The 56,265-nt window shown below is 73.0% G+C and carries 52 protein-coding genes, 1 tRNA gene and 2 rRNA genes (1 of these 55 only partly in view); 20 read left to right on the top strand and 35 right to left on the bottom strand.

From position 1 onward, the window contains the following. Positions 1-340: the 5' portion of a hypothetical protein gene (locus ABEA53_RS04205; RefSeq protein ID WP_345479746.1), read on the bottom strand. 23 nt of this gene lie to the left of the window's left edge; only the first 340 of its 363 coding nucleotides appear in the window; the start codon lies at positions 338-340; the stop codon falls past the left edge of the window. A 609-nt stretch (positions 341-949) separates the two neighbouring features. Continuing rightward, positions 950-1,026, bottom strand: a tRNA-Pro gene (locus tag ABEA53_RS04200). Between the two features lie 141 nt (positions 1,027-1,167). Here ABEA53_RS04200 and ABEA53_RS04195 point away from each other — a divergent pair. Both ABEA53_RS04195 and ABEA53_RS04190 read left to right on the top strand, forming a co-directional pair. Continuing rightward, on the top strand, positions 1,168-2,409 hold the full coding sequence (locus ABEA53_RS04195; protein ID WP_345479744.1) for an FAD-dependent oxidoreductase: 1,242 nt from the start codon (positions 1,168-1,170) through the stop codon (positions 2,407-2,409). 68 nt (positions 2,410-2,477) lie between these two features. Beyond that, positions 2,478-3,722 (top strand): FAD-dependent oxidoreductase, encoded by a 1,245-nt coding sequence (locus ABEA53_RS04190; protein WP_345479743.1) that lies wholly within the window; start codon positions 2,478-2,480, stop codon positions 3,720-3,722. 58 nt (positions 3,723-3,780) lie between these two features. On the opposite strand, the gene ABEA53_RS04185 is transcribed toward ABEA53_RS04190, so the two are convergent. Beyond that, on the bottom strand, positions 3,781-4,638 hold the full coding sequence (locus tag ABEA53_RS04185; protein WP_345479742.1) for an aldo/keto reductase: 858 nt from the start codon (positions 4,636-4,638) through the stop codon (positions 3,781-3,783). Between the two features lie 106 nt (positions 4,639-4,744). Continuing rightward, the gene (trxA, locus tag ABEA53_RS04180) at positions 4,745-5,125 is read right to left on the bottom strand and encodes a thioredoxin (protein ID WP_345479741.1); all 381 of its coding nucleotides are present in this window, start codon (positions 5,123-5,125) and stop codon (positions 4,745-4,747) included. A gap of 57 nt (positions 5,126-5,182) precedes the next feature. Between trxA and ABEA53_RS04175 the strand changes: the two genes are divergently transcribed. After that, positions 5,183-5,839 carry an SDR family oxidoreductase gene (locus ABEA53_RS04175; RefSeq protein WP_345479740.1) on the top strand — a complete coding sequence of 219 codons (657 nt, stop codon included), beginning with the start codon at positions 5,183-5,185 and terminating at the stop codon, positions 5,837-5,839. Positions 5,840-5,972: 133 nt separating this feature from the next. Here the strand turns inward: ABEA53_RS04175 and ABEA53_RS04170 are convergent, their stop codons facing one another. Then, on the bottom strand, positions 5,973-7,025 hold the full coding sequence (locus ABEA53_RS04170; RefSeq protein WP_345479739.1) for a sodium:calcium antiporter: 1,053 nt from the start codon (positions 7,023-7,025) through the stop codon (positions 5,973-5,975). 80 nt (positions 7,026-7,105) lie between these two features. Further along, positions 7,106-7,990, bottom strand: coding sequence for a manganese catalase (locus ABEA53_RS04165; protein ID WP_345479738.1), 885 nt, complete (start codon positions 7,988-7,990; stop codon positions 7,106-7,108). A gap of 194 nt (positions 7,991-8,184) precedes the next feature. Here ABEA53_RS04165 and ABEA53_RS04160 point away from each other — a divergent pair, with 194 nt between their 5' ends. Continuing rightward, positions 8,185-8,841, top strand: coding sequence for a peroxiredoxin-like family protein (locus tag ABEA53_RS04160; RefSeq protein ID WP_345479737.1), 657 nt, complete (start codon positions 8,185-8,187; stop codon positions 8,839-8,841). Positions 8,842-8,905: 64 nt separating this feature from the next. Here the strand turns inward: ABEA53_RS04160 and ABEA53_RS04155 are convergent, their stop codons facing one another. Further along, positions 8,906-9,802, bottom strand: coding sequence for an SDR family oxidoreductase (locus ABEA53_RS04155; protein ID WP_345479736.1), 897 nt, complete (start codon positions 9,800-9,802; stop codon positions 8,906-8,908). A 10-nt stretch (positions 9,803-9,812) separates the two neighbouring features. Then, complete coding sequence (locus ABEA53_RS04150) at positions 9,813-10,823, bottom strand: DMT family transporter (protein ID WP_345479735.1); 1,011 nt, start codon at positions 10,821-10,823, stop codon at positions 9,813-9,815. An 82-nt stretch (positions 10,824-10,905) separates the two neighbouring features. Here ABEA53_RS04150 and ABEA53_RS04145 point away from each other — a divergent pair, with 82 nt between their 5' ends. The 3 genes from ABEA53_RS04145 to ABEA53_RS04135 all read left to right on the top strand — a co-directional run bounded on the left by ABEA53_RS04145 (position 10,906) and on the right by ABEA53_RS04135 (position 14,096). After that, on the top strand, positions 10,906-11,463 hold the full coding sequence (locus ABEA53_RS04145; protein ID WP_345479734.1) for a CGNR zinc finger domain-containing protein: 558 nt from the start codon (positions 10,906-10,908) through the stop codon (positions 11,461-11,463). Positions 11,464-11,508: 45 nt separating this feature from the next. Next, on the top strand, positions 11,509-12,573 hold the full coding sequence (locus ABEA53_RS04140) for an epoxide hydrolase family protein (protein ID WP_345479733.1): 1,065 nt from the start codon (positions 11,509-11,511) through the stop codon (positions 12,571-12,573). 113 nt (positions 12,574-12,686) lie between these two features. Then, positions 12,687-14,096, top strand: coding sequence for a dihydrolipoyl dehydrogenase family protein (locus ABEA53_RS04135; RefSeq protein ID WP_345479732.1), 1,410 nt, complete (start codon positions 12,687-12,689; stop codon positions 14,094-14,096). Positions 14,097-14,100: 4 nt separating this feature from the next. Here ABEA53_RS04135 and ABEA53_RS04130 read toward each other — a convergent pair whose 3' ends face one another. Next, a complete protein-coding gene (locus ABEA53_RS04130; RefSeq protein WP_345479731.1) occupies positions 14,101-15,786 on the bottom strand; it encodes an alpha-glucosidase in 1,686 nt (561 codons plus the stop codon). 131 nt (positions 15,787-15,917) lie between these two features. Between ABEA53_RS04130 and ABEA53_RS04125 the strand changes: the two genes are divergently transcribed. Continuing rightward, entirely contained in the window at positions 15,918-18,041 is a 2,124-nt protein-coding gene (locus ABEA53_RS04125) for a glycoside hydrolase family 36 protein (protein WP_345479730.1), read from the top strand. Between the two features lie 12 nt (positions 18,042-18,053). Here ABEA53_RS04125 and ABEA53_RS04120 read toward each other — a convergent pair whose 3' ends face one another. Beyond that, the gene (locus tag ABEA53_RS04120; protein ID WP_345479728.1) at positions 18,054-18,584 is read right to left on the bottom strand and encodes a GNAT family N-acetyltransferase; all 531 of its coding nucleotides are present in this window, start codon (positions 18,582-18,584) and stop codon (positions 18,054-18,056) included. After that, positions 18,581-19,189, bottom strand: a complete 609-nt coding sequence (locus ABEA53_RS04115; protein ID WP_345479727.1) for a GNAT family N-acetyltransferase — start codon at positions 19,187-19,189, stop codon at positions 18,581-18,583. The genes ABEA53_RS04120 and ABEA53_RS04115 overlap by 4 nt, the downstream gene beginning before the upstream one ends. Before the next feature lie 94 nt (positions 19,190-19,283). On the opposite strand from ABEA53_RS04115, the gene ABEA53_RS04110 reads away from it, so the two are divergent. Then, positions 19,284-20,042, top strand: coding sequence for a hypothetical protein (locus tag ABEA53_RS04110; protein ID WP_345479726.1), 759 nt, complete (start codon positions 19,284-19,286; stop codon positions 20,040-20,042). Positions 20,043-20,058: 16 nt separating this feature from the next. Here the strand turns inward: ABEA53_RS04110 and ABEA53_RS04105 are convergent, their stop codons facing one another. Then, complete coding sequence (locus tag ABEA53_RS04105) at positions 20,059-21,564, bottom strand: aspartate ammonia-lyase (protein ID WP_345479725.1); 1,506 nt, start codon at positions 21,562-21,564, stop codon at positions 20,059-20,061. Positions 21,565-21,726: 162 nt separating this feature from the next. Here ABEA53_RS04105 and ABEA53_RS04100 point away from each other — a divergent pair, with 162 nt between their 5' ends. The 4 genes from ABEA53_RS04100 (at position 21,727) to ABEA53_RS04085 (ending at position 25,026) form a co-directional block, all read left to right on the top strand. Then, complete coding sequence (locus tag ABEA53_RS04100; RefSeq protein WP_345479724.1) at positions 21,727-22,596, top strand: LLM class F420-dependent oxidoreductase; 870 nt, start codon at positions 21,727-21,729, stop codon at positions 22,594-22,596. A 98-nt stretch (positions 22,597-22,694) separates the two neighbouring features. Continuing rightward, entirely contained in the window at positions 22,695-23,819 is a 1,125-nt protein-coding gene (locus ABEA53_RS04095) for an alcohol dehydrogenase catalytic domain-containing protein (protein WP_345479723.1), read from the top strand. Then, positions 23,816-24,571 (top strand): 3-oxoacyl-ACP reductase FabG, encoded by a 756-nt coding sequence (gene fabG, locus ABEA53_RS04090; RefSeq protein WP_345479721.1) that lies wholly within the window; start codon positions 23,816-23,818, stop codon positions 24,569-24,571. The genes ABEA53_RS04095 and fabG overlap by 4 nt, the downstream gene beginning before the upstream one ends. After that, the gene (locus ABEA53_RS04085) at positions 24,568-25,026 is read left to right on the top strand and encodes a MaoC family dehydratase (protein ID WP_345479720.1); all 459 of its coding nucleotides are present in this window, start codon (positions 24,568-24,570) and stop codon (positions 25,024-25,026) included. The genes fabG and ABEA53_RS04085 overlap by 4 nt, the downstream gene beginning before the upstream one ends. A 40-nt stretch (positions 25,027-25,066) precedes the next feature. On the opposite strand, the gene ABEA53_RS04080 is transcribed toward ABEA53_RS04085, so the two are convergent. The 4 genes from ABEA53_RS04080 to ABEA53_RS04065 all read right to left on the bottom strand — a co-directional run bounded on the left by ABEA53_RS04080 (position 25,067) and on the right by ABEA53_RS04065 (position 29,161). After that, a complete protein-coding gene (locus ABEA53_RS04080) occupies positions 25,067-25,558 on the bottom strand; it encodes a hypothetical protein (protein WP_345479718.1) in 492 nt (163 codons plus the stop codon). Positions 25,559-25,567: 9 nt separating this feature from the next. Continuing rightward, positions 25,568-26,497 (bottom strand): NADP-dependent oxidoreductase, encoded by a 930-nt coding sequence (locus ABEA53_RS04075; protein ID WP_345479717.1) that lies wholly within the window; start codon positions 26,495-26,497, stop codon positions 25,568-25,570. A 152-nt stretch (positions 26,498-26,649) separates the two neighbouring features. Next, positions 26,650-27,882, bottom strand: coding sequence for an acetyl-CoA C-acetyltransferase (locus ABEA53_RS04070; RefSeq protein ID WP_345479716.1), 1,233 nt, complete (start codon positions 27,880-27,882; stop codon positions 26,650-26,652). A gap of 61 nt (positions 27,883-27,943) precedes the next feature. Continuing rightward, the gene (locus tag ABEA53_RS04065; protein ID WP_345479715.1) at positions 27,944-29,161 is read right to left on the bottom strand and encodes an acyl-CoA dehydrogenase family protein; all 1,218 of its coding nucleotides are present in this window, start codon (positions 29,159-29,161) and stop codon (positions 27,944-27,946) included. A gap of 84 nt (positions 29,162-29,245) precedes the next feature. On the opposite strand from ABEA53_RS04065, the gene ABEA53_RS04060 reads away from it, so the two are divergent. From ABEA53_RS04060 to ABEA53_RS04050, 3 genes are read left to right on the top strand one after another with little or no spacing between them, the layout of a single operon-like run. Continuing rightward, on the top strand, positions 29,246-29,899 hold the full coding sequence (locus ABEA53_RS04060) for a QsdR family transcriptional regulator (protein WP_345479714.1): 654 nt from the start codon (positions 29,246-29,248) through the stop codon (positions 29,897-29,899). After that, complete coding sequence (locus tag ABEA53_RS04055) at positions 29,896-30,354, top strand: acyl-CoA thioesterase (RefSeq protein WP_345479713.1); 459 nt, start codon at positions 29,896-29,898, stop codon at positions 30,352-30,354. The genes ABEA53_RS04060 and ABEA53_RS04055 overlap by 4 nt, the downstream gene beginning before the upstream one ends. Positions 30,355-30,410: 56 nt before the next feature. Beyond that, positions 30,411-32,015: a long-chain-fatty-acid--CoA ligase gene (locus ABEA53_RS04050; protein WP_345479712.1), complete on the top strand. Its 1,605-nt coding sequence runs from the start codon at positions 30,411-30,413 to the stop codon at positions 32,013-32,015. Positions 32,016-32,092: 77 nt separating this feature from the next. On the opposite strand, the gene ABEA53_RS04045 is transcribed toward ABEA53_RS04050, so the two are convergent. After that, entirely contained in the window at positions 32,093-32,719 is a 627-nt protein-coding gene (locus tag ABEA53_RS04045; protein WP_345479711.1) for a TetR/AcrR family transcriptional regulator, read from the bottom strand. An 86-nt stretch (positions 32,720-32,805) separates the two neighbouring features. Here ABEA53_RS04045 and ABEA53_RS04040 point away from each other — a divergent pair, with 86 nt between their 5' ends. The 4 genes from ABEA53_RS04040 (at position 32,806) to ABEA53_RS04025 (ending at position 37,145) form a co-directional block, all read left to right on the top strand. After that, positions 32,806-34,302, top strand: coding sequence for a flavin-containing monooxygenase (locus ABEA53_RS04040; protein WP_345479710.1), 1,497 nt, complete (start codon positions 32,806-32,808; stop codon positions 34,300-34,302). Positions 34,303-34,316: 14 nt separating this feature from the next. Beyond that, positions 34,317-35,192: a 3-hydroxyacyl-CoA dehydrogenase gene (locus ABEA53_RS04035; RefSeq protein ID WP_345479709.1), complete on the top strand. Its 876-nt coding sequence runs from the start codon at positions 34,317-34,319 to the stop codon at positions 35,190-35,192. A 30-nt stretch (positions 35,193-35,222) separates the two neighbouring features. Continuing rightward, positions 35,223-36,164 carry an alpha/beta hydrolase gene (locus ABEA53_RS04030; RefSeq protein WP_345479708.1) on the top strand — a complete coding sequence of 314 codons (942 nt, stop codon included), beginning with the start codon at positions 35,223-35,225 and terminating at the stop codon, positions 36,162-36,164. Positions 36,165-36,272: 108 nt separating this feature from the next. Continuing rightward, complete coding sequence (locus ABEA53_RS04025) at positions 36,273-37,145, top strand: Rieske (2Fe-2S) protein (RefSeq protein WP_345479707.1); 873 nt, start codon at positions 36,273-36,275, stop codon at positions 37,143-37,145. 104 nt (positions 37,146-37,249) lie between these two features. Here the strand turns inward: ABEA53_RS04025 and ABEA53_RS04020 are convergent, their stop codons facing one another. The 18 genes from ABEA53_RS04020 to ABEA53_RS03935 form a co-directional block, all read right to left on the bottom strand. After that, positions 37,250-38,065 carry a phosphotransferase gene (locus ABEA53_RS04020; protein ID WP_345479706.1) on the bottom strand — a complete coding sequence of 272 codons (816 nt, stop codon included), beginning with the start codon at positions 38,063-38,065 and terminating at the stop codon, positions 37,250-37,252. A gap of 58 nt (positions 38,066-38,123) precedes the next feature. Next, entirely contained in the window at positions 38,124-39,632 is a 1,509-nt protein-coding gene (der, locus tag ABEA53_RS04015; protein WP_345479705.1) for a ribosome biogenesis GTPase Der, read from the bottom strand. Next, complete coding sequence (gene cmk / locus ABEA53_RS04010) at positions 39,629-40,321, bottom strand: (d)CMP kinase (RefSeq protein WP_345479703.1); 693 nt, start codon at positions 40,319-40,321, stop codon at positions 39,629-39,631. Before cmk ends, der begins: the two co-directional genes overlap by 4 nt. Beyond that, entirely contained in the window at positions 40,318-41,394 is a 1,077-nt protein-coding gene (locus ABEA53_RS04005) for a prephenate dehydrogenase (RefSeq protein WP_345479702.1), read from the bottom strand. Before ABEA53_RS04005 ends, cmk begins: the two co-directional genes overlap by 4 nt. A gap of 11 nt (positions 41,395-41,405) precedes the next feature. Further along, positions 41,406-42,176, bottom strand: a complete 771-nt coding sequence (locus ABEA53_RS04000) for a pseudouridine synthase (protein WP_345479700.1) — start codon at positions 42,174-42,176, stop codon at positions 41,406-41,408. Next, positions 42,160-42,903, bottom strand: a complete 744-nt coding sequence (scpB, locus tag ABEA53_RS03995; RefSeq protein WP_345479699.1) for an SMC-Scp complex subunit ScpB — start codon at positions 42,901-42,903, stop codon at positions 42,160-42,162. Before scpB ends, ABEA53_RS04000 begins: the two co-directional genes overlap by 17 nt. After that, complete coding sequence (locus ABEA53_RS03990) at positions 42,896-43,720, bottom strand: segregation and condensation protein A (protein ID WP_345479698.1); 825 nt, start codon at positions 43,718-43,720, stop codon at positions 42,896-42,898. The genes scpB and ABEA53_RS03990 overlap by 8 nt, the downstream gene beginning before the upstream one ends. Beyond that, the gene (locus ABEA53_RS03985; RefSeq protein ID WP_345479697.1) at positions 43,707-44,597 is read right to left on the bottom strand and encodes a ParA family protein; all 891 of its coding nucleotides are present in this window, start codon (positions 44,595-44,597) and stop codon (positions 43,707-43,709) included. Before ABEA53_RS03985 ends, ABEA53_RS03990 begins: the two co-directional genes overlap by 14 nt. Before the next feature lie 242 nt (positions 44,598-44,839). Next, complete coding sequence (xerD, locus tag ABEA53_RS03980; protein ID WP_345479696.1) at positions 44,840-45,748, bottom strand: site-specific tyrosine recombinase XerD; 909 nt, start codon at positions 45,746-45,748, stop codon at positions 44,840-44,842. A gap of 55 nt (positions 45,749-45,803) precedes the next feature. Then, positions 45,804-46,460 carry an NUDIX domain-containing protein gene (locus tag ABEA53_RS03975; protein ID WP_425550593.1) on the bottom strand — a complete coding sequence of 219 codons (657 nt, stop codon included), beginning with the start codon at positions 46,458-46,460 and terminating at the stop codon, positions 45,804-45,806. Then, a complete protein-coding gene (gene pyrG / locus ABEA53_RS03970) occupies positions 46,453-48,171 on the bottom strand; it encodes a CTP synthase (RefSeq protein ID WP_345480567.1) in 1,719 nt (572 codons plus the stop codon). The genes ABEA53_RS03975 and pyrG overlap by 8 nt, the downstream gene beginning before the upstream one ends. Positions 48,172-48,281: 110 nt before the next feature. Continuing rightward, positions 48,282-50,006 carry a DNA repair protein RecN gene (recN, locus tag ABEA53_RS03965; RefSeq protein WP_345479694.1) on the bottom strand — a complete coding sequence of 575 codons (1,725 nt, stop codon included), beginning with the start codon at positions 50,004-50,006 and terminating at the stop codon, positions 48,282-48,284. Beyond that, positions 50,003-50,914 carry an NAD kinase gene (locus ABEA53_RS03960; RefSeq protein ID WP_345479693.1) on the bottom strand — a complete coding sequence of 304 codons (912 nt, stop codon included), beginning with the start codon at positions 50,912-50,914 and terminating at the stop codon, positions 50,003-50,005. The genes recN and ABEA53_RS03960 overlap by 4 nt, the downstream gene beginning before the upstream one ends. After that, positions 50,911-51,729 (bottom strand): TlyA family RNA methyltransferase, encoded by an 819-nt coding sequence (locus tag ABEA53_RS03955; RefSeq protein WP_345479692.1) that lies wholly within the window; start codon positions 51,727-51,729, stop codon positions 50,911-50,913. The genes ABEA53_RS03960 and ABEA53_RS03955 overlap by 4 nt, the downstream gene beginning before the upstream one ends. Before the next feature lie 121 nt (positions 51,730-51,850). Beyond that, positions 51,851-52,855: an HAD-IIA family hydrolase gene (locus ABEA53_RS03950; RefSeq protein ID WP_345479691.1), complete on the bottom strand. Its 1,005-nt coding sequence runs from the start codon at positions 52,853-52,855 to the stop codon at positions 51,851-51,853. Positions 52,856-52,859: 4 nt separating this feature from the next. Then, the gene (locus ABEA53_RS03945) at positions 52,860-53,948 is read right to left on the bottom strand and encodes a hypothetical protein (RefSeq protein WP_345479689.1); all 1,089 of its coding nucleotides are present in this window, start codon (positions 53,946-53,948) and stop codon (positions 52,860-52,862) included. 85 nt (positions 53,949-54,033) lie between these two features. Beyond that, positions 54,034-54,150, bottom strand: a 5S ribosomal RNA gene (rrf, locus tag ABEA53_RS03940). Positions 54,151-54,308: 158 nt separating this feature from the next. Continuing rightward, positions 54,309-56,265, bottom strand: a 23S ribosomal RNA gene (locus ABEA53_RS03935); the annotation flags it as partial.

Here is a 56,265-nt window from a genome sequence, read left to right as displayed (position 1 = left end):
GCAGCAGGAAGGTCAGAAGCCCGGCGAGCAGGACAGTGACCCACCCGGACGCGATCGACCTCCCCTGTCGGCCGCGGACGAACACGAAGCCCAGCAGCAGAGCCGTAGTCGCGCCCGCGACGCCGCGCGACGCCCACAGGCATCGGGCGGCCTGCGCATCCTCGCCAGGACTCGCGGCGACTCCGAAGAGCGGAGCAGCCGACACCAGCGCGACGAACAGCAGCAGGAGCGGTAGGAGCACGCCGCCCAGCGCGAGCAGGGTCCAGCACAGAGCAACGTCCCCGAACCCGCGCGGCTCGCGGACGTCGATCTCCTCGAACGGGTGGTGCGAGTAGCCCATGCGGCTTCGGTCCTCTCCTGCGCGGTGCTCTCGACGCAGTATCGCGGGGGCCGCCACTTGCAGCGAGTACCCACTCCCGACGCTGAGGGCAGCCGGGCAGGACGTCGTCCGGACCCAGACGGGCGGGCGAGAACCTCTGGGGCGGGGTGACGGATGCCGTCTCACCGTCCTGCCCGCGAGACGCCGTCCGACCTGCTCATGCGGCGCGGCCGGCCGCCGAAGAACCAGCTGATGTCCGAGGCATGGCCGCGGACGGGCTCGCGCTGATCATCTGCGCGGCGGTGCGCTCATGTCGCTCGTCGGTGTGCTCGTGATCGTTGCCGCGTTCGACGCGGGGCGATGAGGTGCCAGTGGCAGGTCACCGATCGTCGTGCGCGCTGTGATCACGATGATCCCGGTCGGGTCGGCTGCTTCGGCGCTCGTGGCGCGTCGGTCGATGTGCATCCGACCGGGCTCCGTGGCCGGCCGCCGCGGCCGCCTCATGGACCTCACCAGGACACATCCGTCTACGACGTCGACTGCAGCACGCACATCGCACACGCACGAGGGGCAGTGACCGAGAAAGGGCCTGACCAGAGTGACGAACGTCACCCTGGTCAGGCCCTTCGCTGGTCGGGCTGACAGGATTTGAACCTGCGACCCCTTGACCCCCAGTCAAGTGCGCTACCAAGCTGCGCCACAGCCCGTGGCGACCCGCAGGGAGTGGAGTCCCTGCGAGCCTCGGACAGTGTAGCGGGGCCGGGAGGGCCTCATCGATCCATCGGCGGCGCTCCGAGCGGAACACGTCGCAGGTGGCGGGTTCAGGGTCGCGAGCGGACGATGGGGTCATGACGGAGCAGCGCACGACGGTCGCGATCTCCGGAGGCGGGCCCGCCGGGGTGATGCTCGGGCTGCTGCTCGCGCGGCAGGGCGTCGAGGTCACGGTGCTCGAGAAGCACGCGGACTTCCTCCGCGACTTCCGGGGCGACACGGTGCACCCGATGACGCTCGACATCCTCGACGAGCTCGGGCTGATCGACGAGTTCGACGCCCTCGTGCGCGGAAGGATGGAGGCGGTCGACTTCGCCACCACGGACGGGGTGCTGGTCCATCAGGACCTCGCGTCCGTCGCACCGCGCGGTGCGCGCTTCACCGACATCGCGCTCGCGCCGCAATGGGACCTGCTCGACCTGCTCGTGCGGAAGGCCGCCGAGTTCCCCTCCTTCACCCTGGTGATGGAGGCGCAGACGCTCGGGGTGGTGCGGGAGGCGCGGGGCGTGCGAGGGCTGCGCTATCGCAAGGACGGCCGGGAGCACGTGCTGCGCGCCGTGGTGACGGTGGCGGCCGACGGGCGGCACTCCGTGCTGCGGGAGGACATCGGCACCGGGCTCGTCGTGCTCGGCTCCCCCATCGACGTGCTGTGGTTCCGCATCGACCGCGAGGCGGACGAGCCGACGGAGCTGCGCGGGGTCATCGGCCGGGGCGGCGCAGCCGTCGCCATCAACCGCAGCGACTACTGGCAGGTCGCCTTCCTCGTGCCGAAGGGCACCGACGAGGAGATCCGGACGGCGGGGCTACCCGCCTTCCGCGACCGCGTGCGCGGGGTGGCGGCCTGGATGGGCGACCGGCTCGAACAGGTGCGCACCTGGGACGACGTGAAGCTGCTCTCGGTGTGGGTCGAGCGGCTGCGGCAGTGGTCCGCGCCCGGGATCGTCGCGATCGGCGACGCGGCGCACACCATGTCGCCGCTCGGCGGTGTGGGTGTGAACCTCGCGATCGGCGACGCCGTCGCGGCCGCGAACCTGCTCGGCCCCGACCTGCTGCGCGCGCAGCAGGACCCGCGGCGGTTCGAGAAGCTGCTGAACCCCGCGATCCTCGACCGCGTGCAGCAGCGCCGCCAGCTCACGACGATGGTGACGCAGCGCATCCAGGTGCTCGGGCAGAACCGGGTGAACGCGATCACGCGGACGCCGGAGGGCGCCTCGCTGATGCCGCCGAAGGTCGCGCTCGCGGTCATGCGGGGGCCGGTCGCCCGCCTCCTCCCCCGCGTCTTCGTCTACGGCATCCGGTCAGAGCGCATCGCGGGCTGACGCGCGCCCGCACCCCCGTTCCCTGCGGACCCGGACGACACGGAGGCTGGCCCTGTCAGGTTGCGTGCATGACGCCGGCCCGGACCACCGTCGTGATCTCGGGCGGAGGGCCGGCCGGTGTGGTCCTCGGACTGCTGCTGGCCCGCCAGGGCGTCGAGGTGACGGTGCTGGAGAAGCACGACGACTTCCTGCGCGACTTCCGCGGCGACACCGTGCACCCGATGACGCAGCAGGTGCTCGACGAGCTCGGGCTGATGGCGGAGTTCGACGCGATCGTGCGCGGGCGGATGACGTCGGTCGAGTTCGCGACGACGGACGGGCTGCTCGTGCGGCAGGACCTCCCCTCCGTCGCCCCGCGCCGGGCCCGCTTCCGCGACATCGCGCTCGTGCCGCAGTGGGACTTCCTCGACCTGCTCGCGCGGGCCGGGCGGATGCACCCCGGCTTCACCCTCCTGCTCGGCGCGGAGGTGACGGGCGTGCTCCGCGACGAGCAGGGCGTGCGCGGCGTGCGCTACCGGAGGGAGGGCGTCGAGCACGAGGTGCGGGCCGCCCTCACCGTGGCCGCCGACGGGCGCCGCTCGGTGCTGCGGGCGGCGCTCGGCTCGGCGGTGCGGACGCTGTCGGCGCCGGTCGACGTGCTCTGGTTCCGGATGGATCGGCACGCGCACGAGCCGGCGGGCCTGCTCGGGACGATCGGGCGCAGCGGCGGGCTGGTCTCGGTGAACCGCGGCGACTCGTGGCAGGTCGCGCTGCTGGTGCCGGAGGGGCACGACGCCCGCATCCGCGCCGCGGGCCTGCCCGCGTTCCGCGAGCGCCTGCGTGCGACGGCGCCGTGGATGGCGGACCGTGTGCACGCGATCGACGACTGGGAGGCGGTCAAGCTGCTGACGGTGACGGTCGAGCGGCTGCGCAGCTGGTCCGCGCCGGGCCTGCTGGCGATCGGCGACGCCGCGCACACGATGTCGCCGATCGGCGGGGTGGGCGTCGAGCTCGCCGTCGCCGACGCGGTGACCGCGGCGAACGTGCTCGGCCCGGCGCTGCGGAAGGCGCAGCGCGGCAGCGGCGCCGATGCGGTGCTGCCGGCCCGGCTGCTGCGGCGCGTGGAGCGGCGGCGGCTGCCGGCGACGGCCCTGACGCAGCGGATCCAGGTGGTCGCCCAGCGGTACGTCCTCGCCGCCGGTGCCGCGGCACCCGGCGTGCGGCTGATGCCGTCCCGCCCGGTGCTCGCCGCTCTGCGGGGGCCGGTCGCGAGGTGGCTGCCGCGAGTCTTCGTCTACGGGATCCGCCGCGAGCGCGTCGCCTCGGCGCGCTGATGCGGAAGGGCCGCCTCCCGGTGAGGGGAGGCGGCCCTTCGCGAGGGTCGAGCGGCGGTCAGACGGCCTGCTCGAGCTCCTGGACCTCGTCCGGGCTCAGCTCGATCTCGCGGGCCTTCATGTTGTCCTCGAGGTGCGCGACGGACGACGTGCCGGGGATCGGCAGCATCACCGGCGAGCGGTGCAGCAGCCAGGCCAGCGCCAGCTGCGAGGGCGTCGCGTAGTGCTTCTTGGCGAGCTGGTCGAGCTTGCCGCCCTCCTTCGCCAGGCCGCCGGTCGCGAGCGGGAACCACGGGATGAACGCGATGCCGTGCTGCTCGGAGTGCTCGAGCAGGGGCTCGGCGTCGCGCTTGGCGAGGTTGTAGAGGTTCTGGACGGAGACGATCGTCGCGACCTTCTGCGCCTCCTGCAGCTGCTCGACCGACACCTCGGACAGGCCGATGTGCCGGATCTTGCCCTCGTCCTGCAGCTTCTTCAGCTCGCCGACCTGGTCCTCCAGCGGCACCTTCTCGTCGATGCGGTGCAGCTGGAACAGGTCGATGGCGTCGAGCTTCAGGCGGCGGAGGCTCTGGATGGCCTCCTGGCGCAGGTACTCGGGGCGTCCGACGGGCGGCCAGACGTTCGGGCCGGTGCGCGTGAGGCCGGCCTTCGTCGCGATGACGACGCCGTCCTTGTACGGGTGCAGCGCCTCCGCGATCAGCTCCTCGGCCACGTAGGGGCCGTAGGAGTCGGCGGTGTCGATGAAGTCGACGCCGAGCTCGACCGAGCGCTTCAGCACCCGGATCGCCTCGTCGTGGTCCTTCGGCGGACCCCAGACCCCGGGACCCGTCAGCTGCATGCTGCCGAAGCCGAGGCGGTGGACCGTGAGGTCGCCGCCGATGGTGAACGTGTCACTGATGGTTGTCGTGTCACTCATAGGACCCCAGCTTGCGCCTCGAATCTGAGCGCGAGTCGAACCCCGGCTGAGGACGACGAAGGCCCCGCCGGTCTCGGCGGGGCCTTCGTCGGAACGGGAGCGCGGCTCAGGCCTGCGCGCCCTCCTGCTGCTTCTGCTGCTCCGCCCACTGCTTGCGGACGTCGTCCATGTCGAGCTGCTGGACCTGCTCGATCAGCGACTCGAGCGCCTGGCCGGGCAGCGCGCCCGGCTGGCCGAACACGGGGATGCCGTCGCGGTAGACGACGAGGGTCGGGATCGACGTGATGCCGTACATCCCGGCGAGCTGCTGCTGGTCCTCGGTGTCGACCTTCGCGTAGGTGATGTCCGGGTGCTGCTCGCTCGACTGCTCGAAGACCGGGGCGAACTGGTGACACGGGCCGCACCAGTCGGCCCAGAAGTCGATGAGCACCGTGCCGTCGGCCACGGTGTCGTTGTGGTTCTCGATGGTCAGAGTCTTGGTCGCCATGGTGGCATTGAACCGGGTTCGGGTTCCGCGCATTCCCGCTGAGTACCGTGCCGGTCCATGAGCACAGTCGTGATCGTCGGTGGCCACGGAAAGGTCGCACTCCGCCTCGCGGAGGCGCTGACCGGCCAGGGCCACACCGTCCGCAGCACCATCCGCAACGAGGCGCACGGCGCCGACGTGGAGGACGCGGGCGCCGAGCCGTACCTGCTCGACATCGAGGGCAGCGACGCGGAGGACTTCGCCGAGGTCTTCGGCAGCGCCGACGCCGTCGTGTTCAGCGCCGGAGGGGGCGGGGACGGGAACGTCGAGCGCAAGCGCACCGTCGACCTCGAGGGCTCGCTGAAGTCGATTCAGGCCGCGAAGCTGACCGGCATCGCCCGCTTCGTGCAGGTGTCCGCGATGGGCGTCGACGAGCCGGTCGCGGACGACGCGGCGCCCGCCTGGCGCGCGTACGTCGACGCGAAGCGCGATGCGGACGAGGCGCTGCGCGCCAGCGGTCTCGACTGGACGATCGTGCGGCCGGGCGCGCTGACCGACGGGCCCGCGACCGGCGCGGTGCGGACGGCGCCGCGGCTGCCGCGGGGCGAGATCTCGCGCTCGGACGTCGCCGCCGTGATCGTCGCCGTGCTCGAGGACGATTCGACCATCGGCTCGCAGTTCGAGGTCACCGAGGGCGACGACACGATCTCGGACGCGATCGCGTCGCTGGGCTGACGCGCACGGCTTCGACCGGGGCCGGCGGGCGGGGCGAGAGCCGCCGGCCTCCGGACGGATCTCGTGCACAGGAACGGCCGGTCGAGGGCCGGGCGTCCCGTGGGGATCACTCGACCGGAGGCCGCTGAAGGCGTCAGGTGCCCGCGATCGCGAACAGCCCGACGATGCCCGCCGCGTAGAGCACGAGCACCACGAACGAGTCGACGCCCATCTTCGCGATCCGCCGCTGCGGGCGGAAGAGGATGCCGAGCAGGTAGACGAGCGTCAGCACGATCGCGAGCGCCGTCAGGTAGATGTCGGTGCCGTGCGCCTGCGGCAGCACCGCCTTGCCGGAGATCAGCGCCGCCACGAGGAAGAGCACGGGCAGGAACGCGTTGCCGCCGAAGATGTCGCTCACGGCGAGCTTGTAGTCGCCGTTGCGGACCGCCGTGAGCCCCGTGGAGATCTCGGGCAGCGACGTGGCGAGCGCGAGCACGGTGGAGCCGAAGAGCACGCCGGAGAGCCCGATCTGCGTCGCCGCGGCGTCGCCGCTCCGCTCGAGCACGACGCCGGCGACGAGGGTCGCGACCGCGGCCACGGCGAAGATCACGGCCGCCTTGGCCGTGCTGGTGCCGTGCTGCTTCGCCTCCGTCTTCTGCCGGCTGTGGCCGCGCGGCTCGGGCTGCGCGTCGGGCGCGGTGCCGTCGCCGTGCCACGGCAGCGAGCGCTGCGCCCGGTTCACGAGCAGCAGCCCGACGATCCAGACCACCGCGATCAGCAGGCCCGCGGGCGGGATGCGCCACAGGATCGCGCTCGCGGGCAGCTGGGTGCCCGCGATCGCGACGGCGAGGACCGTGATGACCAGCCCGGCCTCGACGATCAGCGGCAGCGACGCCGCGCGGTACGTCAGCGGCTTCCCGCCGCGCACGCCGACCGCGTCGAGCACCACCAGCACGACGGTCTGCAGGGCGATGCCGCCGAGGATGTTGCCGAGCGCGATCGACAGGTCCCCGGAGATCGCCGCGCTGACCGTGATCGCGATCTCGGGCAGGTTCGTCGCGATGGCGAGCAGGATCAGGCCGCCGAGCGCCTCCCCCAGGTGCAGCCGCGCGGCGAGCACGTCGGTCTGCCTGCTCAGCTGCACGCCGGCGATCCAGGTGACGCGCGCGGCCGCGACGAAGAGCAGGAGCAGCAGGGGGAAGGGCATGGTGCGGGGCCTTCTTCTCGCAGCGGAGCGCCCGGCCCCTCCCGTGAGGGGAGGAGCCGGGCGCGGGGTCGCACGGGAACCTACTTGTTCGTGACCGCGTCCTTGATGACACCGGTGGCCTTCTCGACCAGGTTCGGCGTCGCGGACGTGCCGTAGAAGCGCGGATCCACCTGCGTCGGCGGCGCGTAGGGCGCGGGGGCGGGGTAGGGCGCCTCGACGTAGGAGAACTCGCCGCGGCCGTCGGGCGTGGGGCCGCTGGCCCAGGTGCCCTCCTTCGCGGCGGCGCCGTCGGAGAAGTTGATGTACTTGTACTCCACGTCCTGCACCTCCTTGCTGATCGGGAAGTTGCTCGGCACCGGCAGCAGCTCGTGGCCCTCGGCCTGCAGCTCGGCCGCAGCGGCGGTCCACTGGTTCTGGTGCATCGTGTCGCGGGCCAGGAGGAACGAGAGCAGGTCGCGCACGCCGTGGTCGTCGGTCGCCTGGTAGATGCGGGCGGCCTGCAGCCGGCCCTGCATCTCGGCGTTCGCGTTCGCGGTGAAGTCGGCGAGCAGGTTGCCGCTCGCGGTGATGTAGGAGCCCTGCCACGGGTTGCCGTTGCTGTCCACGGGGCGCGCGCCGGCGCCCGCGACGATCGCGTGCTGCACGTCCATGCCGCCGATCACCGCGGCGAGCACCGGGTCGGACTTCGCGGCGGCCTCCGACTGCTCGACCGGCGCCTTCTCGAGCAGCTGGGCGATCATCACGGCGAGCATCTCGACGTGCCCGAACTCCTCGGCGGCGATGCCGAAGACGAGGTCCCGGTACTTGCCGGGGATGTGCATGTTCCAGCCCTGGAACGCGTACTGCATCGCGACGCTGATCTCGCCGTACTGGCCGCCGAGGATCTCCTGCATCCGGCGGGCGTAGATCGCGTCCGGCTTGCTGGGCTTCGTCTTGTACTGCAGCTCCTGCTTGTGGAAGAACATGGCACCCCTTCGCCGTCCAGGCTGACCGATCGGTCGGCCGCTGCTGATCGACGGTAGGCAGCGGCTCTTGGGAATGGACGGATCGGCGGAGGGGGTTGACTTCCCAGTGTGCGCGGCGGACCCGGCTGCCGCTCCGTGACTCCGTGTTACTCCCGCGGGCCCGTCGCGCAGTCGCCCGTCCGTAGCCTCCGCGCATGAGCACTCCGACGATCGCCGACCAGGTCGGCACCTTCAACGACGGGTTCACCGCGCAGATCGGGCCCGACCTCTCCGACGTCTTCGCCCGCGAGCAGGCCGACCTCACTGCGGCGGGCGTGCCGCAGGGCGCGGTCGCCGAGGGCGACGCGGTGCCCGAGGCCGACCTCGTGCGCGCCGACGGCTCGGCCGTCGCGCTGACGGACGCGCTCGGCGGCAGGCCGGCGGTGCTCGTCTTCTACCGGGGCGCCTGGTGCCCGTACTGCAACATCGCGCTGCAGACCTACCAGCGCGACCTGCTGCCGGCGCTGCGCGACCGCGGCGTCGAGCTGGTCGCGATCAGCCCGCAGACCCCGGAGGGGTCGGAGCAGGCCGTGCAGAACGGGGGCCTGGAGTTCACGGTGCTGTCCGACCCGAGCAACGCGCTCGTCCGCCGGCTCGGCATCCTCACCGAGCCCAGCGGCGAGGCGCGCCAGGCGCACACCGCACTCGGCTTCGACGTGGCCGACAGCAACGCCGACGCGACGGGCGACATCCCGTTCCCGACGGTCCTCGTGATCGACGCGGACCGCGTCGTGCGGTTCGCGGACGTGCACGTCGACTACACGACGCGCACGGAGGTGCCGACGATCCTCGAGGCCGTCGACCGCCTCTGAGCCCGCGCACGGCTGCGGGGGCCCGGCTCGCGCCCGGCCCCCGCAGCGGTGCAGCGGTGGCGCCCTACGGGGTGGGCATGCCGCCGTTCACGTTGAGGGTCTCGCCCGAGATGTAGCTCGACTCGGCGCTGGCCAGGAAGACGTAGGCGGGCCCGAGCTCCGCCGGCTGGCCCGGGCGTCCCATCGGGGTCTGCAGGCCGAACTCGGAGAGCGCCTCCGTCGGCTGCCCGCCCGCCTGCTGCAGGGGCGTCCAGATGGGGCCCGGCGCGACGACGTTCACGCGGATGCCCTTCGGCGCCACCTGGCCGGCGAGGCCCTTGCTGAAGGCGTTGATCTGCGCCTTCGTGCTCGCGTAGTCCACGAGGGTCGGGCTGGGCTCGTAGGCCTGGATCGACGAGGTGTTGATGATCGTGCTGCCCGGCTCCATCACCTTGACGGCGGCCTTGCACGTCCAGAACAGCGAGTAGACGTTCGTCTTCATCGTCTCGTCGAACTGCTCGGTGGTGATGTCCTCGATGGACTCCTGCGTCTGCTGCTTGCCGGCGACGTTCGCCAGGATGTCGAGCCCGCCGAGCTCGTCGACCGCCTTCTGCACCAGCTGCTCGCAGTAGGCCTCCTCCTTCAGGTCGCCGGGGAACGCCACCGCCTTGCGGCCGGCCTCCTCGATGAGCCGCACGACCTCCTTCGCGTCCTCCTCCTCGGAGGGGAGGTAGGAGAGCACGACGTCGGCGCCCTCGCGGGCGAAGGCGAGCGCGGCGGCTCGACCGATGCCGCTGTCCGCACCGGTCACGACGGCCTTGCGGCCCTCCAGCCGGCCGGTGCCGCGGTACGTGCTCTCACCGGCGTCGGGCTTCGGGTGCTGCTCCTGCTCGGTGCCCGGCCCCTCCTGGTACGCCTTCCAGCTGTCGTCGGGCTTCGGGTACTGGGTCGTCGGGTCCTGGAGGCTGTACTGGTCGCTCACGCCGGGAACGCTACGAGTCACTCCGGGACGTCTCCCGCACGCGGGCTGCACGCAGCCCGAGCGCTGCCCGGGAGCGCCTGCGAACCGCGTGCGGCTCCGCTGCGACCGCTCCCGGGACCTCGCGCTGCAGCTTGACGAGCACGACGCCGGCCAGGATCAGCGCGCCGCCCGCGAACTGGATCGGCGCGGGCAGGTCGCCGAGCAGCAGCCAGGCGGCGAGCACGGCGAACAGCACCTCGAGCAGCCCGACGAAGGAGGCGACGCGGCTGCCGAGCCGCACGCCGCCGGCGATGCCGAGCAGGTAGGCGGCGGAGGTGGAGACGAGCACCATGACGCCCGCGGACAGCCACCAGGGCGCGGGAGCACCCGCGAGGCGCACGTCCGTGAACGCGAACGTCAGGGGCGCGAGGCCGACCACGGCGAGCAGGGCCAGCAGCGCGCAGCCGACGAGCATCGAGGCCGCGAGCAGCACGATCGGGTGCAGCTGCGGGTCGATGCGGGCGTTGATCACGTAGTAGACGGCCACGCCGACGGCGGCGGCGAGGGCCAGCAGCGGGCCGACGGGGTCGACGCCGCCCGCGCCGCCGAGGTCGACGACGAGCAGGAGCCCGAGGATCGCGAGCACCGAGCCGGCGAGCACCCGCCCGCCGGGGCGCCGCCGGGTCCGCAGCCAGGCCCAGAGCACGAGCAGCACCGGCGCCAGGTACTCGATCAGCAGCGCGACCCCGACCGGGATGCGCGTGATCGCGGAGTAGTAGAGCAGCTGCGTGCCGACGACGGCGAAGGCGCCGTAGGCGAGGATCGTGCCCGCGTTGCGCCGGAGCACGGACCAGCGCCCCCGCAGCAGCAGCAGCGCCGGGACGACCAGGACCAGGAACGTGCCCGCGCACCGGCAGAGCACGGCGGCGGAGGAGCTCCAGCCCGCCTCGAGCAGCGGCCGCACGAAGGGCCCGCCGACACCGAACGCGAACGCCGCCAGCACGGCGAAGGCGAGGCCGCTCGCCGCGGTCGTGCGATGCATGACGACTCCTCCCGGTCATGAGTCAAAGTGCGTACACTCATGACATCGGGCGTCAGCCTACCGTTCTGCAGTCAGGAGTCAATTGCTGTTCACTCATGACGTCGAGCTGAGCCTCGCGGCCGCCACCACGCTCGTGAACACGCTGCCCGGCGCCTCGCACAGCGGCGAGGACGAGCTGACGACCCCGGAGCAGCTGAACGCCTGGTTCGAGGACGAGGGCTTCACCGGCGACCGGCTCGGCACGGAGGAGGAGCTCGAGTCCCTGCGCGCGCTGCGGCACCGCCTCCGCGCGCTCTGGTCGGCGGAGACGGACGCCGAGGCCGCCGACCTCGTGAACGCGATGCTCGCTGAGGGCGGAGCGCTCCCCCGCCTGGTCGACCACGACGGGCTCGGGCTGCACATCCACGCCAACAGGCCGGATGCGCCGCTCGCCGACCGCGTCATGGTGGAGGTCGCGATGGCGTGGGTGGACGTGCTGCGCCAGGGCGAGCATCCGCGGATGAAGCAGTGCGCGGCCGACGACTGCGACGCGATCCTGGTCGACCTCAGCCGCAACCGCTCCAAGCGCTTCTGCGACGTCGGCAACTGCGGCAACCGGATGAACGTCCGGGCGTTCCGCGCCCGCACCGCCTCCTCCTGAGCCCTCGCTCGAGGGCTGTCCCAGGGGCGGAGCAGACTGCGCCGCATGAGCGATGCCCCCGACCGCGTCCCCGACGAGGTGCTCGACGAACTGCGCCGACGGCTCCGGGACCGCAGACGCGTGCCGGCGGTCGGCAGCGGGTGGGCGCGCGGCGTCGACGCGGCGTACCTCGACGACCTGCTGCGGTACTGGGCGGAGGAGTACGACTGGCGCGCGGCGGAGGACCGGATCCGGGCGCTGCCGTGGACGCGCGCGGGCGGCCTGCGGTTGGTCCACCAGCGGGCAGCCGCCGAGGACGCACCGGTGCTCGTGCTGCTGCACGGCTGGCCGGACTCGGTGCTCCGCTTCCAGCGGGTCCTGCCGCTGCTGCAGGACGTGCACGTCGTGGTCCCCGCGCTGCCCGGCTACCCGTTCTCCGACTCCCCCGGCACGGCGGGCGCGCTGATGGCCGAGCCGATCGCGGCCGCGATGGCCGAGCTCGGGCACGAGCGCTACGTGGTGTCCGGCGGCGACATCGGCACGGGCGTCGCGGAGGCGCTCGCCCGCCTGGTCCCCGAGCACGTCTCGGCGCTGCACCTGACCGACGTGCCGTCCCGCGCACTCGCGCTCGTCCCCGATGCGCAGCGCTCCGAAGGTGAGCGGGCGTTCGCGGAGGAGGTGCGCCGCTGGACCGAGGCGGAGGGCGCCTACATGCACGAGCAGTCCACGAAGCCCGCGACGCTCGCGGTCGGCCTCGGCGACTCCCCCGCGGGCCTCGCCGCCTGGATCGTCGAGAAGCTGCGGTCGTGGAGCGACTGCGACGGCGACGTCGAGGCCGCGTTCCCGCGCGACGACCTGCTCACCTGGATCACGCTCTACTGGGTCACGGGCGCCATCGGCACCTCCTTCGCCCCGTACGCCGAGCGGCTGCCGCCGGTGCAGGAGCGGGTGGCGGCGCCGCTCGCCGTGACCCTGTTCCCTCGCGACCTGCTGCACGCGCCGCGCGAGCTCGCGGAGCGCACCTTCGACGTGCGCGTCTGGGACGAGCAGCCGTCCGGCGGCCACTTCGCCGCGTGGGAGCGGCCGGAGGCGTTCGCCGCCGCGGTCCGCGCCGCGATCGCCCTCGGGTGAGCCGGCGCCCACCCGACCTCCGGATCCGCCCGGACGTGCCGCCCGGCCACCAGGGGCGCCCCTAGCGTCTCCGGGGACGCGGTCGGGAGGTACCCGCCGTGCGGGAGGCCACCATGACCGACTCGGACCACTACGACCTCGCCGTGATCGGTGCGGGCCCCGCCGGCACCGCGGCCGCGCTGCGCGCCGCGGAGCTGGGCGCGCGGACCGTCGTGCTCGAGTCGGGCCGCGTCGGCGGGACGTGCGTGAACACCGGCTGCGTGCCCACGAGGGTGCTCGCGAAGACCGCGCGGCTCGTGCGGGAGACGCGGAACGCCGCGGAGGCGGGCATCGCCGTCGGCGACCCGAGCGTCGACTGGCCGTCGGTCGTGCGGCGGGTGCAGGACCGCGTCGACGCGGTGCGGTCGGTCAAGCGCGAGACCGTGCGGTTCGCCGACGCCGGCATCGAGCTGGTGCAGGAGGGGCGGGCGCGGTTCGCGGACGACCGCACGCTCGTCACCGACTCCGGCCGCCGGATCACGGCGGACGCGATCGTCGTCGCCGTCGGCGGGCACTCGCGGCGCCTCCCCGTGCCGGGCGCGGAGCTCGCCACCGTGCCGGAGCACGTGCTCGCCCTGCCCCGGCTGCCGCGCCGGGTGGCCGTGATCGGCGGCGGCAACACCGGCGCGCAGCTCGTGACAGTGTTCGACGCCTTCGGCTCGGACGTCGTGCTGCTCGACGTGGCGCCCCGCATCCTCACCACCTCCGACGCCGACGTGTCCGCCGCGGTCGCCGCGGCCTTCGTCGAGGACGGGGTCGACGTGCGGACAGGCATCGACGGGGTCGACCGGCTGGACCCGGCGGACGACGGCGCGATCACGCTGTCGTGGCGCGAGGGCGGGTCCGCCCGCTCCGCCGTCTTCGACGCCGTGGTCATGGCCACGGGCTGGCCCGCCGACGTCGGCGACCTGGGCCTCGAGCACGCGGGCATCGAGACGGTGCGCTCGGCGATCCCCGTCGACCAGTACTTCCGCAGCGCCGTGCCGCACGTCTTCGCCGTCGGCGACGCGAACGGGCGCGACATGCTCGTGCAGGCCGCGCAGTTCGAGGGCGAGGCGGCGGCGGAGAACGCGGTGCTCGCCGCGAACCGGCGGACGCCCCACCACCTCCTGCCGTCCGGCGGCTTCACCGACCCCGACTACGCGGGCGTCGGTCTGACCGAGGCGGAGGCGCGCGACCGCGACCCGCAATGCGTCGTCGCGACGGTGCCGTACGCGGACCTCGACCGAGCGGTGATCGACGAGCGGGAGCGAGGCTTCCTCAAGCTGATCGCCGACCGCCGCCGCGGCCTGCTGCTCGGCGCGCACGCCGTCGGTGAGAACGCGGTGGAGGTGATCCAGGCGGTGACCACCGCGATGGCGGCGGGCATCGACGTGTCGACGCTCGCGAACGTGCAGTTCGCGTACCCCACCTACAGCGCGGTCATCGGCATCGCCGCCCGCGCGATCACGCGCAACCCGGCGCTGCCCGCCACGCTGCGGTGACGGCTCAGTCGAGGAGGTAGATGCGCGACTCCCACGCGTCGAGCGTGATGGACCCCGGCGGCAGCGCCGCCGGTCGCTCCGGCACGGAGCCGAGCAGCAGGCGCGCGCCGGCCCACCCGTCGCCGAGCTCGAGCTCCCGCGACCGGCGGCTGCAGTTCGCGAGGACGAGCAGCCGCTGTCGTCCGAGGACGCGCACGTAGGCCCAGACGTCCGGATCGTCGTCGAGCACGCCGGTGAAGTCGCCTGTCGCGAAGACCGGGTGCTCGTGACGCAGGGCGATCAGCGCGCGGTAGTGCTCGAACACCGAGCCGGCCTTCCCGACCTGCGCGGCGGCGTTGAGCCACGACCGGTTCGGGTTCACCGGCAGCCAGGGCTCGCCGGTCGTGAAGCCGGCGCTGGGCGACGCGTCCCACTGCACGGGCGTGCGGGCGTTGTCGCGGCCGACCTTCGCCATGCCGGTCAGCGCCGCCTGCTGGTCGAGACCTTCGTCGATGACCCGCTTCCAGTGGTTGACCGCCTCCACGTCCTTGTGCTCGTCCGCGGTGCGGAACGGGTAGTTGGTCATCCCGAGCTCCTCGCCCTGGTAGACGTACGGCGTGCCGCGCATGCCGTGGAGGATCGTGGCGAGCGCCTTCGCGGACTGGTCCCAGTGGGCCGGGTCGTCGTCCCCGAAGCGGGAGACCGCGCGGGGCTGGTCGTGGTTGTCCCAGTAGAGGCTGTTCCAGCCCTGCTCGGCGAGCGCGGTCTGCCACCGGTGCAGCGACTGCTTCAGCGCCAGCCGGTCCAGGCCGATCCAGTCCCACTTCGACGCGCCCTGGTCGAGCGAGACGTGCTCGAACTGGAAGACCATGTCGACCTCGCCGCGAGCGGGGTCCGTGTAGCGGATGGCCTCCTCGGTCGTGACGCCCGGCATCTCGCCCACCGTCAGGAACTGCCCCTCCCGCCCGGCGAATACCCGCTCGTGCATCTCAGCCAGGTACTCGTGGATGCGGGGGCCGTTCGCGAACAGCTCGAACGCGTTCACGTGCCGCTCGCCGGGCACGGGCGGGGCGTCGGCGAAGGACTGCTCCTTCGAGATGAAGTTGATGACGTCCATCCGGAAGCCGTCGACCCCGCGGTCGAGCCACCAGCGCATCATCTCGTAGACGGCCTCGCGGACGTCCTCGTTCTCCCAGTTCAGGTCCGGCTGCTTCCGGTCGAACAGGTGCAGGTAGTACTGGCCGCTCGCCTCGTCCCACTGCCACGCGGAACCGGAGAAGAAGGAGCCCCAGTTGTTCGGCTCCTGCCCGTCGCGCGGGTCGCGCCAGACGTACCAGTCACGCTTCGGGCCGTCCTTCCCGGAGGCGGACTCCACGAACCAGGGGTGCTCGTCGGAGGTGTGGTTCACGACGAGGTCCATGACGAGCTTCATGCCGCGCGCGTGCAGCGCGGCGATCAGCTCGTCGAGCTGCTCGAGCGAGCCGAACAGCGGGTCGATGTCGCGGTAGTCGCTGATGTCGTAGCCGTTGTCGGCCTGCGGCGACCGGTAGATCGGCGACAGCCAGACGACGTCGACGCCGAGCGTCGCGAGGTGGTCGACGTGCTCGAGGATCCCGCCGAGGTCGCCGATCCCGTCGCCGTTCGAGTCCGCGAAGCTGCGGGGGTAGACCTGGTAGACGACGGCGGAGGTGAACCACGCGGGATCGGACACCCGCCCATCCTGGCCCGCGCCGCCTCCGCATCGGTAGCGGGGCCCTCCGCTGCTCCTCCGCCGGTGCGCAGCGGCGCATCAGCAGCGGAGGCCCCCGTCAGCGGTGGAGCGCTCCCGGCAGAATCGTGCGCGTGCTCGATCTGACCTGGGGCGACGACGCCTTCCCCCTCCGCTTCACCGCCACCGACGACGGGCCGGTGATGGCGTCGGTCGCGCAGGGCGTCGACGCGGCTGAGCCGCGGCGGCCGGAGCAGCGGGCGCGGCCGGCGCTCGTGGAGGCGCTGGTGCTCGGCGAGGGCCGCGGGCTGAACAGCATGCGGGCCATCCGCACGACCGTCGGCGACCGCCTCCGCCACGTCGAGCACCGGGAGGCGTCGCTCGACCGCGGCCGCAGCATCGAGATCGTGCAGCGCGACGAGCGGACCGGGCTCGTCGCCGCGACGACGATCGCGCGGTTCGACGACCTCGCCGCCTACCGGGTGACGACCACGGTCACGAACGACGGCGCCGCGCCCGTCGTGCTGCAGCAGGTGACGTCGGGCACGTTCATCGGCCTCACCGGGCACCTCGGCGCGACGGCGGAGCTGGACCTCTGGACCGCGCGCAGCGAGTGGTGCGCCGAGAACCGCTGGTCGTCCACGGCCCTGAGCGGCGCGGCGGGCTTCGCCGAGATCGACACCGAGCTGCACGGGCACTTCGCCCGCGGGAGCATCGCGCTCGCCGGGCACTCCACGTGGCCGTCCGGCGAGTGGGTGCCGGTCGCGGTCGTCGAGAACCGCGACACGGGCCGCGCGCTCGCGTGGCAGGTCGAGCACAACGGGCCGTGGCGGTGGGAGCTCGACCAGCTGTTCGACCCGGCGGAGGCGCTCGCGCTCGCGCTGCTCGGCCCCACCGACCTCGACCACGCCTGGACCACGCGGCTCGAGCCCGGCGACTCCTTCACCACGGTGCCCGCCTCCGTCGCCCTCGCCGACACCGGGCTGCAGGGCGCGATCGGCGAGCTGACGGAGCACCGCCGCCGCTCGCACCTCGACGCGCACGCGGACAGCGCGCGGCCGCTGATCTTCAACGACTACATGAACGCGCTGATGGGCGATCCGACGACGGAGAAGCTGCTGCCCCTGATCGACGCCGCCGCCTCCGCCGGTGCCGAGATCTTCTGCATCGACGCCGGCTGGTACGACGACGACGGCGACTGGTGGCCGAGCGTCGGCGCGTGGGAGCCGTCGACCGTGCGGTTCGGCGAGCTCGGGCTGCCCGGGCTGCTGCAGGTGATCCGCGACCGCGGCATGACGCCCGGGCTGTGGGTCGAGCCGGAGGTGGTCGGCGTGCGCTCCCCCGTCGCGCAGCAGCTGCCCGAGGCCGCGTTCATGCGGCGGGGCAGCGTGCGCATCGTGGAGCACGACCGGTACTTCCTCGACCTCCGCAGCCCGGACGCACGGGCGCACCTGGACGCGGTGTTCGACCGGCTGATCGGTGAGTACGGCGCCCGCTACTTCAAGTGGGACTACAACGTCACGCCCGGCTCGGGGCCCGACAGCGACGCCTCCGGGCCGGGCGAGGGGCTGCTCGGGCACACGCGCGCGCTGCTCGCCTGGGTGGAGGCGTTGCGAGCGCGCCACCCGGGCGTCGTGCTGGAGGCGTGCTCGTCAGGGGCCCAGCGGATGGACGCCGCCACGCTCGCGCGGTTCGACCTGCAGTCGACCACCGACCAGCAGGACGCCCGCCGCTACCCGACGATCGCGACCGGTGCGCCGATGGCGATGGCGCCCGAGATGGCCGGCAACTGGGCGTACCCGCAGTCGGAGTGGTCCGACGAGCGCATCGCCTTCACGCTCGTCACCGGGCTGTCCGGCCGCCTGTACCTGTCGGGCAACCTCGACCGGCTCGACGAGCGGCAGCTCGCCGTCGTGCGGGAGGCGGCAGCCGTGTACCCGGCGGTGATCCAGCACCACGCGCACGCGCTGCCGGCCTGGCCGCTCGGCCTGCCCGCGTGGGAGGACGCGCAGGTCGCGCTCGCCACCGCGACGGCGGAGTCGACGCTGGCGTTCGTCTGGAACCGCGACGCGGACGCGACGTCGGCCGTGCTCTCGTTCCCGGCGCTGGCCGGCAGCGGCGTCGAGGTGGAGACGGTCTTCCCGACCGGCCTGCCCGCCTGGCCGACGACGTGGGACGCCGAGGCGGGCGCGCTCACCGTCGACCTCACCGGCGCCGGAGAGGCCGCCCGGGTCCTCCGCCTGAGTCCCGCCCGCTGACGTCTCCGGGAGTCAGAGGGCGCGCTCGAAGACGAAGTCGTCCTCGTACTGGTCGCCGAGCTTGAAGCGCTTGGTGCCGACGCGCGTGAAGCCGTGCTTGACGTAGAAGCGCTGGGCGCGCACGTTCTCCTGATTGGTGCCCAGCCAGATCCCGACCGCCCCGCGGTCGCGGGCGGCGTCGAGGCTGCGGCTCAGCAGCTCGGAGGCGGTGCCGCGCCCGTGCGAGCCCTCGCGGACGTAGATCTTCGACAGCTCGACCGTCGGCCGGATCCGCACCACCGCGGCCACGTCGGGATCAGCGGGATCACCCGTCACGAGCATCGTGTAGCCGTCGAGCGGCGCACCGGACTCGTGCTCGGCGACGAGCAGCGTGCGCGCGGGATCCGCGAGGTACCGGGTGAACGCCGCCGGTGAGAGCGAGGTGGCGATGAAGTCGGCGATCGCCTCCTCCGTCGTCGAGGGCGGGCAGGCGAGCGCGAACGTCGCGGCAGCGACCTCGGCGAGCGCCGCCGCGTCGGTCGGCACCGCCGGACGGACGGTCACCGGCGCACCTGCCCGGCCTCGGACGCCTGGAGCGCGCTCCAGTCCTGCTCCAGCAGCCCCATCAGCACCTCGTCGGTGAAGGCGCCGTCGAGGAAGACGGCCTCGCGGCGGACGCCCTCGAGACGGAAGCCCGCCTTCTCGTAGGCGCGACGGCCCCGGCTGTTGAACGCGGCGACGGCGAGGCCGATGCGGTGCAGCCCCATCACGCGGAACCCGTACCGCGCGACGACCCGGACGGCGTCGGTGCCGTGCCCCCGTCCGACGTGATCGGGACCGATGAGGATGCCGAGGGTGGCGGACCGCGCGGGCAGCGCCGCGCCCCACAGCGTGACGTGGCCGACGAGCTGCTCGGTCTCGAGCGACTCGATGCTGAACCCGACGCCCGAGCCCGAGTCGTTGATGCTCCAGCGGCGGAACAGGTCCTGGTTCGGGCCCGACGGCTGCGGGCGGATCGTCTGCTGCTGGAAGACCTGCCACTCGGGATCGGCCCACCACCCCTCGAGGACGCCGAGGTCCCGCTCCTCGAGCGGGCGGAGCCGCACCTGCTCCCCCATGAGCACGGTGCGGCCGAACGCCTGGGCGTCATCCGGGTCCTGCAGAGCCATGCCGCCAGTATCCCGGCCGGTGCGCACCTGCTGTCGGAGGGTGGTGGTGAGGTGTTCTCCCCAGCGCCCGTGCCGACGACGGAGGAGGACACCGGTGGCCGACAAGATGGACGTCGAGGCGCGGATCGCGCACTTCCTGCGCGTCTCGCAGGACGCGTCGGCGACGCAGGCCGAGCGGGACACCGCGGGTCAGGAGGCGGAGCGGCTGCTCGCGAAGCACGCGATCGACCGGCTCACCCTCGACGTCGACGGCGCGAAGCGGGCGGAGCGGGAGCCGATCGAGCAGGCGTCGATCGACGTCGCGGGCGGACGCGGCACGGTGGCGCTCGACGTCGTGGTCGGCCTCATCGCGGCGGCGCGGGCGCTCGGCCTGGTCGCGCACTACCGGGACCGCCGCACCGTCGACCGCGTGTGGGACGCACCCGACGCCGTGCCGCGGGTGGAGCTCGCGGTCACCGGCTTCCGCTCCGACCTGGCGCTCGCGGTGCCGCTGCTCGAGTCGCTGCACGTGCAGGCCGTGCTCGCGATGCGCACCTGGTGGCGCGCCGAGCCCCGCCACCGGCTGATCCCGAGGTGGGACGCGCACCTGGCCCGCTGCGCCTTCGTGCAGGAGTTCGGGCGCGGTGCCGCCGCACGCCTCTCGGAAGGGCGCGAGGCGGCCGTGACCGCGAGCGCCGCGGGCACGGCGCTCGTGGTGGCGTCCCGCGAGGCGCAGGTGCAGGACTGGGTGGAGGAGCACGTGCAGGTCCGTCGAGCGACGGACCGCCGCTCGTTCTCGGGCTACGGCCGCGCGCCCGGCTACGCCGCCGGCCTGCGCTCCTCCGGTACCGCGCACCGCGCCGTCTCGTCCTGACGGCGCGGTCCGAGCGTCAGATCGAGTCCGCCTCCGCAGGGCTCGCGATCGCGATCGTCGCCGTCTCCGGGCCGACGACCGGCACCGAGGCGGTGATCGGCGTCGAGTTGGTCAGCCGCTCGGGCGCCGTGAGCATCTCGACGCGCTCCCGGTCCATCAACCCGGCCTCCACGACCAGGTCGGCGACGTCGCGCCCGGTCAGCAGCGCCGCCTTGGCGAGCGCAGACGCGGCCGCGTACCCGATGTAGGGCGTGAGGGCGGTGACGACCCCGACGGAGGTGCGGACCATCGAGTCGAGGCGGTCCACGTTCGCGCGGATGCCCTCGACGCAGTGCTCGCGCAGCGTGCGGCAGCCCGCGGCGAGCCACGCGACGTTCGTGAGGATGGAGTGCAGGATCACCGGCTCGAACGCGTTCAGCTGCAGCTGGCCCGCCTCCGCGGCCATCGTCACGGTGACGTCGTGACCGACGACGGCGAACGCGATCTGGTTCACCACCTCCGGGATCACCGGGTTGACCTTGCCCGGCATGATCGACGACCCCGCCTGCCGCGGGGGCAGCACGATCTCGCCGAGGCCCGCCTGCGGACCGGAGGAGAGCAGGCGCAGGTCGTTGCAGATCTTCGACAGCTTCACGGCCGCCCGCTTGAGCACGCCCGACATCTGCATGAAGACGCCGGTGTCGCTCGTCGCCTCGATGAGGTCCCCGGCGGTGACGTACTGCTCGCCGAGCAGCTCGGTGAGGTGCGCGCGGACCGTGGAGGCGTAGCGCGGGTCGGCGGTGATGCCCGTGCCGATCGCGGTCGCGCCGAGGTTGATCTCCCGCAGCAGCGGCAGGACCTCGCGGATGCGGTCCTCGTCCTCGCCGAGCGTGGTGGCGAAGCCGTGGAACTCCTGGCCGAGCGTCATCGGCACCGCGTCCTGCAGCTGCGTGCGCCCGACCTTCAGCACGTCGTGGAACTCGCGGCCCTTGTCCGCGAAGGCGGCCCGCAGCGCGACGTGCTCCACGAGCAGGTCCTCGAGCGCGAGGGCGATCGCGATCTTGGCGGCGGTCGGGTAGACGTCGTTGGTGCTCTGGCTGCGGTTGACGTCGTCGATCGGGTTCAGCGTCGCGTAGTCGCCGAGCGGGCGGCCGGCCAGCTCGAGCGCGATGTTCGCGACGACCTCGTTCGCGTTCATGTTCGTCGAGGTGCCGGCGCCGCCCTGGATGACGTCGACCACGAACTGGTCGTGGTGGTCGCCGCGGCGGACCGCGACGCAGGCCTGCTCGATCCAGCCCGCCTTGGTCGAGTCGAGCGCCCCGAGGTCGCGGTTGGCGCGCGCGGCGGCCTGCTTCACGATCGCGAGCGCGTCGACCAGGCGGGGATGGCGCGAGATCGGCGTGTTCGAGATCGGGAAGTTCTCGAGCGCTCTCGCCGTGTGCGCGCCCCAGTAGGCGGCGGCGGGGATCTCGACGGCCCCGAGGCTGTCGGTCTCGATGCGGGTGGTCGGGGTGGGCACGGTCGGGTGAGCGTCGTCGGTCACGAGGGGTCAGGCTACGCGGAGGGACGACCGGCGCCGGTCCGCGCTCGACGCCGTCGGCGGGCGCGGGCTGCGCCACCTGTCCCCGGCACCGGACCGCAGGCCGGTGCTCGTGCGTCACGGGACCGGTTCGCGGCCCGGGCCGAAGGGGACGACACTGCTGCCATGCGGCTCGCGGTGCACTACTGGAACTTCTCGACCCCCGGCGGTGCGCCTCGCATCGCCTCCGCCCTGCGCGACACGGCGCAGGCGGCCGACGAGGGCGGCGTCAGCGCCCTCACCCTGATGGACCACTGGTTCCAGATGGAGGCGCAGGGCCGGGCCGAGGAGCCGATGCTCGAGGGCTACACGGGCCTCGGCTTCGTCGCCGGGATCACGCAGCGGCTGCGGCTGGGGCTGCTCGTCACGGGCGTGACGTACCGCCACCCCGGGCTGCTCGCGAAGACCGTGACGACGCTCGACGTGCTGTCCGAGGGGCGCGCCTTCCTCGGCATCGGAGCCGCCTGGTACGAGCGCGAGCACCTGGCGCTGGGCGTGCCGTACCCGCCGCTCAAGGAGCGGTTCGAGCGGCTCGAGGAGACGCTGCAGATCTGCCGGCAGATGTGGAGCGACGACGACGGGCCGTACGAGGGCGCGCACTACCGGCTCGCCGAGACGCTGTGCTCGCCGAGGCCGCTGCAGAGCCCGTACCCGCCGATCCTCATCGGCGGCGGGGGCGAGAAGAAGACGCTTCGCCTCGTCGCGCAGTACGGCGACGCGTGCAACCTCTTCGAGCTCGGCCCCGACGAGGTGGCCAGGAAGATCGACGTGCTGCACGGGCACTGCGCCGACCTCGGCCGGGACCCCGCGGAGATCGACGTCACGATGACCGCGGCGCTGGCCGCCGACTACGACCCGGACGCCTTCCTCGAGCGCATGCGGGCCTACGCGGCGCTCGGCGTCGCGCAGGTGTCGGTGAGCGTGCCGCCGCAGGACCCGGCCGCCTTCGTCGGGGGCCTGGTGGAGCGCGTGCTCCCGGAGCTCTCCCGCTTCTGACGGGACTGCAGGGCCGCCCTCGGGCAGACGACCGCGGGCGGCCCTGCAACATCCGAGGAAGTGTTGCGTAGCATCGGCTGCGACGACGAGGAGGTCGGATGCGGATCAGCGGCGCGGTGCTCGAGGAGTCGGGACGACCCGGCCCGTTCGCCGAGACGAGACCGCTCGTCGTCGACGAGCTCGACCTCGCCGAGCCCGGCCCCACCGAGCTGCTCGTGCGCATCGAGGCGGCGGGCATCTGCCACTCCGACCTGTCGGTCGTCGACGGCAACCGGCCTCGGCCGACTCCGATGCTGCTCGGCCACGAGGCGGCCGGGATCGTGGAGGCGGTCGGCCGGGACGTGCACGACGTCGCCGAGGGGAACCGCGTCGTGCTCACGTTCCTCCCCCGCTGCGGCGACTGCGCCGCCTGCGCGACGAACGGCCGGCTGCCCTGCGAGCGCGGCGGCGCCGCGAACGCGAAGGGCGAGCTGCTCGGGGGCGGCACCCGGCTGCGCCGTCGCGGGGAGCCCGTCGCCCACCACCTCGGCGCCTCCGCCTTCGCCGACCACGCGGTGGTCGACCGCCGGTCGGTGGTGCCCGTGCCCGCCGCCGTGCCGGCGGAGGTGGCCGCACTGCTCGGCTGCGCGGTGCTGACCGGCGGCGGCGCGGTGCTGAACGCCTCCGGCGTCCGCGACGGCGAGCCGGTGCTCGTGGTCGGGCTCGGCGGCGTCGGTACGGCGGCGCTGCTCGTCGCGAAGGCGACCGGTCACCCGGTGATCGCCGTCGACGCGATCGAGAGCAAGCTCGCCTCCGCGCGGGCCTCCGGCGCGGACGAGGCGTGGACGCCCGAGCAGGCGCGGGAGGCGGGCGTCCGCGCGCCGGTCGTGATCGAGGCCGCCGGGCACCCCGCCGCCTTCGAGACCGCGTTCGCGCTGACGGCGCCGGGCGGGACGACCGTGACCGTGGGGCTGCCGCGCGCCGACGCCCGCTCGAGCATCCCGCCGCTGACGCTGACGAGCGAGGCGCGCACGGTGGTCGGCAGCTACCTCGGCTCGTCCGTCCCCGCGCGCGACGTGCCCGCCTACGCGGACCTGTGGCTCGACGGCCGGCTGCCTGTGGAGCGGCTCGTGTCGGGCCGGGTCTCGCTCGCCCGGATCAACGAAGCCATGGACGCGCTCGCGTCGGGCACGGCGCTGCGGCAGCTCATCACGTTCGAGGACACCATCGAGGAGGACGCATGACGGACAAGCGGGTCGCGATCGTGACTGGCGGGGCGCGCGGCATCGGCGCCGCAGTCGCGAAGCGGTTGGCGGAGCAGGGGCGCGACGTGGCGGTCGTCGACCTCGACGAGGCCGCCACCGCCGAGACGGTCGAGGCGGTGCGCGCGGCGGGCGGCCGGGCGATCGGCGTCGGCGCGGACGTGTCGAGGACCGAGGCCGTGGAGGCCGCGGTCGGCCGCATCGCCGACGAGCTCGGGGCGCCGACGATCCTCGTGAACAACGCCGGAATCCTGCGCGACAACCTGCTGTTCAAGATGACGGACGACGACTGGGACCAGGTCGTCGCCGTGCACCTGCGGGGCGCCTTCCTCATGAGCCGGGCCGTGCAGCGGCACCAGGTCGAGGCGGGCTGGGGGCGGGTCGTCTCCCTGTCCTCCACGAGCGCCCTCGGCAACCGCGGCCAGGCCAACTACGCCGCGGTGAAGGCCGGGCTGCAGGGCTTCACCAAGACGCTCGCGATCGAGCTCGGCCGGTACGGCGTCACGGCGAACGCGATCGCGCCCGGGTTCATCGCGACCGACATGCTGCGGCAGACGGCGGAGCGGATGAGGATCACGTACGAGGACTTCCTCGCGGGGGCCGCCAAGGAGATCCCGGTCGCCCGCGTCGGGCAGCCGGAGGACGTCGCGGAGGCGGCGGCGTTCTTCACCTCCGACGCGGCGTCGTTCGTGTCCGGCCAGGTGCTCTACGTCGCGGGCGGGCCGAAGGCATGACCACGGTCTTCGCCTCCCCGGACGCGCTGCTCGAGGCGGTCGGCGCGGACCTCGGCGCGAGCGACTGGATCACCGTCGACCAGCAGCGGATCGACCGCTTCGCGGCTGCGACCGACGACCACCAGTGGATCCACGTCGACCCGGAACGCGCGGCGAGCGGACCGTTCGGCGGCACGATCGCCCACGGCTACCTGTCGCTGTCGCTGCTCGCGCCGCTGATGTTCGAGGTGCTGCACGTGGAGGCGTGCGCGCTCGTCGTGAACGCCGGCTCGGACCGCGTGCGGTTCCTCACCCCGGTCCGCGCCGGCTCCCGCGTCCGGGCGCACGCGACGCTCGCCGCGGCCGAGCGGATCCCGACCGGCGTGCGCGCCAAGACGGCCGTGACGGTCGAGATCGAGGGCGCCGGGAAGCCGGCGCTGGTCGCCGAGACCCTGACGGTCTTCGTCCCCGCCTGACGCGTCGTTCCGTGAGGCATCTCCGCCTGCGGAACGGAGGTCAGTGGCTGGTGCGGCCCCGCTGGGACAGGAGCACCGGAGCGATCCAGCGGTCGGCGACGATGCCCGTCACGAACGAGTAGATGCTCTTGCCCGCGAGGTCGACCGCGAGCTCCTGCTTCGGCCACGTCGTCGGCGGCGCACCGACGCCCGTGCCGTTCTCGAGCGTCTGGTCGACCGCGAGCCGCACGGCCGTGTGGTGCACGTTCGCGACCGGACCGCGGATGCCGGTCACGGCCCACACGCCGCGGAGGGCGCCGACCACGGCGCCGGTCCCCCAGTGCATCGCGTGGTTCCAGACCGCCGACTGCGGCGCATCGCTCTCGGGCCGCCCGAGCAGCGCGCGCAGGGTCCGCGCCGGGACGTACGAGCGCGGGCGATGGTCGACCGCGATCTCGAGCTGCCCCGCCGCGGTCATCGCGGCGACGCCCACGAGGCCGCTCACCGCGCCCTTCAGCGCCGCGATCGCGAGCACCTGTCCCCTGGTCGCCACGGCTCCTCCTCAGAACGTCAGCACGATGCGGCCGCGGACCCCGCCGGCCTCGAGTCGGCGGTGCGCCTCCGGCGCCTGCGCGACCGGCAGCACGTCCGCCACCCGCAACACCAGCAGGCCGTCCTCCGTGAAGCGTCGGAGGGTCTCGAGCTTGGCCTGGGAGCGGTACTCGCGACCCACCATCGCCCGGTGGAACACGATGTCGCGCTGCGGCTCGCCGGCCCAGCCCCGCACGTCGACGAACCCGCCGCCGTCGCGGACGGCCGGCACGACCTGCTCGCGCTGCACGGCGGCGTCGACGAGCGCGTCGACCCCCTCCGGCACGAGCGCTCGGATGCGCTCGGCGACGTCGTCACCGCGCTCCACGACCTCGTCCGCACCGGCCGCGGCGACCTGCGCGCGGTCCTTCTCGGCCGCATCGGCGATCACCCGCAGCCCCGCGTGCTTCGCGAGCCGCACGACGTAGTCGCCGAGGGTCCCCGCGGCGCCGGTGACGGCGAGCGTCGAACCGGGCGCGAGGTGCAGCAGCTCGAGGCACTGCACCGCCGTGAGCCCGTTCATCGGCAGGGTCGCCGCGTGCTCCAGGTCGCTGCCCTCCGGGATCGGCGCCATCGACTCCCACGGCCCGACCAGGTGCTCGACGTAGGCGCCGCCGTGCTCCGACAGCGGCAGCGCCATCGCCATCACCTGCTGGCCGACGCGCCACGGGCTGCCCTCGCCGACCTCGTCGACCACGCCCGCCGCGTCCATGCCCGGGGCGTAGGGAGGTGGCGCACCCTGCGGATCGCGCATGCCGGTGCGGACGCCGACGTCCGTCGGGTTCACCGCCACCGCGTGCACGCGGATGCGGACCTCGCCGTCCTCCGCGTGCGGCTCCGGCACCTCGAACACCTGCAGCCGCTCCGGACCGCCGAACTCCTCAACCCCCACGAGACGCATCGCAGCAGCCTGCGCGCCCGGGGATCCGAGGACCCTGGGCCGAGGCTCGCGGATCCGCAGTTCCTTCCCGACGCGCCGAGCGACCGAATGTGCGCAGCGGCGTGTCGGCCCGGAACTGCGGATCCGCGGATGTTCTGCGGATCCGCGAGCCGTCAGCTGAGGCGCTCGATCACCATCGCCATGCCCTGGCCGCCGCCGACGCACATCGTCTCGAGGCCGAACGTCGCGTCCTTCGTGCGCAGCGCGTTCAGGAGGGTCGTGGTGATGCGCGCACCCGTCATGCCGAACGGGTGGCCGAGGGCGATGGCGCCGCCGTGCACGTTGAGCCGATCCCACTCGACACCGAGCTCGTCGGCGGAGGGGATCACCTGGGCCGCGAACGCCTCGTTGATCTCGACGAGGTCGATGTCGCCCATGGACATGCCCGCGGTCGCGAGCGCCTTCCGGCTCGCCTCGACCGGTCCGAGGCCCATGATCTCGGGCGACAGCGCGGTGACGGCGGTCGAGACGATGCGCGCGAGCGGCGTGAGCCCGAGGTCCTTCGCCAGCGCGTCCGACACGACGACGAGCGCCGCGGCGCCGTCGTTCAGCGGGCAGGCGTTGCCGGCGGTGACCGTGCCGTCCTTCCGGAACACGGGCTGCAGCCCGGCGAGCGTCTCGACCGTCACACCCGCGCGCGGGCCGTCGTCCGTCGACACGATGCGACCGTCCGGCGTCGTGACGGGCGTGATCTCCCGCTCGAAGACGCCGGCGGCGATCGCGCGCTCGGCCCGGTTCTGGCTGAGCGCGGCGTACTCGTCCTGCCGCTGCCGGCTCACGCCCTTCAGCCCGGCGACGTTCTCGGCCGTCTGCCCCATGGCGATGTACGCGTCGGGCAGCAGGCCGTCCTCGCGCGGGTCGTGCCAGGCGCCGCCCTCCTGCGCCCGGCGCTGCGTCCGCGCCTCGGCGTCGGCGAACACCGGGTTGAGGATCTCGTGGGGGTCGCGGCCGGGGATGAAGTCGGCGCTGCCGCGGGCGAAGGAGGTGACCGACTCGACGCCGGCGGAGACGAACGCCTCCCCCTCCCCCGCCTTGATCGCGTGGAACGTCATGCGCGTCGTCTGCAGGCTCGAGGAGCAGTACCGGGTCACGGTGGTGCCGGGCATGAAGTCGTACCCGAGCTGCACGGCGACGATCCGCGCCATGTTCATGCCCTGCTCGCCGCCGGGCAGACCGCAGCCGAGGATGAGGTCGTCGATCCGTTCGGGACCGAGCTCGGGCACGGCGTCGAGCGCCTCCCGCACGAGCAGCGCGGCGAGGTCGTCGGGCCGGAACCCGACCAGCGACCCCTTGTTCGCCCGCCCGATCGGCGAGCGCTTCGCCGCCACGATCACTGCTTCCGGCACCGTTGCCTCCTTCGAAGATTCCGTCCCGTAGGACCTGGAGTCCTGCGGAACGCAGAGCGGATCAGACGAAGGCGTTCATGCCCGTGATGGACCGGCCCACGATCAAGGTGTTCATCTCGCGCGTGCCCTCGTACGAGTACAGCGCCTCCGCGTCCGCGAAGAACCGGGCGACGCCCTTGTCGAGCACGATGCCGTTGCCGCCGAGGATCTCGCGGGCGTAGCCCACCGTCTCCCGCATCCGCGCCGTGGCGAACGCCTTCGCGAGCGCCGAGTGCTCGTCCTTCTGGATCCCGGCGTCCTGCATCTGCGAGGCGCGCAGGCACATGCCGATGGAGGCGGTGATGTTCCCGAGGCCCTTCACGAGCAGGTCCTGGATCAGCTGGTGGCTCGCGATCGGCTTGCCGAACTGCGTGCGCTCCTTCGCGTAGCCGAGCGCCGCCTCCCACGCGCCGACGGCGACGCCGACCGACTGCCACGCCACCTCGCAGCGCGTCAGGCGCAGCACGGTCGCGACGTCGCGGAAGGACCGGATGCCCGGCAGGCGCTTCGCCTCGGGCACGCGCACGTCGACCATCGTGATGTCGGCGTTCTGCACGCTGCGCAGCGCGATCTTGTCCTCGATCTTGTCCGCGCGGAACCCGGGCAGGTCGGTGTCGACCAGGAAGCCCTTGACCTGCCCGTCCGCCTCGTCCTTCGCGTAGATCACGACGAAGTCGCTGAAGGTGGCGTTGCCGATCCATCGCTTGGCGCCGTTCAGGACCCACTCGTCGCCCTCCCGGCGGGCGGTCGTGCGCAGGCCGCGTGCGGAGTCGGAGCCGGAGTAGGGCTCCGTCAGCCCGAAGGCGCCGAGCAGGGTGCCGGCCGCCATCGCGGGCAGCAGCTCCGCCTTCTGCTCCGGCGAGCCGCCGACGTCGATGGAGCCCATCGCGAGGCCGGACTGCACGCCGACGAACGTGGCGACGGAGGCGTCGACGCGACCCATCTCGAGCGCCATCCAGCCGCGGAACACCGCGCTGTTCTCGAACTTGCGCACCGACTGCACGAACGGCCCGAGCGCCCCCAGGTCGGCCAGCCACGGGATCACCTGCTTCGGGAACTCGGCCCGGGCCCAGTACTCGTCGGCGATCGGCCGCACGCGCCCCTCGAACACCGCCCGGAACTCGGCGGCGTGCCGCTGCTCGTCCGGCGTGAGGAAGTCCTGGTAGCCGTAGAAGTCGCTCGCCAGGTGGTCGAGCGTGGGCTCCTCGGAGCCGGTCTGCGTCGCGTCGGTGATCGTCATCGATTCCCTCTTCCCTCGGTGCGGGACTGCTCGAGCGAGTCTACGCATCACTTCTCGAAGTGTTGCAGCGGTACTCTTCCGTGCATGACGGCCGTCGACGTGCCCGTCCGCACGACCGGCCCCGGCGGCCTCGGCGTGCGGCTGGTGCCGAGCGCGCTCTCCGAGCGGCTCGCCGGCCACGAGGACGCGGCGCGGGCCTTCCGGGCGGCGCGGCACCGGTTCATCGACGGGGACCGCATCGACATGTCGGCACTCGCCGCCGACCTCGGCGTCGACCGCACCTCCCTGTTCCGCTGGGTCGGCAACCGCGACGCGCTGCTCGCCGAGATCCTGTGGAGCCTCGCCGTGCCGACGTTCGACGCGGCGGACGCGGCGACGGAGGCGCGGGGCGCGGATCGCGTGGAGGGCGCGCTCGTGCGCTTCGTCACCGCCCTGATCGACGCCGACTACTTCCGCGCGTGGATCACCCGCGAGCCGTCGCGCGCGCTGCGCATCCTGACGGGCGGCGCGAGCCCGGTGCACCGCCGCTTCGTCGCGATCGTCGAGCGGCTGCTCGAGGAGGAGATCGCCGCCGGCCGGATGATCACGCCGCTGCCCCCGCACGACCTCGCGACCGTGCTCGTGCGGGTCGCCGAGTCGTACGCCTACGCCGATCTGATCGCGGGCGAGCCGCCGGACGCCGAGCGCGCCGCGGCGGCCTTCGCGCTCGTGCTCGCCGCCACGAGGCCGGCCTCGTGACGGACGCCCGCGAGGAGCCGCGCCCGACGCTCGACGACTACTTCTGGACCCGGTCCTTCCCGACCCGCTGGAACGACAACGACGTCTTCGGGCACGTGAACAACACGATCTACTACGCCGCGATGGACACCACGGTGACGTCCTGGCTGCTCGGGCAGGCCGGCTACGGGATGGCGGAGGACGACGGCGACCCGGCGGTCGTGATCGCGTCCTCCTGCCGCTACTTCGCCTCCGGCGCCTTCCCCGACACCCTCGTCGTCGGGCTGCGCGCCGACCGCGTCGGCCGCACGAGCGTCTCCTGGGGCCTCGGGATCTTCCGGGAGGCGGACCAGGAGCTGCTCGCCACCGGCACCTTCGTCCACGTCTTCGTCGGCCGCGCCGACCGCCGCCCGATCCCCGTCCCCTCCGCCATCCGCGACCGCGTCGGCCGCGAACTCATGGCGGACGCCCAGTAGCCCGCAGCCCGACTGCACGGCATCCTCAGACCCGTCACTTCGAAGGAGAAGCAACGATGAACGACGACGTTCTCGACGGCCCCGGCAACGCCACCATCTCGGTCGCCACGATCCTCGCGGAGGCCGCGCACCGCTACCCGGACAAGACGGCGGTGATCTGGGCGGGCCAGACCGGGCCGCAGTCCCGGGCGACCTACCGCGAGCTCTGGGACGACGCCAGGCGCATCGCCGGCGTGCTGCGCGCCCGCGGCGTGCAGCGCGGCGACCGAGTCGCGATGCTCGTGCCGAACGTGCCCGACTTCCCGCGCGTGTACTACGCGGTCCTCGCGATCGGCGCGGTCGCGGTGCCGATCCACCTCCTGTTCAAGAAGGACGAGATCGCGCACGTGCTGCGCGACAGCGGCGCGAAGCTCGTGATCATCGGCGCGCCGAGCCTCGGCGAGGCGCTGCCGGCCGCGATGGAGGCGGGCGTCGACGCCGTGTCCGTGCTGCTGCCCGAGGCCGCGAAGGACCTGGCGCCGATCCCCCGCCTCGAGGCGCTGATGGCGGAGGCCGAGCCGATCGTGCGGCAGGAGGCGATGAACCCGCTCGAGCCGGCGACGCTGCTCTACACGAGCGGCACCACGGGCACCCCGAAGGGCGCCATCGGCTCGCACTTCTCGCTGGTCGAGCAGGTGCACGTGTCGCTGATCGACCTGTTCGACATGGGCCACGACGACGTCGTGTTCGGCGGCCTGCCGCTGTTCCACACGTTCGGGCAGACCTGCGTGCTGAACACCGCGTTCCGCAAGGGCGCGACGGTCGTGATGCTGCCGAAGTTCGACCCGGTCGGCGCCCTCACCGCGATGGCCGAGCACGGCGCGACGGTGTTCACCGCGGTGCCGACGATGTACGTCGGCCTGCTGGCCGGCGCGCGGGCCGGTGCGCCGAAGCCGAAGCTGCGCTACGCGGTCTCCGGCGGCGCCCCGCTGCCGCTGGCGGTGCTCGAGGACTTCTCCGAGACCTTCGGCGCCACCGTCTACGAGGGCTACGGCCTCACCGAGACCTCGCCCGTCGTGTCCTTCAACCCGATCGGGCAGCCGATCCGCCCCGGCACCATCGGCGTGCCGATCTGGGGCGTCGACGTGCTGATCGCCGATGCGGACGTCGACGACCGCATCGTGGAGCTGCCGCGCGGCGAGCTCGGCGAGCTGGTCGTGCGCGGGCACGACCTGTTCAAGGGCTACCTCGGCAAGCCGGAGGCGACCGCGGCGGCGGTGGTGGACGGCTGGTTCCGCACCGGCGACCTCGCGACGATGGGCGAGGACGACTACCTGACGATCGTGGACCGCAAGAAGGACATGATCCTGCGCAACGGCTACAACGTGTACCCGACCGAGGTGGAGGGCGTGATCATGCGCCACCCCGCGGTGCAGGCCGCGGCCGTGTTCGGCACCCCGCACGCGAAGCACGGGCAGGAGATCGAGGCCGCCGTCGTGCTCAAGGAGGGGCAGCAGACGACCGAGGACGAGCTGCGGGAGTTCGTGAAGGCGAAGATCGCGGCTTACAAGTTCCCGCGCGTCGTGCACCTCGTCGACGAGCTGCCGCTCGGCCCCTCGGGCAAGGTGCTGAAGCGCGAGCTGACGCGGGTCTGGTCGGAGGATCCGGTCCCCGCCTCCTGAGCCCTGCTCACGCTTCGTGCCGCCCGCCGACTCGGCGTGCGGCACGAAGCGTGAGCGAGGTCCGGCGGCGTCCCGGATCAGGGGCGCGGCGTGCCGTAGATCGTCGTGCACCACACGTCGGTGAGCACGTCGAGCACGTCGTCGGCGGCGAGCGCCGGCAGCTCCGCGCCGAACGACGCGACGAGCACGCGCTCGTTCATCGCGTTCAGCGCGATGCTCGTCGCCCGCGGGTCGACGATCTCCCGCGCGCGGCCCCGGCGGCGCTCGGCGACGATCGTGGAGGCGGTCAGCTCCACCCAGCGGGTGGAGCGGCGGGCCCACTCGTCGCGCAGCTCGGGCACCGTCGCCCTCGCCTCCGCGAGCGTGACGGTCACCGACCGGTGCTCGCCGAACACGGCGACGAAGACGCCGATCGACGCCCGCCACCAGGCGGCCGGGTCGTCGCCGGGCACGCCGATGGTCGCGAGCCGCTCGTCCACCTCCGTGACCATCCGGTCGAGCAGCTCGAGCAGCACGGCCTGCTTGGAGGGGAAGTAGAAGTAGAAGGCGCTGCGGGAGATCGCGGCGCCGGCGGCGATCTCGTCGATCGCGATGTCCGCCATCGCACGGGTCCGCAACAGCGTCTCGAACGCCTCCACGATGGCGCGCTGCCGCTCGTCCCCGGAGGGGCGCGAGGCGCGGCGGCCCCGGGGCGATGCGGTCATCCCCTGAGCCTATGCGGCGACTTTCGACACGGTGTCGACTTTCTCGACGATCTGTCGATACTGTGGGTGCAGCGGGGAGGTCGATGATGACGGAGCACCTGGACGTGGTGGTCGTGGGCGCGGGGCTGTCCGGGATCGGTGCGGCGGCGACGCTGCTGCGCCGGACGCCGGAGCGGTCGATCGCGGTCCTCGAGTCGCGCGACGTGATCGGCGGCACCTGGGACCTGTTCCGGTACCCCGGCGTGCGCTCGGACTCGGACATGTACACGCTCGGCTACGCCGCGCGCCCCTGGGGCGGCGAGAAGTCGATCGCCGACGGCGACGACATCCGGCAGTACGTGCTGCGGACCGCCGAGGAGACCGGCGTGCGCGACCGCGTCCGCCTGCGGCAGCGGGTGGTCGCGGCCTCCTGGCACTCCGACCGGTCGCTCTGGGAGCTGACGGTGCTGCACCGGGATCCCGCGGCGACGGGCGAGTGGCGTGCCGACGAGCAGGGCACCACGACGACGATCACCTGCTCGTTCCTGTTCGCCTGCACCGGCTACTACCGGTACGACGAGGGCTACTCCCCCGCGCTGCCGGGCGTCGAGGCGTTCGAGGGCCCCGTGGTGCACCCGCAGCACTGGCCGGCGGACCTGGATGCGGCGGGCAAGCGGTTCGTGATCATCGGCAGCGGCGCCACCGCCGTCACGCTGGTGCCGGCGCTCGCCAAGCGGGGCGCCCACGCGACGATGCTGCAGCGCTCGCCCACCTACGTCGCGGCCGTGCCCTCGCGCGACCGGCTGGCGCTGAAGCTCAAGGGCAAGCTGCCCCCGCGCCTCGCCTACCGCGTGGTGCGGACGAAGCACATCCTCGGCTCGATCGTGCTGTACCAGTACGCCCGCCGGCGGCCCGCAGCCATGAAGGCGGTGCTGCGGAACGCCGCGAAGGCGAAGCTGCCCGCGTCCTTCGACGTCGACACGCACTTCTCGCCCCGCTACGACCCCTGGGACCAGCGGCTCTGCGCCGTCCCGGGCGGCGACCTGTTCCGCGCCATCACCGCCGGCGACGCCGACGTGGTCACCGACCGCATCGAGCGGATCGAGCCGCACGGCGTCCGCCTCGCCTCCGGCGGCTCGCTCGACGCCGACGTGCTCGTCACCGCGACCGGGCTCAACGTGCTCGTCCTCGGCGGGATGCGGATCGATGTCGACGGGCGCCCGATCGACCCCGGGAAGACGCTCGCCTACAAGGGCATGATGCTCACCGGCGTGCCGAACCTGGCCTACACGATCGGCTACACGAACTCCTCCTGGACGCTGAGGGCCGACCTGATCGCGAACGCGGTCGCCTCGATGCTCATCCGGATGCGCCGGCGCGGTGAAGCGGTCGCGGTCGCGTCCGCGCCGACCGAGGAGGGGCCGACCGCACCCGTCATCGACCTGGCGGCCGGCTACATCCAGCGCGGTCTGGCGCAGCTGCCGCGCCAGGGCCACCGCTCCCCGTGGCGCGTGCACCAGAACTACGTGCGCGACCTGCTGCTGTTCCGCTTCGACGCGCGCCACAAGGCGCTGCGCTTCGTCCCCGCCCGCTCCCGGGCCTGAACCGGAGGATCCCCGTGACCGACCCCGCCCCCTCGACGACCGCCCCCTCCCCCTTCGAGCGCGTGACCGTGCTCGGCACGGGCGTGCTCGGCGCGCAGATCGCCCTCCAGGTCGCCGCGCACGGCGTCGACGTGACCTCCTACGACGTCGACGACGACGCGCTGCGAGTCGGTCGCGGACGGCTCGACGCGTTCGCCGAGGCGGCCGCCCTCGAGGTCCGCGATCCCGCCGCCTACCGCGCGGCGCCCGACCGCATCCGGCTCACCAGCGACCTCGCCGCCGCGGTGCAGGGTGCGGACCTCGTGATCGAGGCGGTGCCCGAGCGGCTCGAGCTGAAGCGCGACGTGTGGGCCCGCGTCGGCGCCGCCGCACCGGCGTCGACCGTGTTCGCGACGAACTCCTCCAGCCTGCTGCCGAGCGCGATCGCCGATGCGACGGGTCGGCCGGACCGGTTCCTCGCCCTGCACTTCGCCAACAACATCTGGCGCCAGAACACCGCCGAGATCATGGGGACGCCGCAGACGGACACCGCCGTCGCCGATCGCGCGGAGGCGTTCGCGGTCGCGATCGGCATGGTGCCGATCCGGCTGCACAAGGAGCAGGCGGGCTACGTGCTGAACTCGCTCCTCATCCCGTTCCTGTCCGCCGCCGCGGAGCTGCTCGTCAAGGGCGTGGCGACGCCCGAGACGATCGACACGACCTGGAAGGTCGCGACCGGCGCGCCGGCGGGCCCGTTCCAGATCTACGACGTCGTCGGCCTGCGCACCGCGTACGCCATCGCGAGCGCGGAGCCGCGCGCGGCCGTGTGGGCCGCGTACCTGAAGGAGCACTACCTCGACAAGGGCCTGTTCGGCGTGGAGTCGGGCGAGGGCTTCTACCGCTACCGCTGACCTCCTCCCCCCGCACGAAAGGACGGCACCATGCCGCTCGACCCCGGTACCGCGATGATGCTGCAGGAGATGCAGGCCCGCGGCGTGCCCACCATGTCCGAGGGCACGCCCGAGCAGGGCCGCGCGATGCTGCGCGCGTTCTCCGGCGTCGACCGGCGCGACCCCGCGACGCTGCCGCCGATCGCGGAGATCCGCGACCAGGAGGTGGGCGGGGTGCCCGCGCGGGTGTACCGGCCCGCGGTCTCCGATCCGGCGCCGACGATCGTGTTCCTGCACGGCGGCGGGTTCGTGATCGGCGACCTGGACACCCACGACGCCGCGGTGCGCCTGCTCGCCACCGACGTCGGCGCGGTGGTGGTCAGCGTCGACTACGGCCTCGCGCCCGAGCGGCCGTTCCCCGCTGGGCTCGACGACGCGTGGGCGGCGTTCAGCGACGTCGCCGGCCTCATCGGCGACTTCGGCGGCGACCCCGATCGCCTCGTCATCGCCGGGGACAGCGCCGGAGCGAACCTCGCGGCCGTCACGGCGATCCGCGCGCGGGACGTCGGCATCCCGCTCGCGGCGCAGCTGCTCGCCTACCCGGCGACCGACCCGGGCGGCGAGTACCCGTCGCGCAGCGAGAACGCGGAGGGGTACTTCCTCACCGCGCGGGACATGGACTGGTTCTTCGGCCACTACATCGGCGTCGCTCCCGACTCCCCCGAGGCGCGCGCGCTCGTCGACGACCCGCGGATCGCGCCGCTGCGCACGCCCGACCTCACGGGCGTCGCGCCGGCCATCATCGCCACGGCCGAGTACGACCCGCTGCGGGACGAGGGCGTCGCCTACGCCGCCGCGCTTCAGGCGGCGGGCGTCCAGGTCTGGCACCGCACCTTCCCGGGGCTCATCCACGGCTTCTACGGCACCCCGCTGCCCGGGCCGCTCGCGGCGACGCACGAGATCGACTCGGCCCTGGCCGCCCTCCTGCACTAGGCGCCCCGCCTCCGCAGCGGACCCTGGGGATCTGCTGCGGAGGCGCCCCGCCGGTTTGCGGGCTCGCTCCCGGTGCGGTCGGCTGGGGACGACGAAAGAGGTGCGCCCGTGCGCGAGCTGTCGATCCTGAAGCCCCTGGTCCGCCTCGAGCAGGTGGCCGCACTCGATCCGGTGGTGCGGAACGTGCAGAAGGTGGTGCTGTCCCTCCTCAAGCCCCGCGCGGTCGAGGACGTGCTGCACGGCGTCCCCGCCGGGCACCCGCTGCACCCCGCGCTGATCCTGCTGCCCGCAGGCTCCTGGATCGGGGCCGCCGTGCTCGACCTGGTGCCGGGGACCGAGCGCGCCGCCCGCGTGCTGGTCGCCGCCGGCGTGCTCGGCGCGGCTCCGGCGATCGCCGCCGGCTGGGCCGACTGGGCGCGGTCCGGACGCGAGCAGCAGCGCGTGGGCATCGTGCACGCCGTCGCGAACGAGACGGCGTGGACGCTCTACGCCGCCTCCTGGCTCGCGCGCCGCACCGGCCGCGAGGGGCTCGGCAAGGCGCTCGGCTTCACCGCCTTCGGCCTCGTCGGCTTCGGCGGCTACCTCGGCGGGCACCTCGGGTACCGGCAGGCGGTCGGCGCGAACCACGCGGAGGGGGTCCTCACGCGCTTCCCCGAGGGCTGGCACCCGCTCGGCGCGCTCGTCGACCTGCCCGACGGTGCGGCCGCGCGCTACGACGTCGCGGGCGAGGGCCTGTTCGTGCTGCGCCGCGGTCACGACGTGCACGTGCTCGCCGACGTCTCGACGCACATGGGCGAGACGCTGCACGACGGCGTCCTCGGCGAGACGAAGCGCGGCACGGCGACCGTCGAGACCACGCGCGGCAGCGTCTTCGAGGTCGAGTCCGGGGAGGTCGTGCACGGCCCGGCGACCGCGCCCGCCATCCGATTCGAGACCCGCGCCGCCGGCGGCCTCGTCGAGGTCCGCCTCCACCGCCCCTAGCGATCGTGCTCCGGATCCCTGCCGCTTCCGCTCGTGTGGAGCGGCAGGGATCCGGAGCGTCTTCAGCCGAGGGCGTTCGCTCGCGCTTCGTGCCGCTCCGGAGGTCAGGCGAGCAGGGACTCGCCCTGCTGCTCGAGCCAGGCGCGGCGACGCTCGATGCGGTCGCCCACGCCCTCCCGCCACATCCGCGCCCAGCCCCCGCCGACGTGCTCGGCCCGCCAGCGCATCAGGTGCCACGACCGGTCCGCGAGGTTCACGGAGACGGGGAGCAGGCGCGCGCGGTCCGTCTCGGGCAGCCCGTAGGCGTCGACCGCGATGCGCGCCCGCCGCGCCGGGTCCGCGCCGCGGAGCGCGGGCCCGCGGTCCGCCTCCGGCATCCACGGCCCCCACCAGAGCAGCAGGTTCGCCAGCTCCTCCACCCGCGTGACCGGGCCGAGCAGGTCGAAGTCGATCAGCGCGACCGCGCGGCCCATGCGGAACACGACGTTCTCGGGCGTGACGTCGCGGTGGCCGACGAGCTCGGGCTCCCCCGCGGTGCGTGCAGGCAGTCCGTCCGGCGCGGGCTGCGGCACCGCGAGCACCGCCTCCGGCAGTCCGAGCGGCGCCACGGCGTCGTGGTAGCCGCGCAGCAGGCGGGCGAGCGAGCGGAGGCGCTCCTCGTCCGCGATCCGGTCGGGCCACGGCCGTCCCGCCACCTCGCCGTCGACGAACGAGAGCACGTCCCGTCCTCGGCCGTCGCGCCCGAGGAACCGCGGAGCGCCCTCGAACCCGACGGCCTCGAGGTGCCGCAGGACGACCTCCACCGCGCCCGACACCGCCGACGGCGGCCGCCGAACGGTGTCCCCGACGCGGACGAGCCCCTCGGTGACGTCGCCGCCGAGCAGCGGCTCCTCCGGCCCCTCGGCGAAGACCTCGCTCACGCTTCTTGCCGCCTCGGCGCTCCGGAGGCGGCACGAAGCGTGAGCACGATGCAGGGCATCAGGAGCGCTGACGCCGCTCCCTGACGCGCATGTTCACGACGATCGGGGTGCCGACGAAGCCGTAGACCTCGCGCAGGCGCCGCTGCACGAAGCGGCGGTACTGCGGGTCGAGGAAGCCCGTCGTGAACAGCACGAAGGTGGGCGGCCGGCTGCCGGCCTGCGTCCCGAACAGGATGCGGGGCTGCTTGCCGCCGCGCACCGGGTGCGGGTGCGCCGCGGTCAGCTCGGCGATGAAGGCGTTGAACTTGCCCGTCGGGATGCGGGTGTCCCAGCCGTCGAGGGCCGCGGTCAGCGCGGGCACCAGGCGCTCGAGGTGTCGGCCCGTGAGCGCCGAGATGTTCACCCGCGGCGCCCACGACACGTGCGCGAGGTCCTGCTCGATCTCGCGCTCCAGGTAGCGGCGGCGCTCGTCATCGATCAGGTCCCACTTGTTGAAGGCGAGCACGAGCGAACGCCCCGACTCCAGCACCATGTCGACGATGCGGATGTCCGCCTCGCTGATCGGCTGCGTCACGTCGAAGAGCACCACCGCGACCTCGGCGCGCTCGAGCGCGGCCTGGGTGCGGAGGGAGGCGTAGAAGTCGGCGCCCTGCGACAGATGCGTGCGCCGCCGGATGCCGGCGGTGTCGACGAAGCGCCACACGGTGCCGGCGATCTCGATCTGCTCGTCCACCGGGTCGCGGGTGGTGCCCGCGACGTCGGAGACGACCACGCGGTCCTCCCGGGCCGACTTGTTCAGCAGGCTCGACTTGCCGACGTTCGGGCGGCCGACGAGCGCGACGCGGCGGGGTCCGCCGACCTCGGGCTTCGCGACGTTCGACTCCTTCGGCAGCATCCGCATGACCTCGTCGAGGAGGTCCGCGACGCCGCGGCCGTGCAGCGCGGAGACGGCCCACGGCTCGCCGAGGCCGAGGCCCCACAGCTCGCCGATGTACGCCTCCTGGCGCACGTCGTCGACCTTGTTGGCGACGAGCCGGACGGGCTTGTTCGTCGCGCGCAGCATGCGCACGACCTGCTCGTCCGACGCGGTCGCGCCGACGATGGCGTCGACCACGAACAGCACGGCGTCGGCCAGCTCGACCGCCACCTCGGCCTGCGCGGCGACCGCGGCGTCGAGCCCCGAGGCGTCCGGCTCCCAGCCGCCGGTGTCGACGAGCGTGAACGGACGGCCGTCCCACTCCCCCCGGTAGGTGACGCGGTCGCGCGTGACGCCCGGGGTGTCCTCCACCACCGCGGCGCGGCGGCCGAGGATGCGGTTCACGAGCGCGGACTTGCCGACGTTCGGCCGCCCCACGATCGCGAGCACCGGCAGCGCCGCGCCGGCGCCCGCCTCCAGGTCGCCGAGCTCGTCGCCCTCGAGGAGGAGGCGGTCCTCCTCGTCGAGCGCGTAGTCCTCGAGTCCCGCCCGCAGCGCCTCCGCACGGCGGTCGGCTGCGGCGTCGTCGATCCCGCCCAGCCGCTCCGCGAGGTCGTCGGATCCTTCGTAGTCGTCGTCCGCGTCGGTCATGCGACCGGCTCCAATCCTGCGGCTTCCCGCACCAGGGTGACCAGGGCCGCGACGGTGCCGTCGAAGTCGAGGTCGGTCGAATCGAGTGTGGTGACGCCGTCGGCGGCCTCGAGGAAGTCGACGACGCGGGAGTCCTTCGCGTCGCGCTCCGCCATCGATCGCGCGACGGCCGAGTGGTCCTCGTCGGGCAGCTCCTTGGCCCGGCGGGAGGCGCGCACCTCGGCGCTGGCGGTGAGCAGCACGCGCACATCGGCGTGCGGCGCGACCACCGTCGTGATGTCGCGGCCCTCCGCGACGACGCCCGGTTCGGCGGCGGCGAGGCGGGCGCGGAAGCCCTCGTTCAGCCGCGTGCGGACCGCGGGCACGCGGGCGACGCCGCTGACTGCGGCGGTGACCCGCGGGGTGCGGATGGCGTCGGTCACGTCGACGCCGCCGACGCGGACCCAGCGCTCGTCGGGGTCGTCAGCGGACTCGAACGCGAAGCCGTCGAGCGCGCGCTCGACGGCCGCCGCGTCCTCCGGGTCGCCGCCCTGCTCCAGCACGCTCCACGCGAGCGCGCGGTACGCGGCGCCGGTGTCGAGGAACCCGAAGCCGAGGGCCGCCGCGGCGGCGCGCGAGACGCTCGACTTGCCGCTGCCCGCCGGTCCGTCGACCGCCACGATCACGCCCACCTGCTGCTCCTTCGTCATGCGACCCGCCACCCTCGGTGCTGCAGGTCCGCTTCCAGTCCGCCGGCGACCTCCGGGGTCACCGCCAGCTCCACGATGCCGATCGGGGCGCCGGGCGAATGCTCCAGGCGCATGTCCTCGAGGTTCACCCCGAGCTCGCCGATCTCCGTCAGCAGTCGTGCGATCTGCCCCGGCCGGTCGTCGACCAGCACGGTCAGCGTCGTCGTGCGCAGGTCGACGCCGTGCTTGCCCGGGATCCGGGCGACGCCGTCGTTGCCCGCCGCGAGCACGTCGGCCAGCGAGCGCTGGGCGCCCGCCGCAGCCGGATCGGCGAGCGCGGCGAGCACCGCGTCGAGGTCGTCGCGCAGGTCGGAGAGCACGGGCAGGATCCGGGACGCGTTGGCGCTCAGGATCTGCACCCACAGCGCGGGATCGCTGCCCGCGATGCGCGTCGTGTCGCGCAGCCCCTGGCCCGCGAGGTCGGTGGCGTGGTCCGGCGCGTCGACGAGCCGGGCGGCCAGCAGGCTCGAGACGAGCTGCGGCGCGTGCGACACGATGGCGACGGCGTCGTCGTGGCGCTCGGCGGGCAGCCGAACGGGCACGGCGCCGAGGTCGAGGGCGAGCGCCTCCAGCACCGCGGCCTGCTCCGAGGTGGAGTCGGCGTGCGGCGCGAGCACCCACGGGCGGCCGAGGAAGAGGTCGGCGCGGGCCGCGATCGGGCCGCCGCGCTCCCTCCCGGCCATGGGGTGCGATCCGAGGTAGCGCTCGATCGGCGCCCCGGCGGCCCGCAGCGCGGCGAGCGGGCCCGCCTTCACGCTGGCGACGTCGGTGACCAGCGCGTCCGGGAACCGCTCGAGCTCGGCGCGCACGACGTGGGCGACCACGTCGGGCGGCACCGCGACGACGACGACCGCGGGAGCGTCCCCCTCCGCGCTGCGCCGACCCGCGCCGTAGTCCACCGCGAGCGCCAGGGTCGACGGCGAGACGTCGTCGAGGACGACGTCGACGGCGAGGGAGGAGAGGCCGAGCCCGATGCTCGTGCCGAGCAGCCCGGTGCCGACGACCCGGACCTGCCCCCTGGTACGGGCGGACACGGGCGTCGAGTCTACCGGTCGGCCCGCTCCCGCCCCACGAGGGTCGCCAGCGCCCCGAACTCGGCCGCAGTGAGGTCGCGCGACCTGCCGACGGGCAGGTCGCCGAGCTTCAGCGGCCCGAACTCCCGGCGCACCAGCTCCTGCACCGGGTGACCGACCGCGTCGAGCATCCGCCGCACGATCCGGTTGCGTCCGGAGTGCAGTGACAGCTCGACGAGCGACGCACCGGCCTTGGCGCCGTTCGGCAGCACGCGCACGCGGTCGGCGGCGATCGGGCCGTCGTCGAGCTCGACGCCCTGCCGCAGCTGCGCGAGCGCCTGCGACTTCACCGCGCCGGTGACGAGCGCGATGTAGGTCTTCGTCACGCCGAAGGAGGGGTGCGCGAGCACGTGCGCGAGGTCGCCGTCGTTCGTGAGCAGCAGCAGCCCCGAGGTGTCGGTGTCGAGGCGGCCGACGTTGAAGAGCCGCTCCTCGTACTGCTCGGTGAAGCGCGTGAGGTCGGGGCGCCCGCGGTCGTCCTTCATCGTCGAGACGATGCCGGTCGGCTTGTGCAGCACGATCGTGCGGCGGGCGGGGTCGACGCGGACCGGGACGCCGTCGACGGCGACCTCGTCGACCGTCGGGTCGACCCGGGTGCCGGGCTCGGTGACGACGCGGCCGTTCACGGCGACGCGGCCGGCGGCCATCAGGTCCTCGGAGACGCGGCGGGAGGCGACGCCGGCGGCGGCGAGCACCTTCTGCAGGCGCTCCCCGTCCGTGCGCTGCTCAGCGGGCGACGGCATGTGCGGCCTCCACGCCCTCGAGCAGCGGTGCGAGCGGGGGCAGCTCGTCGAGCGAGCGGATGCCGAGCGCCACGAGCAGGTCGTCGGTCGTGCCGTACAGGACCGCACCGGTCTCCTCCGACCGGCCGACCTCCCCCACGAGCCCGCGGGCGACGAGCGTCTTCAGCACGGAGTCGACCGAGACCGCGCGGATCGCCGCGACCTGGCCGCGGGTCACGGGCTGGCGGTAGGCGACCACGGCGAGGGTCTCGAGCGCGGCCTGGCTGAGCCGACCGGTGGTCTCGATCTCGAGCAGGTGCCGCACCGCGCCGTCGTGCGCGGCGCGCGCGTACAGGCGGTAGCCGCTCGCGAGCTCGCGCAGCTCGAAGCCGCGGCGACGGCCGCCGGCGCGCCCGTCGAGGTCGTCCCGGATGCGCTCGATCGCCTGGCGGACCACCGCGACGGGCCGGTCGACCGCGCCGGCGACGGTGAGCAGGTCCAGCGGGCGGTCGGCGACGACGAGCAGCGCCTCGATCGTCGCGTCCAGCTCGTCGAGGGAGGCGGAGGAGGGTCGCGGCGCCGGCGCCTCGGCCTGCGAGGCTGCGGCCGCGGCCGCTGCCGCTGCCGCTGCCGGTGCAGCGGCGGCCGGCTCGGCGACGGCGGTGCCGAGCAGGCCGGACAGCAGCAGGGCGACGGGCTCCTGGGGCACGCGGCGTGCAGGCCGTTCGGTCGTCGGGTGCTCAGTCATCGAAGCCTCCTCCCAGTCGCGCGAGCATCGCGTCGTCCCAGTCTGGCGCGGTCCAGCGCACCACGAGTGCACCCAGCGGGTCGAGCTGCTCGAAGACGATCGCCCCGAGCCGGTACAGCTCGAGCACGGCGAGGAAGCGGGCGACCACGACGGGCCGCTCCGCGGCGGGGCCCGTGAGGTCGAGGAACGACATCGCGGCACCACGACGGAGCATCGCGACGACCTCCGCGGCCTGCTCGCGCAGCCCGATCGCGGAGCCGTGCAGGTGGTCGACCCGCACGGCGGGCTCGGGCCGCGGCGCGAGGGCCGCAGCGGCGAGCAGCGCGAACGCGGCGACGTCGACGGGCAGCTCGGGCGGCGGAGGCGGCGGCGCCTGCTGCTCGTGCACCGCACCGCGGTGCGCGTGCCGCGAGTCCTCGACGGCCAGCGCGTCGGCGAACCAGGTCGACGCCTCCTTGAAGGCGCGGTACTGCAGCAGCCGCGCGAAGAGCAGGTCGCGGGCCTCCAGCAGCGCGACCGCCTCCGCGTCCACGACCTCGCCGGCGGGCAGCAGGCCGGCGATCTTCGCGTCGAGCAGGGTGGCGCCGACGACGAGGAACCCGCTCGTGGTCTCGAGGTCGGCGTCGTCGCCGAGCCGTTCGAGGTGCGACAGGAACTCGTCGGTCACGATGGACAGCGCCAGCTCGGTCACGTCGAGCTCGCGCCGCCCGATCAGGTCGAGCAGCAGGTCGAACGGGCCGTCGAAGCCGCCGACGCGGACGCGGAAGCCTGGGGCGGTCCCGCCGTCGTTCGACGGGGCCGGGTCAGGCGAAGGCACCCCGTGCCACCAGCTCGCGGGCGAGCTGCAGGTACGCCGCGGCGGCCCGGTGCTCGGGGGCGTACTCGAGGATCGGCTCGCGGGCGACCGAGGCGTCCGGGAACTTCACCGTGCGGCTGATCACCGTCTCGAGCACGTCGGCGTCGAACGCCTCCACGACGCGGTCGAGGACCTCGCGGCAGTGCAGGGTGCGCGGGTCGTACATCGTGCCGACGATGCCGTCGAGCGCGATCGCGGGGTTCAGGCGGTCGCGGACCTTCTCGATCGTCTCGACGAGCAGCGCGACGCCGCGCAGGGCGAAGTACTCGCAGGCGAGCGGGATCACGACGCCGTGCGCGGCGGTGAGCGCGTTCACGGTCAGCAGGCCGAGCGACGGCTGGCAGTCGATCAGCACGATGTCGTAGTCGTCGCTGACGCGGCGCAGCACGCGGGCGAGGCTCTGCTCGCGCGCGACCTCGTTGACGAGGTGCACCTCCGCGGCGCTCAGGTCGATGTTCGCCGGGATGATGTCGAGCCCGTCGATCTGCGTGTGCTGGATCGCGATGCGCGGGTCGGTGCGCGACGAGCCGAGCAGCAGCTCGTAGATCGTGGGCACGTCCTCGGTCTGCACCTTGAAGTTGGCGGACAGCGCCCCCTGCGGGTCGAAGTCGATCAGCAGCACGCGGCGGCCGTAGGAGGCGAGCGCGGCCCCGAGGTTCACGGTGGTCGTCGTCTTGCCGACCCCGCCCTTCTGGTTGCAGAGGGCGACGATGCGCGCGGGGCCGTGCTGCGCGAGCGGCGCGGGCACTGGGAACTCGTGCGCCGGCCGTCCGGTCGGGCCGAGCGGCAGCGCCCCCTCCTCGTCGGAGCGGGTGTCCAGCACGGTCGTCTGCGTCATGGGTGGGTTCCTCAGGTGCGGCTCGTCGAACGTGTGCCCACGGTATGTCGCGCTGTCCCCCGTCCGAGGGAGACTCGCCGCTCGGCGGCTTCCCAGCGAGCAGGGCCGGCGTGTCCCCTGCTCGCGGATCCGGAGATCGTGCGCGGATCCGGTCGGATCCGGCGACACCCCGCGCGGAGGGCCTCGGAGGCGGCGTGTCGCTCCGGTCGTCCGGATCCGCGGACGACCACGGGCGGGGCGGTTCAGCGGGCGCGGGGGTGGGCGGTCGTGTAGACGTCGCGCAGGGCGTCCGCCGTCACCAGCGTGTACAGCTGCGTCGTCGCCACCGAGCTGTGCCCGAGCAGCTCCTGCACCACGCGCACGTCCGCGCCGCCCTGCAGGAGGTGCGTGGCGAAGCTGTGCCGGAAGGTGTGCGGCGAGACGTGCGCGGACAGGTCCGCCCGCTCCGCCGCCGCCTGGATGACGAGCCACGCGCTCTGCCGCGACAGCCGGGCGCCGCGCGGACCGAGGAACAGGGCCGGCGTCGCCGCGCCCTTCACCGCCCACATCGGCCGCACGCGCGTCAGGTAGGCGTCGACCGCGGCGCGGGCGTAGGAGCCGACGGGGACCATCCGCTGCTTGCCGCCCTTGCCGAGCACCCGCACCATCTCGCCCGTCGCCAGGTCGTCGACGTCGAGCCCGACCGCCTCGCTCACGCGGGTGCCGGTGGCGTAGAGCAGCTCGAGCAGGGCCCGGTCCCGCACGAGGACCGGGTCCTCCCCCTCCGTCGCCGCGATCAGCCGCGCCATGTCGTCGATGGGGATCGCCTTGGGCAGGCGCAGCGGCAGCTTCGGCGGATCGACCTCGTGCGCGACGTCGTCGGCGACCAGTCCGTCCTCGGCGAGGAACCGGTGCAGCCCGCGCACGGAGGAGAGCATGCGGGCGGCGGAGGACGCGGCGGCGCCGTCCTCGCCGCGGATGCGGTCGAGGAAGGCCGCGACGTCCGCGGTGGTGACGTCGCCGATGTCCGTGCGGCCCGCCTCAGCGAGGTGCGCGGCGTACCGGGCGAGGTCGCGCCGGTACGCCGCGAGCGTGTTGTCGGACAGCCCGCGCTCGACGGCGACGTGGCGCAGGAACCGCCCGACCGCCTGCTCGACCTGCACGCTCCTCATGCTGCAGGAGATCCGGCGCTGGAGGCGCCGGATCTCCTGCAGGACGGAGGTCGGGTCAGCGGGTGTGCCAGGGGGCGCCGCCCAGCACGGGGTGGCGCAGCCAGGGCTCGTCGCCGGGCGCGAGCGTCGCCCAGTCGCGGGCACGGGAGGCGGCCGCGGCGAGTGCGCCGATGGCGAGCGAGGGGCTCTGCACGCGCCGCGCGAGCACGGCGTCGACGACGTCGTCCAGGCTCACCCAGCGCACCTCGATGTCCGCCTCCTCGTCCTCGCGCTGGAACGCGGGCACGGCCGACACGTCGCGCGCGAGGAACACCCGGATCGTCTCGTCGCTGCCGCCCGGCGAGTTCTGGAAGTCGGCGAGCACGTGCCAGGTCGCGGCGGCGAGGTCCGCCTCCTCGGCGAGCTCCCGCTGCGCGGCGAGCAGCGCCGGCTCCTCGGGCTCGTCCAGCAGCCCGGCCGGGATCTCCCACGCGCGGGTCCGGATCGGGTGCCGGTACTGCCGGATCAGCAGCACGCGCCCCTGGTCGTCGAGCGCGAGCACCGCCACGGCGCCGGCGTGCCGGATCACCTCGCGGGTGATGGCGGCGCCGTCGTAGTCGAACGTCTCGGTGGCCACGTCCCAGACGCGGCCGGAGTGGATGAGGCTCTCCGAGGTGAGCTCGTGCTGCTCGGGGACGTCGGCGATCGGGCCGGTCTGCTCGTGCTCAGGCACCGGCCGACACCTCCTCCTCGACCGCGGCGTCCTCGAACAGGCGGGAGGCGCGCTGGCGGTCGAGCGCCGCGGTGATCAGGCCGCGGAACAGCGGATGCGACCGGGTCGGGCGCGAACGCAGCTCGGGATGCGCCTGCGTGCCGATGTAGAAGGGGTGCACGTCGCGCGGCAGCTCGACGAACTCGACGAGCCGGTTGTCGGGCGAGGTGCCGGAGAACACGAGCCCCGCGGTCTGCAGGCGCTCCCGGTAGTGGTTGTTCACCTCGTAGCGGTGGCGGTGCCGCTCGCTCACCTCGGCGCGGCCGTACAGGTCGCGCGCGAGCGTCCCCTCCTCCAGGTCGGCCCGGTACAGGCCGAGGCGCATGGTGCCGCCCATGTCGCCGCCGGCGATGATCGCGACCTGCTCCGCGATCGTGGCGATGACGGGGAACGGGCTGTCGGGGTCGAACTCCGTGGAGGAGGCGTCGGGCAGGTCGGCCTCGTGGCGCGCGTACTCGATGACCATGCACTGCAGGCCGAGGCAGAGGCCGAGCGCAGGGATGCCGTTCTCACGGGCGAAGCGCAGCGCGCCGACCTTGCCCTCGATGCCGCGCACGCCGAATCCGCCGGGGATGCAGATGCCGTCGAGGTCGCCGAGGTGCTGCGCGGCGCCCTCCGGCGTCTCGCACTCGTCGCTCGGCACCCATCGCAGGTGCACCTTCGTGGCCTGCGCGAAGCCGCCGGCCCGCAGCGCCTCGGTGACGGACAGGTAGGCGTCGGGCAGGTCGATGTACTTGCCGACGAGGCCGATCGTGACCTCCTGACGGGGCTGGTGCACGGCCTGCAGCACGCCGTTCCAGCGGGTGAGGTCGACGGGGCCGGCCTCGAGGCCGAGCGCCTCGACGATGATGTCGTCGAGGCCCTGCGAGTTGAGCATCGCGGGGATGTCGTAGATCGAGGGCGCATCGGTGGCGTTCACGACCGCTTCCTCGTCGACGTCGCACATCAGCGCGATCTTCTTGCGGTTCGCGTCGGTCACGGGCCGGTCCGACCGCAGCACGAGCGCGTCGGGCTGGATGCCGATGGAGCGCAGCGCGGCGACGGAGTGCTGCGTCGGCTTCGACTTCTGCTCGCCCGAGGTGGGCAGGTAGGGCACGAGCGACACGTGCACGAAGAACACGTTGCGGCGGCCGAGCTCGTGGCGCACCTGGCGCGCGGACTCGAGGAACGGCTGGCTCTCGATGTCGCCGACGGTGCCGCCGATCTCGGTGATGATCACGTCGGGCTGTGGGTCGTCGGAGGCCTGCAGGCGCATGCGCCGCTTGATCTCGTCGGTGATGTGCGGGATGACCTGCACGGTGTCGCCGAGGTACTCGCCCCGCCGCTCCCGCGCGATGACGGAGGAGTAGATCTGGCCGGTCGTCACGTTCGCCGACTGGCTCAGGTTGATGTCGAGGAACCGTTCGTAGTGCCCGATGTCCAGGTCGGTCTCGGCGCCGTCGTCGGTCACGAAGACCTCGCCGTGCTGGAACGGGTTCATCGTCCCGGGATCGACGTTGAGGTAGGGGTCGAGCTTCTGCATGACGACGCGCAGACCGCGCGAGGTCAGGAGGTTCCCCAGGCTGGCGGCCGTCAGGCCCTTGCCGAGCGAGGAGACGACACCCCCTGTGACGAAGACGTGCTTCGTCGTCCTCGGAGCACCCGTCGCGGGTTGGTCCGACTTGGCCGGCATCGAGCTTCCCGTGTCCACCACGGGGTTCCATTGTATGGACCCCTCGGACACCCCGCTGACACCGGCGACGATCGCGACGTCGGGAGGCGGGCTCCCGATCGACGGCGGGGTCAGGAGGCGTCGGTCGCCAGGTCGAGCAGCTCCTGCGCGTGCGCCAGGGCGGACTCGCTCGTGGTGAGCCCGGACAGGAGGCGCGCCATCTCGGCGGTCCGCTCCTCCCCCGTCAGCCGCTGCACGGTCGAGGTCGTGACGCCGCCGTCGGAGCCCTTCAGCACCTTCAGGTGGTTCGTGGCGAACGCCGCGACCTGCGCGAGGTGCGTGACCGCGATCACCTGCGAGGTGCCGGCCAGCCGCGCGAGCCGCTTGCCGACCTCGATGGCCGCCGCGCCGCCGATGCCCGCGTCGACCTCGTCGAAGACGAAGGTCGGCACCGGGTCGGTGCCGGCGAGCACGACCTCGAGCGCGAGCATCACGCGCGAGAGCTCGCCGCCCGAGGCGCCGCGGCCGATCGGGCGGGGTTCCGCGCCCGGGTAGGCCTGCAGCAGCAGCTGCACGACGTCGCGGCCGGTCGCGGTCAGCTCGTCGCGGCTCGTCACCTCGACCAGCACCGCGGCGGTGCCCATCGCGAGGTCCGCCAGCTCGGCGGTCACCGCGCTGCCGAGCCGCTCGGCGGCCTCGCGGCGCACCTCGGTCATGCGGTCCGCGAGCTCGACGGCGAGGCGCTCGTCCTCCTCGACCTGCACCGCCAGCGTCTCGATCCGGTCGGGGTCGGCGTCCAGCTCGAGCAGGCGGCGTCCGCCGGCGTCCGCGAAGGCGAGGACGTCGTCGAGGGCCGGCCCGTACCGGCGCAGCAGCACCCCGAGCTCGTTGATGCGCTGCTGCGTCACCTCGAGCCGCCCCGGGGCGTCCGGATCGAGCCCGGCGAGGTAGCTCGCGAGGTCGGAGGAGGCGTCGGCGGCCAGGGAGGCGACGGAGGCCACGGTCTCGGCCAGGGCGGCGAGCTCGGGATCGATCGGCGCGGCCCGTTCCAGTGCGCGGCGCGCCTCGACCAGCAGGGAGAGCGCGTCCGTCGCCCCGACGTCCTCCGCGGACAGGGCCTCGTGCGCCGTCGCGGCGGCGATGCGCAGCTCGTCCTGGGCGCCGAGCCGCTCCGCGAGGGCGGCGAGCTCGACGTCCTCTTCCGGCTGCGGCGCGACGCCCTCGATCTCCGCGAGGGCCGTGCGCAGCTCGACCGCCTCGGCCGTGCGGGCGGCCTGCTCGGCGGACAGCCGCTCGAGCTCCGTGCGGTCGGCGAGGAACCGGCGGTGCACGTGCGTGTACTGCTCGAGGAGCTCGCCGAGCGGCGCTCCCGCGAACCGGTCGAGCAGCTCGCGCTGCGCGGCGGGCGACTTGAGCCGCAGCTGCTCGGACTGGCCGTGGACCGCGACCAGCTCCTCCCCCAGCGCCTGCAGCACGCCGACGGGCACCGACCGGCCCGCGACCGCCACCCGGCTGCGCCCCTCGGCGCTCAGACTGCGGGAGACGAGCAGCTCCGCGGTGCCGTTCCCGACGGGCTCGAGCTCACCGCCGGCCTCGTCGACGCGGTCGGCGACGGCGCCGTGCTCGGGCACGATCCACCGGGCCTCGGCGACGGCGCGGTCGGCACCCGCGCGCAGGACGCCCGAGTCCGCGCGACCGCCGAGCAGCAGCCCGAGAGCGGTGACGACCATCGTCTTGCCGGCGCCGGTCTCGCCGGTGAGCGCGGTGAAGCCCGGACCCAGCGGCAGGACCGCGTCCTCGATGACGCCGATGCCGCGGATCGTGATCTCCTCGATGCCGGGGCGGGGTCCGCTCACGACGCCGGGCCTCGCCATCCGCCCACCGGCAGGTCGAACTTGCTCACCAGCCGGTCGGTGAATCGGTCCGTGTCGGAGTGGAGGCGCGCGAGCCGCACGGGCTGCGGCGAGGCGGAGATCTCGATGCGGGCGCCGGCCGCGAGGTCGAACATGCGCCGGCCGTCGCACCACAGGACGCCGGTGGCCGGCGTGCGGCGCACGACCTCGACGGCGATGGTGGACGTGGGCGGCACGACGAGCGGCCGGGCGAAGAGGGCGTGCGCGGACAGCGGCACGACGAGCATCGCGTCGAGCGTCGGCCACACCACCGGACCGCCGGCCGAGAAGGCGTAGGCGGTGGAGCCCGTGGGCGTGGACACGACGACGCCGTCCGCGCCGAAGGAGGACAGCGGCCGCTGGTCGACCTCGAGCACGACCTCGAGGACCCGCTCGCGCGCCGCCTTCTCGACGGTGGCCTCGTTCAGCGCCCAGTCCTCGTGCACGACCCGGCCGTTCTGCACGACGCGCACCGCGATCGCGCGGCGCAGCTCGACGTCCCACTGCTTGGCGACGACGCGCTTGATCGTGTCGCCCAGGTCGTCCCGCTCGGCCTCCGCGAGGAAGCCGACGTGCCCCATGTTCACGCCGAGCAGCGGCACGTCGGAGTTCCGCACGAGCTCGGCCGCGCGCAGGATCGTGCCGTCGCCGCCGAGGACGACCACGAGCTCGAGGTCGTCGACCTCGACGTCCTCGCCGAGCACCGCGATGCCGTCGACGTCGCAGCGGGCCGCGAGGTCGGAGCGCTCCACGGTGGTCAGCACCGGCACGACGCCGCCGCCGCGCAGCATCGCCAGGGCGGAGGAGGCGGCGTCGACGGTGGCGTCCCGACCCGTGTGCGCGAGGATCAGGACGTAGCGACGCTCCGTCATGCGACCTCCCCCGCGTCCGGGCGCACGCTGCGCTCGATCGACGTCGACCATTCTGCGGGATCGCTCCCGCGAGACCGGTGGAGGTGGACCAGGACCTCCCGATTGCCGTGGGCGCCGACCAGCGGGGACGCCATCACGCCGGCGGTCCGCAGCCCCAGCGAGGCCGCGGTGTCGAGCACGCTGCGCACCGCCGACTCGCGGTCGGCGGGGTCGGGCACCAGGCCGACCCGCACCTTGGTGCGGCCGACTTCGAACTGCGGCTTGACCAGGCAGATCACGTCGGCCTCCGGATCGGCCACGGCCACGATCGCCGGCAGGATCATGGCGAGGGAGATGAAGGAGAGGTCCGCGACGACGACCTCGGGCGGCGCTGCGGAACCGCTCAGCTCGGTCAGCCGCTCAGGCGTCAGGGACCGCGCGTTCTCCCCCTCCACGACGACGACCCGCGGGTCCTCCCGCAGCTCGGGCACGAGCTGGTCGTGGCCGACGTCGAGCGCCACGACGCTCGCGGCGCCGCGTTCGAGCAGCACCTGCGTGAAGCCGCCGGTGGAGGCGCCGAGGTCGAGCGCGGTGCGGCCGCGCACGTCGACGGAGAAGGCGTCGAGCGCCGCGTCGAGCTTGCCCGCCGCCCGGCCGACCCAGCCGTTGACCGACTCCACCTCGATCTCGGCGTCGTCGCCGACGCGCAGCCCCGGTCGCGTGACCGTCGCGCCGTCCACCCGCACGTGCCCGTCCTTGATCGCTCCCTGCGCGGCCGTGCGGGAGCGGGCGAGCCCGCGCTCGACGAGGGCGAGGTCGAGCCGCTCGTCGCTCACGCGCCGGGCAGCTCGAGGCGGGCCTCGAGGCGCTGCTGGGCCTCGAGGTAGGCGGCCGCGCGGGCCTCGACGGGCAGGGCCTCCACGTCGGCGGGGGTGCTGCGCTCCTCGTGCATGGCGGTCACTGTAGCGACGCCCGCAGACCCAGCACCGAGTCGGGGATGCGCAGGGCGTATGCGCTGACACCCGCGGTCCAGACCGCCTCGACGGCCGCGCGCAGCAGGTCGACGGGCTCGCCCGCCTTGACCACCTCGAGCGAGACGCCGTCCACGCGGGCGACCGCCTTGCCGACCTGCACGCCGTCGCGGCGCCGCTTCACCTCGGGGTAGGGCTCGAGCAGCCCGCGCAGGTCCCGCAGGATGAAGCCGGGCCGGCGGTTCGGCTGGGCCGCCAGCAGCTCCTTCGGGCCGTCGATGCCCGTGAGGACGAGCGCGGAGGGCATGCCCGCGGCGTTGGCGCCCTGGATGTCCGTGTCGAGCCGGTCGCCGACGAAGAACGGCCGCTGCGCCGCGAAGCGGTCCACGGCGACCTCGAAGAGCGGCGTCTCGGGCTTGCCCGCCACGACCGGGAGACGGCCGACCGCGGAGTGCACCGCGGAGACCAGGGTGCCGTTGCCCGGCGCGATGCCGCGGTCGACGGGGATCGTCCAGTCGGTGTTGGTCGCGATCCACAGGCGGTCCGGATCGGCCAGCGCGAAGGACGCCTCGGCGAGGTCGCTCCAGCCGAGCTCGGGCGAGAAGCCCTGCACGACCGCGTCGGGCGCGTCGTCCGCGCTCGCAGCGAGCGTGAACCCGGCTTCGAGGACGACCGCGCGCAGGCCCTCCCCGCCGATGACGAGGATGCGGGCACCGGCCGGCAGCCGGTCGGCGAGCAGGCGGACGGCGGCCTGCGGCGAGGTGACGACGTCGTCCGGCCCGGCGGGCAGCCCGAGGTCGGTCAGGTGCGCGGCGACGGAGGCGGCGGTGCGGGAGGCGTTGTTCGTGATGTAGCCGATGCGCACCCCGCTCGATCGCACGGCCGCGAGCGTCTCCGGGGCGTGGGCGACGGCGTTCCGGCCCCGGTAGACCACGCCGTCGAGGTCGAGCAGCAGGACGTCGGCGTTCCCCAGCGGGGCGGGTCGGGCCATGACGTCAGTCGCGATCGGTGGGCGCGGTGCCGTCGTCGGACGACTCGGACGCGGCGATCGCGTCGTGCGGGGACACCGACTCCTCGGTCGCGCTCTCCACCGACGCCGCGGCACCGGCCTCCGTGGGGTCCTCGTCCTCGGGCTCGGGCTCGGGCTCGGGCTCGGACTCCTCCGTGACCTCGGTCTCCACGGAGATGGAGTCGCCCTCGGCGTCGACGTCGGCGAGCACCCGCTCGGCGTTGTCCGCGCGGGTGCGCCAGCGCTCGGCCTCCGCGGTGTCGCCGAGCTCGTCGTGCACGGTCGCGAAGGCGTCGTAGAGCGAGGGCGACCACACGTGGACCCGCTGCAGGTCGATCGGCGCCCGCTCGAGCTCGTCGAGGGCCGCACCCGCGTCGCCCTGGTCGAGGCGGGCGCCGGACATCGCGATCGCGAGCCCCGCCTGCGCCTCGAGCGGCAGAGCCGCGCGGTCGACCGAGCGGCCGACCTCGAGCGCGCGGTCCGGCCGGCCCACGCCGCGTTCGCTGTCGACCATCAGCGCGATCTGATCGTCGGACCCGGAGATCCGGCGGAAGGTGCGCAGCTCCCGCAGCGCGAGCGCGAAGTCGCCGGAGGCGTAGGCCGCGATCGCGACGCTCTCCCGCACGACGGCGACCCGGCCCGCCCGGCGCGCGGCGGCCAGCGCGTGGCGCAGGGCCTCGTCGGGGTCGTCCTCGATCACGCGGGAGGCCGCCACCAGGTGCCGCGCGACCGCCTCGGCGTTCTCCTTGGTCAGGGTGCGCAGCTCGCTGCGCGCGACCTTGTCGAGGTCCGACGCCTTGATGTCGTCCGGCAGCGCCGGCTCGTCGACGTGCCGTCCGCCCCCGAGGCGGTGCGCGCCGTCCGCTGCACCCGCTGGGCGCTGATCCCGCCGAGCACCGTCGCGGGCGGGACGGTCCGAGGCGGGAGACCGCCCTGCGCGGTCGGTGGATCGCCTGCCGCCGCGCTGCAGCGGCCGATCGCCTTCGCGACGGGGCCCTCGCGCGCCGGCGTCGTCCCGGTCGTGTCGGCCCGCGCGACGCGGCCGGTCGCCTCTCGGTGCGTCCTGGTCGCTCACGGTGCTCCTCGGCGGGTCGCGTATGGAAATAGAAAAAGGGGGAGGTCGCCCGCTGTGCGGGTGACCTCCCCCTGGTGATGAAGAAGTCCGGCGGTGTCCTACTCTCCCACGAGGTCCCCCTCGCAGTACCATCGGCGCTGAGAGTCTTAGCTTCCGGGTTCGGAATGTGACCGGGCGTTTCCCTCTCGCTATGGCCGCCGAAACATGTGGTGATGTTCCGTGCTGTTACCACCCTGCACCACAGCCCACACACGTAGGGCGTGTGTTGGTGGTGGTGCGGGGTGGTCCCGACCGTCCATCGGGAACCACATAGTGGACGCGAGCAGCAAGCTCATTCTCATGCCCCACGCATGGTGGGGTGTGTTCAAGTCGTCGGCTTATTAGTACCGGTCAGCTCCACAGGTCTTTCGTCCCTGCTTCCACATCCGGCCTATCAACCCAGTCGTCTACTGGGAGCCTCTCACCCTCTAGGGGCATGGAAGTCTCATCTTGAAGACGGCTTCCCGCTTAGATGCTTTCAGCGGTTATCCGGTCCGAACGTAGCTAATCAGCGGTGCTCCTGGCGGAACAACTGACACACCAGAGGTTCGTCCATCCCGGTCCTCTCGTACTAGGGATAGATCTTCTCAAACTTCCAACGCGCGCAGCGGATAGGGACCGAACTGTCTCACGACGTTCTAAACCCAGCTCGCGTACCGCTTTAATGGGCGAACAGCCCAACCCTTGGGACCTACTCCAGCCCCAGGATGCGACGAGCCGACATCGAGGTGCCAAACCATGCCGTCGATATGGACTCTTGGGCAAGATCAGCCTGTTATCCCCGAGGTACCTTTTATCCGTTGAGCGACAGCGCTTCCACAAGCCACTGCCGGATCACTAGTCCCGACTTTCGTCCCTGCTCGAGATGTCTCTCTCACAGTCAAGCTCCCTTGTGCACTTACACTCGACACCTGATTGCCAACCAGGTTGAGGGAACCTTTGGGCGCCTCCGTTACTTTTTGGGAGGCAACCGCCCCAGTTAAACTACCCACCAGGCACTGTTCCTGAACCGGATCACGGTTCGAAGTTAGACATCCAGAGCGACCAGAGTGGTATTTCAACAATGACTCCACGAACACTGGCGTGCCCGCTTCACCGTCTCCCACCTATCCTACACAAGCCGCACCGAACACCAATACCAAGCTATAGTAAAGGTCACGGGGTCTTTCCGTCCTGCTGCGCGTAACGAGCATCTTTACTCGTACTGCAATTTCGCCGAGTTCGTGGTTGAGACAGCTGGGAAGTCGTTACGCCATTCGTGCAGGTCGGAACTTACCCGACAAGGAATTTCGCTACCTTAGGATGGTTATAGTTACCACCGCCGTTTACTGGGGCTTAAATTCTGAGCTTCGCCTTGCGGCTGACCCTTCCTCTTAACCTTCCAGCACCGGGCAGGCGTCAGTCCGTATACATCGTCTTGCGACTTCGCACGGACCTGTGTTTTTAGTAAACAGTCGCTTCCCACTGGTCTCTGCGGCCGTCCACGCTTCCCCCAGCAAGTGGGTTCACGTTTCTGGCCCCCCTTCTCCCGAAGTTACGGGGGCATTTTGCCGAGTTCCTTAACCACGATTCTCTCGATCTCCTTGGTATTCTCTACCTGACCACCTGAGTCGGTTTGGGGTACGGGCGGCTTGAACCTCGCGTCGATGCTTTTCTTGGCAGCATAGGATCACCGATTTCCCCCGTGAGGGGTACCCATCGGGTCTCAGGCTGTATGAGACACGGATTTGCCTATGTCTCGCCCTACACCCTTAGACCGGGACAACCATCGCCCGGCTCGGCTACCTTCCTGCGTCACACCTGTTACTACGCTAGCCGCACCAGACCGGGTCGACCGCTACGCCACGATCCTGGAACCTCGAAAGGCACAGCGACGGTGGTTTCAGAGTCTTAGCATTACTGGATTAGCTTGGGCGGTTCTTCGCCGGTACGGGAATATCAACCCGTTGTCCATCGACTACGCCTGTCGGCCTCGCCTTAGGTCCCGACTTACCCAGGGCGGATTAGCCTGGCCCTGGAACCCTTGGTCTTCCGGAGGACGGGTTTCTCACCCGTCTTTCGCTACTCATGCCTGCATTCTCACTCGTGTGGCGTCCACGGCTGGTTTCCACCGCCGCTTCACTCGCCACACGACGCTCTCCTACCGATCCGCACGACTGAACCACGAAGGCTTGTCACAAATGCGAATCCCACGACTTCGGCGGTGTGCTTGAGCCCCGTTACATTGTCGGCGCGGAATCACTTGACCAGTGAGCTATTACGCACTCTTTCAAGGGTG

It is taken from the genome of Amnibacterium soli, assembly GCF_039544415.1.
Lineage (GTDB): Bacteria > Actinomycetota > Actinomycetes > Actinomycetales > Microbacteriaceae > Amnibacterium > Amnibacterium soli.
Note: the sequence above shows the minus strand (reverse complement) of the source record. Positions and strands in the feature narration are given on the sequence as shown.

Bases quoted from the DNA above. Each gene is read 5' to 3' on its own strand.
- pyrG (WP_345480567.1), bottom strand. From the start codon at position 48,171: ATGCCGGCCAAGTCGGACCAACCCGCGACGGGTGCTCCGAGGACGACG.
- ABEA53_RS04100 (WP_345479724.1), top strand. From the start codon at position 21,727: ATGCGGCTCGCGGTGCACTACTGGAACTTCTCGACCCCCGGCGGTGCG.
- ABEA53_RS04030 (WP_345479708.1), top strand. From the start codon at position 35,223: ATGCCGCTCGACCCCGGTACCGCGATGATGCTGCAGGAGATGCAGGCC.
- ABEA53_RS04000 (WP_345479700.1), bottom strand. From the start codon at position 42,176: ATGCCGTCGCCCGCTGAGCAGCGCACGGACGGGGAGCGCCTGCAGAAG.
- ABEA53_RS04140 (WP_345479733.1), top strand. From the start codon at position 11,509: ATGAGCGATGCCCCCGACCGCGTCCCCGACGAGGTGCTCGACGAACTG.
- scpB (WP_345479699.1), bottom strand. From the start codon at position 42,903: ATGACTGAGCACCCGACGACCGAACGGCCTGCACGCCGCGTGCCCCAG.
- cmk (WP_345479703.1), bottom strand. From the start codon at position 40,321: ATGACGAAGGAGCAGCAGGTGGGCGTGATCGTGGCGGTCGACGGACCG.
- der (WP_345479705.1), bottom strand. From the start codon at position 39,632: ATGACCGACGCGGACGACGACTACGAAGGATCCGACGACCTCGCGGAG.
- trxA (WP_345479741.1), bottom strand. From the start codon at position 5,125: ATGGCGACCAAGACTCTGACCATCGAGAACCACAACGACACCGTGGCC.
- ABEA53_RS04075 (WP_345479717.1), bottom strand. From the start codon at position 26,497: ATGCGTCTCGTGGGGGTTGAGGAGTTCGGCGGTCCGGAGCGGCTGCAG.
- ABEA53_RS04175 (WP_345479740.1), top strand. From the start codon at position 5,183: ATGAGCACAGTCGTGATCGTCGGTGGCCACGGAAAGGTCGCACTCCGC.
- ABEA53_RS04115 (WP_345479727.1), bottom strand. From the start codon at position 19,189: ATGGCTCTGCAGGACCCGGATGACGCCCAGGCGTTCGGCCGCACCGTG.
- ABEA53_RS04045 (WP_345479711.1), bottom strand. From the start codon at position 32,719: ATGACCGCATCGCCCCGGGGCCGCCGCGCCTCGCGCCCCTCCGGGGAC.
- ABEA53_RS04085 (WP_345479720.1), top strand. From the start codon at position 24,568: ATGACCACGGTCTTCGCCTCCCCGGACGCGCTGCTCGAGGCGGTCGGC.
- ABEA53_RS04160 (WP_345479737.1), top strand. From the start codon at position 8,185: ATGAGCACTCCGACGATCGCCGACCAGGTCGGCACCTTCAACGACGGG.
- ABEA53_RS04195 (WP_345479744.1), top strand. From the start codon at position 1,168: ATGACGGAGCAGCGCACGACGGTCGCGATCTCCGGAGGCGGGCCCGCC.
- ABEA53_RS04095 (WP_345479723.1), top strand. From the start codon at position 22,695: ATGCGGATCAGCGGCGCGGTGCTCGAGGAGTCGGGACGACCCGGCCCG.
- ABEA53_RS04060 (WP_345479714.1), top strand. From the start codon at position 29,246: ATGACGGCCGTCGACGTGCCCGTCCGCACGACCGGCCCCGGCGGCCTC.
- ABEA53_RS03985 (WP_345479697.1), bottom strand. From the start codon at position 44,597: ATGACGCAGACGACCGTGCTGGACACCCGCTCCGACGAGGAGGGGGCG.
- ABEA53_RS04190 (WP_345479743.1), top strand. From the start codon at position 2,478: ATGACGCCGGCCCGGACCACCGTCGTGATCTCGGGCGGAGGGCCGGCC.
- ABEA53_RS04170 (WP_345479739.1), bottom strand. From the start codon at position 7,025: ATGCCCTTCCCCCTGCTGCTCCTGCTCTTCGTCGCGGCCGCGCGCGTC.
- ABEA53_RS03950 (WP_345479691.1), bottom strand. From the start codon at position 52,855: ATGGCCCGACCCGCCCCGCTGGGGAACGCCGACGTCCTGCTGCTCGAC.
- ABEA53_RS04150 (WP_345479735.1), bottom strand. From the start codon at position 10,823: ATGCATCGCACGACCGCGGCGAGCGGCCTCGCCTTCGCCGTGCTGGCG.
- ABEA53_RS04135 (WP_345479732.1), top strand. From the start codon at position 12,687: ATGACCGACTCGGACCACTACGACCTCGCCGTGATCGGTGCGGGCCCC.
- ABEA53_RS04040 (WP_345479710.1), top strand. From the start codon at position 32,806: ATGACGGAGCACCTGGACGTGGTGGTCGTGGGCGCGGGGCTGTCCGGG.
- ABEA53_RS04185 (WP_345479742.1), bottom strand. From the start codon at position 4,638: ATGAGTGACACGACAACCATCAGTGACACGTTCACCATCGGCGGCGAC.
- ABEA53_RS04165 (WP_345479738.1), bottom strand. From the start codon at position 7,990: ATGTTCTTCCACAAGCAGGAGCTGCAGTACAAGACGAAGCCCAGCAAG.
- xerD (WP_345479696.1), bottom strand. From the start codon at position 45,748: ATGAGGAGCGTGCAGGTCGAGCAGGCGGTCGGGCGGTTCCTGCGCCAC.
- ABEA53_RS03960 (WP_345479693.1), bottom strand. From the start codon at position 50,914: ATGACGGAGCGTCGCTACGTCCTGATCCTCGCGCACACGGGTCGGGAC.
- fabG (WP_345479721.1), top strand. From the start codon at position 23,816: ATGACGGACAAGCGGGTCGCGATCGTGACTGGCGGGGCGCGCGGCATC.
- ABEA53_RS04065 (WP_345479715.1), bottom strand. From the start codon at position 29,161: ATGACGATCACCGACGCGACGCAGACCGGCTCCGAGGAGCCCACGCTC.
- ABEA53_RS04050 (WP_345479712.1), top strand. From the start codon at position 30,411: ATGAACGACGACGTTCTCGACGGCCCCGGCAACGCCACCATCTCGGTC.